This is a genomic window from Bradyrhizobium uaiense (assembly GCF_010811875.1).
GTDB lineage: Bacteria > Pseudomonadota > Alphaproteobacteria > Rhizobiales > Xanthobacteraceae > Bradyrhizobium > Bradyrhizobium uaiense.
In genome coordinates this window covers 1-56,997 of the sequence record NZ_VKHP01000019.1, presented here as the reverse complement: position 1 = coordinate 56,997, position 56,997 = coordinate 1, and the positions used below count along the sequence as shown (strand labels likewise).

The following is a 56,997-nucleotide window of genomic DNA, read 5'->3' as shown; positions in this document are numbered from 1 at the left end:
GACTACCCGATCAACGACGACAATTCGCCGATCAAGGTGGTCAACTTCAACGCGGTCGGCGGCTCGACGGTGATGTACACCGCGCACTGGCCGCGGCTGCATCCCTCCGACTTCAAGGTGAAGACGCTCGACGGCGTCGCCGACGACTGGCCGATCGATTACGATGCGCTGACGCCGTTCTTCGAGGAGAACGATCGCATGATGGGCGTCTCGGGCCTGTCGGGCGATCCGCTGTCGCCGCTCAGCCATCCGCCGATGCCGCAGCAGCCGCTCGGCCTGTCCGGGCCCTTGATCGGCACGGCGATGAACAAGCTCGGCTGGCACTGGTGGCCGTCGGACACGACGGTTGCGACGATGGACTACGAGGGCAGGGCGCGCTGCATCAATCTCGGCCACTGCACGCCGGCCTGCGCGCAGGGCGCCAAGGCCTCGACCGACATCACCTATTGGCCGCACGCGATCCGCGCCGGGGTCGAGCTCAGAACCCATTGCCGGGTGCGCGAGATCCTGACCAACAAGGACGGCATGGCCTCCGGCGTCGTCTACTACGACAAGGACGGCGTCGAGCAATTCCAGCCGGCCGAGGTCGTCATCATCGCCTGCAACGGCGTCGGCACGCCGCGGCTGCTGCTCAACTCGGTGTCGGGAAAATTCCCGAACGGCCTTGCCAACTCGTCCGGCCTGGTCGGCAAGAACCTGATGTTCCACCCCTACGCGCAGGTCTACGGCTTCGTGAAGGAGCCGACCGACTCGAACCGCGCGCCGCCGACCTGCCTGTGGAGCAAGGAGTTCTACGACACGGATCTGTCGCGCGGCTTCGTCCGCGGTTACGGCATCCAGTTCGGCCGTGGCGCCGGGCCGGTGTTCGAGGCGGTCGCGAGCGAGCAGAAAGGCATCCTGCCCTGGGGCAGGGATCATCACCGCGTGTTCCGCAAGCTCAACGGTCATCGTCTTGCGGTGTCGGCGATCTGCGAGGATCTGCCGGAGGAGCATAACCGCGTCACGCTCGATCCCGTGCTGAAGGACAGCCACGGCATCCCGGCGCCGAAGATCGACTACACGATCAGCGCGAACAGCCGGAAGATGATGGACCATGGCCTGGCGCGCGGCCGGGAGATCCTCGAGGCCGCCGGCGCCACCGACATCTGCATCAACGATCCGATTCCCTGGGGCGGCTGGCATCTGCTCGGCACCGCGCGGATGGGCACCGATCCGGCGCGCTCCGTGGTCAACGAATGGGGCCGCTCGCACGACGTCAAGAACCTCTTCATCGTCGACGGCAGCATCTTCGTCACCTCCGGTGGCGTGAACCCGACCTCCACCATCCAGGCCCTCGCGCTCTACATCGCCGACCAGATGAAGCAGCGTCTCGCCAATCTGTTCGACTGAGACCGTCCAGAGAACCGACATGTCCGATGCAAAACAACTGACCGCAGCCCAGCGCGCCGATCTCCGCACCGTCGCCGCGATGATCGTTCCCGCCAGTGACGAGTACAAGGTGCCGGGTGCGGACGATGCCGCGATCCAGGCCGATATGCTGGCAACGCTGGGCCGCGACACCGCGCTGGTCGCGCAGGCACTGGATCATCTGGCTGATCTCGCCGGCAAGCCGCTCGCCGAGCTCGACGATGCCGGGCGCGATGCCGTGGCGCAGGAGTTTCGCAGCCGTGGCGGCGCCGCCGCGGCGACGCTCGTCCGCGTGGTGCTGCAATGCTACTACCGCGACGACCGCGTGCTGCGCTCGCTCGGGCTCGAGCTGCGCGCGCCGTTCCCGAAGGGCCATGTGCTGCCGGACGGCGACTGGTCGCTGCTCGATCCGGTCAAGGCGCGCGGCGGCACGCTGCGGCGAGTGCCCTAGCCGACCGGGCAGGTAACTACTTGCGGCGACGGGAGCCGGTCACCATTTGAGGGGACCAAAGGACTCTCGCCATGCTGGATTTTACCTCAGATACCGCTGCTGACACGCCGTCAGCGGCGACGGCCGATGCTGCCCGGCTAGATGATCGGGCCTTGCTGGATGCCTATTCCAATGCCGTGATCGACGTGACCGACCGCGTCGGCTCGGCCGTGGTCCGGGTCGAAACCGGGCCGAAGGTGCGTAACGCGCGCGAGCGCGGCGGGCTCGGCTCGGGCATCGTGATCTCGCCCGACGGCTTCGTGCTGACCAACAGCCATGTGGTCGGATCGTCGAAGGAGATCCGGTTGCGCGACACCGAGGGCTTCGTCACCGAAGCGCATGTGCTCGGCGTCGATCCCGACACCGATCTCGCCTTGTTGCGGGCCGATGGCGCGCGCGATCTGGCCTATGCCTCGCTCGGCAACTCCAAGACCTTGCGGCGCGGCCAGCTCGTGGTCGCGATCGGCAATCCGCTCGGGTTCGAATCGACGGTGACCGCCGGCGTGGTGTCGGCGCTCGGCCGCTCGATCCGCTCGGTCAGCGGGCGGACCATCGAGGACGTGATCCAGACCGATGCCGCGCTCAATCCCGGCAATTCCGGCGGGCCGCTGGTGTCGTCGAAGGGCGAGGTGATCGGCATCAACACCGCGATCATCAACGGCGCGCAGGGCATCTGCTTTGCGGTCGCCAGCAACACCGCGCAATTCGTGCTGTCGGAGATCATCCGCCACGGCTATGTCCGTCGCGCCTATATCGGCGTCGCCGGCCAGACCGCGCCGGTGCCGCGGCGCCATGCGGTGCTGGCCGGCGTCGAGAACAAGATGGGTGCGCTCTTGATGCAGATCGAGCCGGACAGCCCGGCCGCGCGCGCGAGTTTGTTGCCGGGCGACGTCGTGATCAGGCTCGACGGCATCGAGATCAACGGCGTCGACGATCTGATCCGCGCGCTCGATCACAGCCGGATCGACCGGACGCTATCGATGGACGTGCTCCGCCTCGGCCGCCTGCGCGCGATCGACATCCATCCGATCGGTAGGAAGCCGGCGAAGCAGTGAGGGCGAATTTGTCGGCGTACGAGATGCACCCTCTCCCCTGTGGGAGGGTCGCTTCGCGCAGCGAAACGAGGTGAGGGGTCTGTCTCCACGGGTAGATACCCCTCATTCGCAACTCGGCAAGTGGGCCGGGTGGCCCAGCAACAACACCAAGTCCCAGAGTTCCTGCCTAGTTCAGAGCAAACCAGACCTTGGCAACAAACGCCGCGCCGCACCAGTTCGAGGTCAGGCCATCCGGGTTGGTCGCGAGGTTCACGCGGCCGCCTGGCCGCGCATTTGGATCGCCTGTAAAGACAAAGCAGTTTTCCTTCGTCAGATTGGTGTCGTAGTAGCGCAGGTCGAAGTTGAACGCCTTGTGGGTGAAGGTCACGCCTGCCTGCCAATTGAGATAGGAAGGCAAGGGGAATCCACCGAGTTGCTGGCTTTGATTGCCGAACCAGGAATAGCCGGCAGCGGTCGTGAAGGATATGGTTACGTCGTGCGGCAGCAATTGGCTCGGCACATCATAGCCGACGCCAGCTGCCACATATTGGCTCCAGGCCCCGGTGTTCGAGACATTCGGCGAATAGGCGTAGCCTGCGGCGAGGCGGACTTGCTCGCTGATCTTTCGGTCGCCGCGGATGACCGTCTCCCAATAATTGATTCCGTTGGTCTCGCCGGGAAGCCGTTCTCCGGGATAAGCGAAATAGGTCACGCCAAAATCGAAATCGATGGTTGCGAATGTCGGACGGAAACCGGCGGCATAGGTGAATTCGGCGGCTGGTTGTGTCGGCAGGTTGACGGTGGCGACCGTTGTGCCGGCGTATAGCTGGCCCCATCTTGCTTCCAGGGCGGCACCGACCGCAGGCCCATGATCGGACAAGGTAACGCCGCGATAGATGTAATCGGACGCAAGTCCCGCGCGGGCGCTGAATTCCAGCTCGTTCGCAGGCGTTGCGTGGTTGGTGTCGGCCGCCGACCAACCGCGATTGCCGAGGCCGATCGCTCCGGCTGGGCTGGGGGCTTGGGCGTAAGCGAAATCGCTGATCGAAATCACAAGCCATAGCGCGACCAACCCTGTGATCGAGCGACCACTTGTTGCGTCTTTTCGCTGCCGCACTGTCGCTTACCCTCCAAGAGCTACCGCGACGCCAACCAGTGCACACCCCACAGCCACCATCGAAAGCCCTGCCATCCAGGGCCGCAACCCGCTACGTAGTCCAAATACGTAACCGCAGCAGAACAGCATCACGATGGCGACAACGTAGGTCACATGCAAGGCCAATCTGGGGTCGCGCAGCAGCACGGACGGAATTGTCAGCGGCAAGGTCGAAAGGAAACTCAACAAGCAAAGCCCCAGCGCTCCCGTCCAGTCGCGCTTCGTCAGCCCTGGATCAAGGAACGGCTCAGGCAATTGCTGCAAAGTTTTCCGGAGCACTTCCAATTGGTCCAGAGGCAGGATCGCCGCCAATTGGGGCGGCAATGCATCCGAGATGATGCGCTGCGCAGTTTCGGGATCGGGCGCCTGCCTGATTGCGCGGAGCGTCAAAGCCTTGTCTCCCCGGTCATTGATCCGAGCCAGAAGATAAAGACCGCCGTCAACAATACCCCAGGCCAGATTGCAGCCTAGCGCTCCCATCAGCATCGTACGAATGTTGATGCCAGCGCCCGATGCGATACTCAGCGAGCAGATGAAGGTAAGGGCCATGATCAGGCCGAATAAGGTCTCCGAGATTCGTTCCATCGGATCCAGTACGTGTCGAGGCGCTGAGGCGTCTGACATGAAATCATCTCCCGTTGGCCATCTCGGCTCCCCATAAGGGCTGCGCACTCTGCGCCTGACATCGATTGATCCATGTCAAGGCGGCATTTCAATTCCGTGCAGGTATCCGGCTCTAAGTATACGCGGAGGCGAAATATGTTTCCTTTCGCTGCGCTCTGGTGCGGATGTCTGATGATGAGCGGCGGCAGCTTCCGCGCTGCACGGTGGCTCCGGAGCGATGGCTGGCAAAGATCATTTCTTCTTTTCGTCGCGCTGATACTTGCCGGAGTTGGTGCTGTGTCGCCGGTACAAGCTGCCTCTGAAGATTCCGGGTGGCACGAGTTCAGCGGAACGTGGACCGCGGCAGGCAGCCGCCGCGACATCGGGCTCGGTGGCGATCGGCGAGCTTCGGTTGCCGATTACAGTGGATCACTCATGCTCTACGGGTCCTCACGTCCTGCGCTGGGCTTCCGCGCCGAGGCCGTCGTACTCAACGACAGCGCTACCGGCCTGACAGGACGGGCTGTCTGGACGGATGACACAGACAATCACGTCTATAGCGAGCTTCGCGGCGAAACCACCTCGGCAGGCAATCGCATCGTCGGGACATTTGTGGGCGGCAGCGGTCGGTACAAGGGTGCGACGGGCACCTACGAATTCTCCTGGCGCTTTCTTCTGGAAAACGAAGACGGTGTCGTGCAGGGCCAGTCGATGGGGCTCAGCGGCAAAGTCCGATTTCTGTCAACGCCGGATGAGCCCGGCGCAGGAACGTCCAAGCCATGAAACGCCCCCTCACATTCCTGAAGCCGGCGTTGCCGTTCATGCTGGCGATCGGCATCTGGCTGACACCCGTTCCGGCTGGATTGACCCCGCCCGCCTGGCACCTGTTCGCCGTGTTTGCATCGGCGATCGCATCGGTCCTGATCGGCTCTTTTCCGTTGCTCCCATCCGCGCTGCTCGCTGTCGCGGCGGTGGTCCTGACCGGCACCATTTCGCCGGCGAAGGCCTTTGCGGGTTTCGCCAACGCCAGTGTGTTGCTGGTCGTGATTGCCTTCCTGGTCGCACTGGCCGTGGTGAAGTCGGGCTTGGGGCGGCGGATCAGCCTGTTCATGGTCGGTCTGTTCGGCAAATCGTCTCTTGGGCTTGCCTACAGTATCGTCATAACGGACGCCATCATTGCTCCGGGTTTTCCCAGCAACACGGCGCGAGGTGGTGTTCTGTTCCCGATAGTGCTGTCGGTCGCCAGCGGGTCCGGTTCGCGACCGGAGGAGCCCGAGGGTCGTAGACTGGGCGGCTATCTCATGTTCTGCGGGATGGCGAGCTTGTCGGTTTCGTCTGCGCTTTGGATGACCGCCACCTCGGCCAACCCGCTAGGGGTCCAGATAGTCAAGGGGTTCGGGGTAGAAATCGGCTTCGGCAAGTGGCTGGTCGTGGCCGCAGTGCCTGCACTGATTGCGCTCTTGCTGCTTCCCTGGCTTGTGGCGCGCATTTTCCCGCCAGGGATTGGGCAAACACCCGACGCACCCGTTGCTGCCCGGAAGGAGCTTGCGGCGCTTGGTCCGCTCAAGCGCGATGAATGGATCACGGCCGGAATCTTCGCATTCATGATCCTGGGTTGGGTATTTGGCGATTCGTTGCAGCTGAATTCGACCAGCGTCGCTTTCGCTGGCCTCGGTATGCTGCTCATGTCAAATGTCATAGGATTGAGAGACATTGCAGAACACGGAGAGGCCCTCGAAACGTTTCTGTGGCTTGCCGTGCTGTTTGCCTTGAGCGGGCAACTCAACGAACTCGGGTTTATGGGTTACGTCGGCCAGCGGCTGGCGTCCTACATAGTCGGCCTTTCGTGGCAGATGACCTACGTCATACTGGTCGCACTGTATGTGCTAATTCACTACATGTTTGTCAGTCAGACTTCACAGGTGCTGGCTTTGCTCGGCGTCTTTGTTGACGTCGGCATCAGAGGAGGCGTGCCCGCACCGTTGATGGCGTTTGCTCTGCTGTTTGCAAGCAGTTACTTCTCGGTCATTACGCCCCAAGGTGGCAGCCAGAACGTCATCTTCGTAAGCAGCGGTTACCTCACACAACCGGAGCTCTATCGGCTTGGCCTGCTTGTGACGCTCCTCTTTCTCGTCGTGTTCCTTGTAATCGGAACTCCCTGGATCCTGCTGGTCACGTGACTGCGCGTGATCGAGATCCATCCGATCGGAAGGAAGCCGGCGAAGCAGTAAGCACGAATTTTTCCGCGCGAGATGCACCCTCTTCCCCTGTGGGAGAGGGTCGCTTCGCGCAGCGAAGCGGGGTGAGGGGTCTCTTTCCACGAACTCATCTGCGGAGAGAACCCCTCATCCGGCGCTGCGCGCCACCTTCTCCCACAAGGGGAGAAGGGAAGGACAAGTTTGCGGTAGCCCTACTGCAGCGCCGCCAGCAACTCGTCGGGCTGCTCGACCATCATCATGTGGCCAGCAAGTAGCCCGGATGAGCGAAGCGATATGCGGGATTGATGTCGCGATCTACTGCCGGCCCCCGTATGTCGCTTCGCTCATCCGGGCTACGCTCGCTGTTGGCCTGAAGCCGCTACCGCCGCGTCCGTCAGGGAACGATCACCACTTTTCCCGGAATGCGATCTGTTTGGCGTGATCGCTTTTCACTACCAGTATGGCCACCGCCACCCCTCATAGAGGTCCCAAGACGACACTAGGGGCGGCCCATATGGATCGACCCGGTCGTCTTCAGGGCGATAGCGATATCGTGGAACGATGTAATAATCCCACGGGGTCGGCGTTATCACGGGCGTCGGGATCACGACCCTCGTTCGTTCATGAACGATCTGTGCCTTGCGCGCCCGGGCTTCAGCACCGGACGTCCCGAGGGTACACAGCACCAGGGCCGCTCCGAGAGCGCATGCGACAGTCACCATCTTCATCATGCATCGGCCTCCTCGCCTGAGAGTGCAAAAGGACTCAAAGCAAGCTCATTCGCCCTTGGCTGGCGTGAATCTCCGCGTCAGGCCGCTCTCGGACTTGTCGCAAAAATTCGGAATAATAGAAGATATCGCTGAGTTGCCCGACGTGTCAAGTTGCTTGTCCGAGTGACGGCGGCCGGTCTGCTCCTTTGCATGGGGTTGTTTTCGATATTTTGGGATGGCGGGAAGCGGAGCCGGCGTACGCTGCTACAGCAGCGCCGCCAGCAGCTCGTCGGGCTGCTCGACCATCATCATGTGGCCGGCGCCCGGCAGCATCACGACGCGCGCGTTCGGCGTCGCGGCGGCAAGAGCCTTTCCCGCCTTGGCCGGGGTCATCATGTCGCGCTCGCCGAGGACGAAGGTCGCGGGCACCTTGACCGCGGCGGCGGCGGTCAACCCGTTCTGATAGGCGTTGCAGGCGTTGAGGTCGTTGTACAGCACACCGGGCTTTGCCTCCTGCAGCACACGCTGCGCGCCCTGGTGCATCCACAGGCCCGGCGCGAGGCTGCCGCCAAGCTCGGCCTTGAAGCCGAGGCCCCAGATCGAGACCATGTCGATCGCGGCGACGTCATTGGCTTCGGCGGCCTTCAGGAGATCAGGGCCGACCGTCATGGTCGCGGCGGTGCCGATCAGCGCGAGCCCGGAGACCTTGTCGGGATGCCGCGCCGAGGTCTCGATCGCGATCAGCGAGCCCATCGAATGGCCGATCAGCCGGGCCTTGGCTGCACCGGCGGCGGTGATCAGCGCCGCGATCCAGTCGGCCATCTCGGCAATCGTTGCGAGCGGCTTGCCGGCGGAGCGGCCATGGCCGGGCAGATCAGGTGCCAGCACGGAATAGCCGTGATGGGCGAACCAGCGGCTGTGCAGCGCCCAGGTCGAGGAATCGAAGCCGGCGCCGTGGATCATCACCACAGCGGGCAGCGATGGGTCGAACGGCTTGCCGCCGGTGGCGATGAAGGTGTCTGATCCGTTGACGGAAAGCTGCATGGCGCTCAAGTCCTTTGCGAGGCGCGCAGCGCCTGGCCGAGATCGTCGATGATATCGTCAGCGGTTTCGATGCCGACCGACAGCCGCACCAGCTCCTCGCCGATCCCTGCGGCCTTGAGCTGCTCGGCATCCATCTGTTGATGCGTGGTGCTGGCAGGATGGATCACCAGCGTCTTGGCATCGCCGACATTGGCGAGATGGCTGATCAGCTTCAGGGACTCGATGAACTTCTTGCCGGCGGCGCGGCCGCCCTTGATGCCGAAGCTGATGATCGAGCCGGCGCCGCGCGGCAGCAGCTTCTTCGCCAGCGCGTAGTCCGGATGCGTCTCCAGCGACGGATGCAGCACCCAGTCGACCGCCTTGTTCGCGGCGAGCGCCTCCAGCACCGCATGGGTGTTGCTGATGTGGCGATCCATGCGGACGCCGAGCGTCTCGATGCCTTGCAACAGCTGGAACGCGTTGGTCGGCGACAGGCAGGCGCCGAAATCGCGCAGGCCTTCGGTGCGGCCGCGCATGATGAAGGCGGCCTTGCCGAACTGCTCGTCGAAGACGATGCCGTGATAGCCGGCATAGGGCTCGGTAAGCTGCGGGAATTTGCCGGAGGCGCGCCAGTCGAACCGGCCACCGTCGACGATGACGCCACCGATCGCGATGCCGTGGCCGCCCAACCACTTGGTCGCCGAGTTCATCGTGATGTCGGCGCCGAGCTCGATCGGCTGGCTGAGATAGGGTGTCGCGAACGTATTGTCGATCAGGAGCGGAATCTTCGCATCATGCGCGATCTGCGCTACGGCCGGGATGTCTAGCACCTCGAGGCCGGGATTGCCGATGGTCTCGCCGATCACGAGGCGGGTGTTCGGCTTGATCGCGGCACGGAATTCGTCGAGCGCGCGCGGCTTGACGAAGGTCGTGGTGATGCCGAACCGCGGCAGCGTATGCGCGAGCAAATTGATGGTGCCGCCATAGAGCGAGGCGGAGGCGACGATATGGTCGCCGGCATTGAGCAGCGTTGCGATCGCAAGATGCATCGCGGCCATGCCGCTGGCGGTGCAGATCGCGCCGACGCCGCATTCAAGCGCGGCGATCCGTTCTTCCAGCACCGCGGTCGTCGGATTGGAGATGCGCGTGTAGATGTGGCCGGCGCGTTCGAGGTTGAACAGCGCCGCGGCGTGGTCGGCGTCCTGGAACACGTAGGACGTGGTCTGGTAGATCGGAACCGCGCGCGCGCCGGTTGTGGGATCGGGACGCTGGCCGGCGTGCAGGCTCAGGGTTTCGAAGGCAGGCGGCTTGGGTGCGGGCATGCGAAACTCGTCAGGTCAGTCGATGAAAAGGTTGAGTCCGAAGATCTAGACGTGAACTGCGGTGCGAACACGGCCGACATTGCCGAACACGCGCAAATAGCGCTCGACCTCGGATGGGATGCCGGTCGCCTTCTCCGGATTATCGGAGAGCTTCACGGCCGGTCGACCGTCGACCGACGTCACCTTGCAGACGATCGAGATCGGATCGAGCGCGGCGGTGCCGTCGGGCGCGCAGCCGACGAAGTCGTTGGTGAGGTTGGTGCCCCAGCCGAAGCTGACGCGCACGCGTCCCTTGAAGTGGTGGAATGTGTCCTCGATCGAGCCGACATCCATCGCGTCGGAGAATACCAAAAGCTTCTCCTTGGGATCGCGGCCCTTCTGCTTCCACCATTTGATGATGTCTTCGCCGGCGGTGATCGGCGGCGCGCTGTCGGGACGAAAGCCGGTCCAGTCGGCGACCCAGTCGGGCGCGTCGCGCAGGAATGGCTTGGTGCCGAACGCGTCGGGCAGCGCGATCAGCAGGTTGCCGCCATAGGCGTGGCGCCATTGGTCGAGGATGCGATAGGGTGCCCAGCGCAGCTCCTGGTCGTCGTTGGCGAGCGCGGCGGCCACCATCGGCAGTTCGTGCGCGTTGGTGCCGATCGCCTCGAGGTCGTTGTCCATCGCGAGCAGCACGTTCGACGTTCCGGTGAAGGAGGGGCCGAGACCTTCCTTCACCGCCTCGACGCACCAGCGTTGCCAGAGGAAGCCGTGGCGGCGCCGTGTGCCGAAATCGGATAGCCGCAATCCGTCCAGCTTGCGTAGCCGCTCGACCTTGGCCCACAGCTTGGCCTTGGCGCGGGCGTAGAGCACATCGAGCGCGAAGCGGCCGTAAGCCTTGGTCGCCGCGCGCGAGCGCAGCTCGTTGAGGATCGCGAGCGCCGGGATCTCCCACATCGTGGTGTGGGTCCACGGCCCGTGGAAATGCAGCTCATACTGGCCGTCGACCTTGTGCAGCTCGTATTCGGGCAGGCGGAAGGTCGAGAGCCAGTTGATGAAATCCGGCGAGAACATCTGGGTCTTGCCGTAGAACGTGTTACCGGCGAGCCAGATCAGTTCCTTCTTGCTGAAGCGGATGGTGCGGGCGTGGTCGAGCTGGGCGCGCAGCTCGCCCTCGTCAATGACCTCGGCGAGCCGGATATGGGTCGAGCGGTTGATCACCGAAAAGGTGGTGCGCGTGTCCGGATAGCTTTCCCGGATCATCTGCTGCATCAACAGCTTGTAGAAATCGGTGTCCAGCAGGCTGCGCACGATCGGGTCGAGCCGCCAGCCGTGGTTGTAGGTCCGGGTCGCGATATCTGTCACGGTCATGCGGGAACCTTAGCCTGCCCCGTGGCGCCCGCCCAGTGGGTATCGGGCGGAACATGGCAGGTCAGCGCGCTATGGTCTGCCGTATACGGCCGACCGTGGCGGGGACGTCGGTCCAGGCCGGCTTGTCCGGGGCAAACTGCCGCCGCAGGAAGGAGGCGAGCTCGGCGACCTGACCGTCGGTCATGCTGTCCTTGAAGGCCGGCATGTAGCCGAGGTCGGTGACGGCCGGCCTAGCAATGCCGTGCAGGATCACCTGGATCAGGTTGTCGGGGGCGTCGCTGTGCAGATTGCTGTTCAGCGCCAGCGACGGCCGGCTGCCGAACAGCGGCGGACCGCCGACCTCATGGCAGACCGCGCAGGCGCCCTGATAGATCCGGGCGCCCGCCGACGCGGCGCTGCTGACGGCGGTGGTGGCTTCGAGCTTCGCGGCAAGCGCATCGTGGGCCGATCGGTCGGTGCTCTCATTGAACGAGGCGAGGTAGACCGCCATCGCTCGGATGTCCTGGTCAGGCACCGCGGCTAGCTCGTGGATGACCGGCGCCATCGGCCCGGCGGCGACGCCGTGCAGGCGGGATTCGCCGGTGCGCAGATAGGCGTACAGCTCGTCCTCGCTCCAGGGGATCGGCGCTTTCGACAGCGACGTCAGCGCCGGTGCCTCCCAGCCCTCGGCGAAGCCGCCGGCGAGATAGGCTGCTTGCCGTTCGGCGCCGAGCGCATTGCGCGGCGAATGGCAGGCGCTGCAATGACCGAGGCCTTCGATCAGATAGGCGCCGCGATTCCAGATCGCCGACTTCGATGGATCGGGCTGGAAGGGGCGCGGCTGATGGAATAGCGCATTCCATCCGGCGAGCAGCGGCCGCAGGTTGAACGGAAAGGCGAGTGCGTTCGCCGGCGTCTCGGCGCGCACCGGCGCCTGCGCCATCAGATAAGCATAGAGCGCCTGCAGGTCGGCATCGGACGTCCTCGCGAAATGCGTGTACGGAAACGCCGGATAGAGATGCCGCCCGTCGCGATGAATGCCCTCGCGCATCGCGCGCTCGAAGGCGGGATAGGACCAGGCGCCGATACCGGTGTCGACGTCGGGCGTGATGTTGGTCGTGGTGATCGTGCCGAACGGCGTCTCGAGCGGCCGGCCGCCGGCGTTCGCGATGCCATACTCCGAGGTGTGGCAGACGGCGCAGGCGCCGAGCGCCGCAAGCTCCTTGCCGCGTGCGATCGTGGCAGTGGAATAGACCGAGGCATCAGGCCGCGCGATCGGCGCGATCGCCCGCCAGGGCAGCACGGCCGCGCCGATTCCGATCGCCGCGGCGCAGAGCGCGGCGATGCCGGCGAGCACGCCGCCGCGCTTTGCAAACGGATTTGGCCATTTGTTGAGGTCGGCCGTTTGCGCAGGCGGCGCCAGCGGGGCGGGTTCGACAGGTTGCTCACCACGCAAACCCTTCAAAATACGCTCCGGCGTGAACGGCAATTCGCGGAAACGTACCCCGGTCGCATCATAGATCGCATTGGCGATCGCGGCCGCGCTCGGCACCGAAGCGGACTCGCCGACGCCGAGCGGCGGCTGGTCCAGCCGCGGCAGCATCAGCACGTCGATCTCAGGCAATTCAGGGAATTTGATGATGGGGTAGGCGCCCCATTCCCGCGCCGTCACCGCGCCGCGCTCGAAGGAGACTTCCTCCATCAACGCGCGGCTGGTCGACTGGATGACGTTGCCTTGGATCTGGTGCCGTACGCCATCCGGATTGATCATCAGCCCGGAGTCCTGGCCGGCGACGACGCGGGTCACGCTGACATCGCCCGTCGCCTTGTTGACCGCGACGTCGGCTATCCAGGCTGACCATGCCGCGCCGTAGCCTGGAAATTTGCTGTGCACGTAGAGCGCATAAGCAAAGCCGCGGCCGCGCACGATGTCGCCTTCCGCCTCGGGCTCTTTCCACACCGGGCGCGGCGTCCAGCCGGCGCGCTCGGCGACGGCGTTGACGAGGTCGATCGCGCGCTTGTCCTTCAAATAGCGCAGCCGGTACTCGATCGGATCGACCTCGGCCTCGGCGGCGAGCTCGTCGATATAGGATTCATGCGCGAAAGTATTGGGCAGCGCTGAAACGCCACGAAACCAGGACGCACGCACGATCGGCGGCATGTCGTTGGCGACCACGCGCATGTTGTCGTAGTCGTAAGGCGGGATCGCGGTGCGATCGCCCATCTCGAACACGGCCGCTTCAGGCGCGATCCGTCCGGTGAGCAGCAGCGCCAGTGTCGGCGCGCCGTTCGAGGGATAGCGCGTGGAAAAATCGTAGCCGGCGACGCTGCCGTCGGCATTGAGCCCGCCATTGACGTCCATCAGCTGCGCGGTGCCCTTCGGCTCCCAGGCATGTTCCTGCTCGCGGGTGAGTTGCACACGCACGGGGCGGCCGACCGCGCGCGACAGCAGCAGCGCATCGGCGGAGACGTCGTCGCCGCAGTTGCGGCCGTAGCAGCCGGCGGCCTCCATCCGGATCACGTCGATCTCGGATTCCGGCCGCTGGATCAAAAGGGCCAGATCGCCGCGCAGGATGTGCGGGTTTTGGGTGCCGGACCAGACGCGGATAGCGCTTTCGCTATAATCGGCAACCGCGCAGGACGGCCCGATCGAGCCGTGCATCTGGTAGGGCCAGAGATAGGTCCGTTGCATCGGCTTCGCGGCCGCCTTGAGTGCGGCATCGACATCGCCCTTGTCGATCAGCTGGCGCGGCGTCGAAGGATTGGCGCGCAGCGCCTGCTCGATGTCGGAGAGATCGGTCAACGCCGGTCCCGGCTTCCAGCTCAACTTGAGCTGCGCCGCGGCCTTGATCGCGTTCTCCTCGCGCTCGGCGACGACGCCGACGAAATCGCCGATCCGCACCACCGCGACGAGCCCTGGGATATCCCGCACCGAGGCTTCATCGACCGCGATCAGGCTGGTGCCGACGAACGGGCCGGTATCGACGCCGGCATAGGGTGGACGGACGACGCGGCCGTGCAGCATGCCGTGCACGCGCACATCATGGACGTAGACCAGCTCGCCGGTGGCCTTCGCCGGCAGGTCGACGCGTGGCATCGACTTGCCGACGACGGAATAGGCGCTGACGTCCTTGACCGGAACATCGTCGGCGAGTTCGAGCCGGATGGTCTCGTCCGCGATCAGCTCGCCATAGCTGATGCTGCGGTTGTCGTGTCCGCGGATCAGGCCGTCCTCGATCGTGAGTTCGTGAGCTGGCAATTCGAGCCGCTCAGCCGCGCGTGTGAGCAAGAAGTGCCGCGCCTGCGCCGCGGCCTTGCGCAGGGGGACGGCGGTGATCTGGATGGTCTCGCTCGCGATCGTCGGGCCCTGGTTCGGCACCACGGCGGTGTCGCCGAGAATGACGACGACGCGGGCAAAGGAGACGTCGAGCTCTTCGGCGACGATCTGTCCGAGCGCGGTGCGGATGCCGGTGCCGAGATCGACGTGACCGTTATAGGCGTTGACCGAACCGTCTGATGTGATGGTGATGAAGGTCTCGAACGCGCCTTCCGCACCCAGCACCGCGGGGCGGACGACCGACAGCGAGCCGCGATTGCGTTGCCCTGGAGACCGTGTGTCCGTCATCAATCGCGTGCCTCGAGCACGTGGCTGGCGGCGCGCATCGCCGCGCGGATGATCTCGATATGCGCGCCGCAACGGCAGAGATTGTAGCGCAGCGCTTCCAGCACCTCGCGCTCGGATGGATTTGGATTGCGTGTGAGCAGCGCCTTGGTGGTGATGATCATGCCGTTGAGGCAATAGCCGCACTGCGCGGCCTGTTCGCTGATGAAGGCATCCTGCACGGGATCGGGATGCTCGCGCGTGCCGAGACCTTCGAGCGTGACGATGTCGCGCCCTACACAGCCCTCGATCGGAATCACGCAGGCGCGCGCGGCGACGCCGTCGATCAGCACCGCGCAGGCGCCGCACTCGCCGAGCCCGCAGCCGTATTTCGGTCCGTTCAATGCGAGGTCGTTGCGCAGCACGTAAAGCAATGCGGTGTCGGGAGCGGCGTCGACATCATGATTCCTGCCGTTCACGGTCAGGCGCATTGCTCCGGTTCTCCCCTGATGTTTGCGCTGCAATGTCAGCGTCAGATCGGCGACGAGGATAACGTTTGTATACAAACGTGCAAGCGGCGGCATGCCGCGCTGCAGCGAGTGCACGCTTTATGAACAGGGTGCGCAAGCGAACGGCAGCTTTTGATCGCAAAGGCCGCTTGACAGGTCCCGGGCTCGCGCGCAGGATCATTCGTATACGAACGATATAGGCAGGGAGGCGGAAGCGCAGTATGATCGACCGCCACCACAAGTCCAGGCTTGGTCACGATGGCTGACACAATGACCGTCGCCGCCGGCGACAAGATCCGCTGCGATGCCTGTCCGGTGATGTGCTACATCAAGCCGGGCGCGGCCGGCGCCTGCGATCGTTACGCCAATCATGACGGCACACTGGTGCGCGTCGATCCGCATGTCGTGCTCGAGCGCACCGTCTCGCATGGCGGCAAGCTGGTTCCGTTCCAGGTCAGCGGCGACTGGGACGGCAAGATCGTCCGCCAGCCCGATCTCTTCGTCACCGCGATCGGCGCCGGGACTACCTATCCGGACTACAAGCCGGCGCCGTTCATCGTGTCGTCGGAAGTCGACGGCGTCGACATGATCACCGTCGTGACTGAAGGCATTTTCTCGTATTGCGGCGTCAAGGTGAAGATTGACACCGACCGCTACCTCGGGCCGGAGACCGCGACCGTGCGCGCGGACGGCGAGGCGGTCGGTCATGTCACGACCAGCGAATATGGCTCGCAGATGCTCTCGCTCGGCGGCGTGCATCATCTGACCGGCGGTTCCAAGAAGGAAGGCCGCGTCACCTGCGACACGCTGATGGATCTCTCCAACTGCAAGGCCGTGGAGCTGACCATCGACGGCGGCGCCACCGTCGTGGTGCAGGCGGGCAGGCCGCCCATCGTCAACGGCACGGCGGAAGAGCGGATGCGGGTCGGCTGCGGCTCGGCGACGATCGGCATGTTCGCCAAGCAGTGGCACGGCAAGGTCGATGAAGTCGTGGTGGTCGACGACCACATCACCGGCGTGCTCAGCGAGCACCAGGCCGGCAAGCTGCTCGACATCGCCGACACCGGCATCAAGATGAAGGGCCGCCGTTCCACGCCCGGCCGCTATTTCCAGGTCGCCGATCCCGGCACCGGATGGGGCGGCACCAACATCTCCGATCCGCTGTCGATCCTCGGGCCCTTCAATGCCAAGGAAGCACGGCCCGGGCTCACCATGTTGATGGTTTCCACGACTGGCGAACATGCGTCCTACTACGTGCTCGACGAGGCCTTGAGGCCGGTCGAGACCGAGATGCCGGCGGACCTCAAATTCTCGGTCGAGCGCATCCAGGAGAATTGCGAGCCGGCGTTGTGCACCGTGCTGTTCATGGGTGGCGCGGGCGGATCGCTGCGCGCCGGGGTCACCGACAATCCAGTGCGGCTGACGCGCTCGGTGAAGGACGCGCTCACAAGGGTCACCAGCGGCGGCGCGCCGGTTTATGTCTGGCCCGGCGGCGGCATCACCTTCATGGTCGATGTCACGCAGATGCCGGCCGGCGCCTTCGGCTATGTGCCGACCCCGGCGCTGGTGGCGCCGATCGAGTTCACGATGCGGCTGTCGGACTACGCGGCGCTCGGCGGGCATATGGACTACGTCCGGCCGCTGTCGTCATTGCGCGACAGCGCCGACATCCGGCCGATGCCTTATCTTCCCGGGCGGCGCGCATGACGAGGCTCCCGCAAATCGCGCTTCTTCCTGACGGCAAGCGGTTGCATTTGCAGGACGGTCCGATTGATCTCGTCATCGAAGCCAAGGGCGGGGAAACTGAGGTTGCTGCCGCATATCAGGCTGCGGCGCAGCGCTTCACCGGCTTGCTCGATGAACTCTGCGTGGAACTTGCTGAGCTGCGCAGCGCGGCCGATCCCGATCATTGCGCGCTGAAGGGTGTGGTCGCACGGCGCATGCATGCGGCGGTCGCGCCGTTTGCCGCCGATTGCTTCATCACGCCGATGGCGGCCGTCGCGGGCTCGGTCGCCGAAGAAATCCTAGGCGCGATGTTGCAGTCGGCATCGCTCGACCGCGCCTATGTCAACAATGGCGGCGACATCGCGCTGCATCTCGGCGTTGGCGAACAGTTCAGCGTCGGCCTGATGGATCGGCCGGACCGCCTTGGCGTGATGCGCGCGATGACCGTAGATAGCGACATGCCGGTCCGCGGCATCGCGACCAGCGGCCGCCATGGCCGCAGCTTCTCGCTTGGCATCGCCGATGCTGTCACCGTACTGGCGCGGACGGCATCGCAGGCCGATGCCGCTGCGACCGTGATCGCCAATGCGGTCGATCTGCCCAGCCATCCCGCGATCCTGCGCATTCCGGCCAACGAATTGCAGCCGGACAGCGACCTCGGCGCGCGGCCGGTGACGCGCGATGTCGGGCCGCTCGCGGAACACGAGATCGAGCAGGCGCTGGAGGCGGGAGCAGCGCGGGCACGCATGCTCCTGTCGTCGGGATTGATCGAGGGCGCGGCATTGCGTCTACTGGGCGAAACGCGAATTGTCGGTGCAGCTGGGCAGGGGACGCCGGCGTCGCACGCGTTTCAGGGACGACCGATAAGCAACATGCTGCAGGCATGACCGGGAGCGAGGCAAGATGAGCGCCGTCATTCGCAAGATCGTCACCGTGGTCGAGGAGACCCATCTGGAGATGGGCAAGACCATCGCGCCGCCGACAAGGCGTGCCGCTGCGATTGCCGTGATCGAAAATCCGTTTGCCGGCCGCTATGTCGAGGATCTGTCGCCGCTGATCGCGATCGGCGAGGAACTCGGCGAACTGCTCTCGAAACGAGCTGTCGCAGCCCTCGGGATCGATGGCGCCAAGGCGCACAGCTACGGTAAGGCCGCCGCCGTCGGCGAAAATGGCGAGCTGGAGCACGCGGCCGCGATCTTGCATCCGAAGATGGGCGCGCCGGTGCGCAAGGTGCTGTCGAAGGGCGCGGCGCTGATCCCGTCGTCGAAGAAGCGCTCGGGGCCCGGCACCACGCTGGATATTCCACTCGGGCACAAGGATGCCGCCTTCGTGCGCAGCCATTTCGACGGCATGGAGGTGCAGATCAACGACGCGCCGCGGGCCAACGAGATCATGGTTGCGGTGGCAGTGACCGACAGCGGACGGCCGCTGCCGCGAGTCGGCGGGCTGACGGTCGATGAGGTCAAGGGCGAAGACGGATTGCGATAATCTCTTTCAAGAACAACTGGAGGACGGGATGCGTGGCTATTTCGTAGGGGCAGGATTGGCGATCGCGGTCGCGTCCATGGCAACGGGCGCCATGACAACGCAGGCCATGGCGCAGAGCGAAATCAAGATCGGCGAGATCAACTCTTATTCCTTGCTGCCGGCGTTCACCGAACCCTATCGCAAGGGCTGGCAGCTTGCGGTGGAAGAGATCAATGCGGCCGGCGGCATCAACGGCAAGAAGCTGGTCGTCATTTCCAAGGATGACGGTGGCAAGCCGGCGGATGCGCAGACCGCGGCGAACGAGCTGGTGTCGAGCGAGAACGTCGCGATGCTGACCGGCACCTTCCTCTCCAACATCGGTCTCGCCGTCTCTGACTTCGCCAACCAGAAGAAGGTGTTCTTTCTCGCAGCCGAGCCTTTGACCGATGCGATCACCTGGTCGAAGGGCAACCGCTACACGTTCCGTCTTCGTCCTTCCAACTACATGCAGGCGGCAATGCTGGTGGAAGAAGCCGCAAAACTTCCGGCCAAGCGTTGGGCGACGATTGCGCCGAACTATGAATACGGCCAGTCAGCGGTCGCGGTGTTCAAGAAGCTGATGTCCGAGAAGCGGCCCGACATCCAGTGGGTCGACGAGCAGTGGCCGCCGCAGGGCAAGATCGACGCCGGCCCGGTGGTGCAGGCGACTGCCGCGGCGAACCCCGAGGCGATCCTCAACGTCACCTTCGGCGCCGACCTCGTCAAACTCGTGCGCGAGGGCAACACCCGCGGCCTGTTCAAGGGCCGTACGGTGGTGAGCTTCCTGACCGGCGAGCCGGAATATCTCGATCCGCTGAAGGACGAGACGCCGGAGGGCTGGATCGTCACCGGCTATCCCTGGTACTCGATCAAGACGCCCGAGCACGACGCATTCCTGAAAGCCTATCAGGCCAAGTATAACGACTATCCGCGGCTCGGTTCGATCGTCGGCTACCAGACCATCAAGGCGGCGGCCGCGATCCTCGCCAAAGCCGGCTCGAGCGATCCGGAGAAGCTGATCGCGGCGGCCGAAGGCATCTCGATGTCGTCGCCGTTCGGCGAAATCACGTTCCGCAAGATCGACCACCAGTCGACGCTCGGCGCCTTCACCGGCAAGACCGCGCTGAAGGACGGCAAGGGCATCATGGTCGATACCGCCTATCGCAAGGGCTCGGACTATCTGCCGAGCGATGCCGAGATCGAGAAGCTGCGCCCGAAGGATTGAGGTCTTGAACTTCTCCTTCTCCCCGTTCTTACGGGGTCGAGACGAGCGAAGCTTGCTCTTAGAGGGGCGGGGTGAGGGGCTTTCTCCACGAGCCGTGCTCGCGGAGAGTCCCTCTCACCCGAATTCAAGCTCGCGCTTGAATTCGACCTCTCCCCGCAAGCGGGGCGAGGTGAACGGAAACTGACGCTTGTGATCTCCAACGCGGACCGCCCATGGCCTTCTATGTCGTCCAGTTCCTGACCGGTCTTGCCAGCGCGGCGTCGCTGTTCCTGGTCGCCTCGGGTCTGTCGATCATTTTCGGCGTGACGCGGATCGTGAATTTCGCGCATGGCGCGTTCTACATGCTCGGCGCCTATGTCGCCTTCACCTTGACCGAGCGCTTTTCGGGCGCGTTCGGCTTCTGGGGCGGCATCGTCATCGCGGCGCTGGTGGTTGCCGTGATTGGCGTGCTGGTCGAGATGGTGCTGCTGCGCCGGATCTACCATTCGCCCGAGCTGTTCCAGCTGCTCGCGACCTTCGGCCTGACGCTGATGGTCGAGGACCTGGTGGTGCTGATCTGGGGCCCGGACGATCTGGTCGGCCGCCGCGCGCCGGGCTTCAAGGGCGCGATCGATTTCTTCGGCCAGAATATTCCAAGCTACGATCTGTTCCTGATCGCGCTCGGGCCGGTCGTGCTCGGCGTGCTTTGGCTCTTGTTCCAGCGCACCCGCTGGGGCGTCCTGGTGCGCGCGGCGACGCAGGACCGCGACATGGTCGCAGCACTCGGCGTCAATCAGAAATGGCTGTTCACCAGCGTGTTCGCGCTCGGTGTCTTCCTCGCCGCGCTCGGCGGCGCGCTGCAGATTCCGCGCGATGCGGTCAATCATGCGATGGATCTGCGGGTCATCGTCGAGGTCTTCGTCGTGGTCGTGATCGGCGGCCTCGGCAGCATCATCGGCGCCTTCGTCGCGGCCGTGCTGGTGTCGGAGCTCAACGCCTTCGGCATCCTGATCTTCCCGAAGATATCGATCATCCTGGTGTTCCTGGTGATGGCGGTGGTGCTGATCGTCCGTCCGTGGGGCCTGTTCGGCAAGCCCGAGGCGCCGGCGCGGCGCACACCTGGCCTCACCGTCAATCCGTGGCGGCCGCTGACGACGAATGAACGGCTCGCGGCGATTGCCGTGCTCGTGGTCGCCGCCGCGCTGCCCTTCGTGGCCGGAAATTACGTGCTCACCGTCGGCTCGGAGATCGCGATCTTCGTGATCTTCGCCGTCAGCCTGCATTTCCTGATGTCGGTCGGCGGCCTCGCCTCGTTCGGCCATGCGGCCTATTTCGGCCTCGGCGCCTATGGCGTGGCGCTGCTCTCCAAGATGGCGGGCTTGCCGATGATCGCCTGCCTGCTGCTCGGTCCGCTGCTCGGGCTGTTGGGCGCGGCCGTGTTCGGCTTCTTCGCGGTGCAGCTCTCCGGCGTCTATTTCGCGATGCTGACCTTGGCCTTTGCCCAGATCGTCTGGTCGATCGCGTTCCAGTGGGTGTCGGTCACCGGAGGCGACAACGGCATCCTCGGCGTCTGGCCGGAAAAATGGGCGGCGAGCCCGTCGCATTTCTACTGGCTGTCGCTCGGCATTGCCGCGCTCGCGGTCGTGATCCTGCGCATCATCGTGTTCTCGCCGTTCGGTTTTGCTCTGCGGGCCACGCGCGACTCGCCGCTGCGCGGCGAAGCCATCGGCATCAACGGCAAGCGCATCCAGTGGACCGCCTTCGTGATCGCGGGCACGGTCGCCGGCCTTGCCGGCGCGCTGTTCGCCTATCTCAAGGGCAGCGTATTCCCCGACAATATGGGAATCTCGCTGTCGGTCGATGCGCTGGTCATGGTGCTGCTCGGCGGCGTCGAGACGGTGTCGGGCGCGGTGGTCGGCGCCATCGTCTACAAGGCGCTCAACATCTGGCTGGTGAGCCAGACCGATCTCTCCAAGCTCGTGCTCGGTGGCTTCGTCGTGCTGATCGTGGTCGCATTCCCCAAGGGCATCGTCGGCACGCTGGAAGCTTTCATGCATCGCCGGCGCAAATCCTCGTCATCGGCGTCCTCGCCCTTGCTGACCTCCCGCATCGAGAGCGCCGAATGAGCGTGGTCCCCACATTGCTGTCGGTCGAAGGGCTGACCAAATCCTATGGCGGCGTGCATGCCGTGCGCGGCGTCTCCTTTGAATTGCGCGCCGGGGAGATCCTGGCGCTGATCGGTCCGAACGGCGCAGGCAAGAGCACCTGTTTCGACATGCTCAATGGCCAGAATATTCCGGACTCTGGCCGCATTCGCGTGCTCGGCGCGGAGACCACCGGCAAGAAGCCGCGCGTGATCTGGCGCATGGGGGTGGGCCGCACCTTCCAGATCGCCGCGACATTCCCGACCATGACGGTGCGCGAGAACGTGCAGGTCGCGCTGGTCTCGCACGGCGCGCGATTGTTCAATATGTGGGCCTCGACCGCGCGCCAGGCGCGCGACGAGGCGGGACGACTGCTCGACCTGGTCGGCATGGGGGCCTATGCGGAGCGGCCCTGCGGCGAGCTCGCCTATGGAGATGTCAAGCGGCTGGAGCTTGCGATCGCGCTCGCCAACCAGCCGAAGCTGCTGCTGATGGACGAGCCGACCGCCGGCATGGCGCCGCGCGAGCGTGTCGAGCTGATGCGGCTGACGGCGCGGATCGCGCGCGAGCAGTCGATCGGTGTTCTCTTCACCGAGCACGACATGGATGTGGTGTTCGAGCATGCCGACCGCATCTTGGTGCTGAATCGCGGCACGTTGATCGCCGAAGGCTCGCCCGAGGAAGTGCGCGGCAATGCGCAGGTGCGGGCGATCTATCTCGGCGAAGGCCTGCTCTATGACGCCCGGCACCGCGAGGGAGCATCGGCATGAAGCTCACGGTGAAGGACCTCAACAGCTTCTACGGCCCGGCGCATATCCTGTTCGATATCGCGCTCGAGGTCGGCGAGGGCGAAGTCGTCGCGCTGCTCGGCCGCAACGGCGCCGGCAAGTCGACCACATTTCGCTCCATCGTCGGCCTGGTCGAGAATCGTTCAGGGCGTGTGATGTTCGAGGGCAGGGACGTCTCCGAGCTGCCGACGCATGCGATCGTGCGCGGCGGGCTCGGCTATGTGCCGGAGGAGCGGCGCATCTTCACTGATTTGACGGTCGAGGAAAATCTCGAGGTCGGTCGCCAGCCGAAGCGGGCTGGCGCGCCGCAATGGGACCGCGACAAACTGTTCAAGCTGTTCCCCAACCTCGGCGAGATGCGCGGTCGCCCCGGTGGACGCATGAGCGGCGGCGAGCAGCAGATGCTGACGATCGCGCGCACGCTGATGGGCAACCCGTCGCTGGTGCTGCTGGATGAGCCCTCAGAGGGCCTGTCGCCGAAGATCGTCGAGCAGATGGTCGATGCGATCCTGGCGATGAAGAAAGAGGGCGTCAGCATCGTCGTGTCAGAGCAGAATTTGCATTTCGCCCGGCTGATCTCGGATCGCGCCTACATCATCGAGCGCGGCCGGATCTGTTTTGGCGGCACCATGGCGGAACTCGATGCGCGTCCGGATATCCGCGACGCGCATCTGTCGCTGTAACGGCGAGGTGGGACGATGGCGAGGAGTGCTGTACAGAAGCGAAGCGTCAAGGCGGCCAAGCCGGGTTACGTGCTGGATGACCAGATCGGCTTCATCCTGCGCCAGGTGTCGCAGCGCCACGCCGTGATCTTCGCCCGCGAGATCGGCATCAATCTGACGCCGACGCAGTGGGCGGCGCTGTCGAAGTTGTCGGAGGTCGGCGCGTGTTCGCAGAACCAGCTCGGACGGCTGACGTCGATGGACGTTGCGACCATCAAGGGCGTGATCGATCGCCTGACCGCGCGTGGCCTGACCGAGACTGCGCCCGATCCCGACGACGGCCGCCGCCTGCTGGTGAGCCTGACGCGCGCCGGCCAGCAGATGGCCGACAAGGCGGCGCCGAATGCGCTGGTGATCTCCCGGGAAACGCTGGCGCCGCTCGACGCCAAGGAGCGCGACACGCTGATGGCGCTGCTCGGGAAGCTGCGGTGATTCCAAATCCATCACCGTCACCCTGAGGAGCCGCGCGAAGCGCGGCGTCTCGAAGGGCCGACGGCCCGGCTTTGGCCGCGGGCCGTTCACCCTTCGAGGCTCGCCCAGCGGCGCTGTTGCGCCGCAAGGCTCGCACCTCAGGGTGACGGATATTCTATCGAACTACTTCGCCACGATCTCCGGCACTTTTCCCGCCGGCGGGGTGTTGCGGCTGCGCTGGGTGCGAACGATGCCGTCGATGATGGTCATGCCGATGCCTGGGAGATCGCCGAGCTGAACGCTCTCCAGGATGTTCTTGCCCGGCGAATGCTGTGCCTTGTCCATCAGCACGAAATCGGCGGAGCGGCCGACCTCGATCAGGCCGCAATCGAGCTCGCGCATCCGCGCGGTGTTGCCGGTGGCAAGGCAGAACGCCAGCTCGGCCGGCAGCTCGCCGAGCGAGGACAACAGCGAGACCATGCGCAGGATGCCGAGCGGCTGCACGCCGGAGCCGGCCGGCGCATCGGTGCCGAGGATGACGCGGTGCAGATCGCCCATCTCGCGCGCGGTGCGCAGCGTGAACAGCGCCGAGCGCTCGTTGCCGTTATGCACCAGCTCGAGCCCGCGCTTGCAGCCCTCGCAGATGCAACGGATCTGGTCGTCGGGCAGCGCGGTGTGGCCGCCATTGATGTGGCCGACCACGTCGGTGTCGGCCTCCAGCACCACGTCCTTGTCGATCAGGCCGGAACCGGGAATCGACGGGCCGCCGGTGTGGATCGTGCTTTGAATGCCGTACTTGCGCGCCCAGCCGACCATTTTCCGCGCCGTCGGCCCGTCCTTGACGCCGCCGAGCCCGACTTCGCCGAGCAGTTTGACGCCGGCGGCGGCCATTTCCTTGAAATCGTCCTCGACCATCTCGCATTCGATCACGGGCGCGCCGGCATGCACCTTCACGCCGCCCGGCCGCAGCGTCCAGAACGCGCGCTGCGCGAAGATCGCCATTGCCTTGACGCCGACCACGTCGCGCGGCCGGCCGGGCATGTGCACCTCGCCGGCCGAGATCATGGTAGTGACGCCGCCATGCAGGTAGCTGTCGATCCAGTTGATCTGGTTCTGCCGCGGCGTCCAGTCGCCGGCGACCGGGTGGACGTGGCTGTCGATCAGCCCGGGCGCGACCGTCGTTCCCATCGCATCGACGATGGTGGTGGCGCCTTCGGTATCGACGTCCTTGAGGCGGCCGATCGCGGTGATCTTGCCGTTCTCGGCAACGATTGTATCGGCATCCAGGATCGGCTTCTCCAGCGCTCCCGACAGCAAGAGCCCGATATTGCGGATCACCAGCTTGCTGGGGCCGGTGGCCTGGGGCGCGTCGTGAGCCATGGGTGTTTTCCTTCTGTTTTCTTCCGAAATTGCCCGGGAATTTGAGCCCGGCTTGACTTTCCGATCAAGCCGGATTATTCGTTTGTATACGAATGATCGTATACAAACGATCCGGCCGGTCAACGGGGTTCAAGTCCCTTTCCGCCGCAGCACAAATCAGGGGTTGGTGCGATGAGCAATTTCAACCAGGAAAGCGTCCTCAGCGTCCACCACTGGACCGACACGCTGTTCTCCTTCAAGACCACGCGCAATCCGTCGTTCCGCTTCCGCAACGGCGAGTTCACCATGATCGGGCTCAAGGTCGGCGAGAAGCCGCTGCTGCGCGCCTACAGCGTCGCCAGCGCGAATTACGAGGATACGCTCGAGTTCTTCTCGATCAAGGTTCCCGATGGTCCGCTGACCTCGCGCCTCCAGCATCTGAAGGAAGGTGACGAGATCATCGTCAGCCGCAAGGCCACCGGCACGTTGGTCATCGACAACCTCGAGGACGGCCGCAATCTCTACCTGATCGGCACCGGCACCGGCCTCGCGCCGTTCCTCAGCGTCATCAAGGATCCCGAGACCTACGACCGCTTCGAGAAGGTCGTGCTGCTGCATGGCTGCCGCCGCGTCAAGGAGCTCGCCTATGGCGAGATGATCACCGAGAAGCTGCCGCAGGACGAACTGATCGGTGAGCTGGTGCGCGATCAGCTGGTCTACTATCCGACCGTGACGCGCGATCCGTTCCGCAACCGCGGCCGCATCACCGACCTCATCACCTCGGGCAAGCTGTTCGCCGACATCGGCCTACCTGCGCTCGACGCCGCGCATGACCGCGTCATGATCTGCGGCTCGCCGGCGCTGGTCGCCGACACCCGCACGCTGCTGAATGGCCGCGGCTTCGTCGAGGGCAATCACGGCGAGCCCGCGCAGTTCGTCGTCGAGAAGGCGTTCGCCGAGCGCTGAATCTTCGCGCTGACCTCCAGCCCCGTCATTGCGAAGAGTTCGCGACAGAATTGCAAAGTGATTTTGTCGCCGAAGCGAGGAAGCAATCCATCTTCCGGTACAGCCGGGAGTAATGGATTGCTTCGCGTCGCTTGCGACGGGCTGATGTGCTAGGGCCTGACCGCCGGCGTCTCGATCGGCATGCCGCGCGCCCGCGACTTCAGATAGAGCTCGAGCTCGACCAGCTCGGGCGAACCGTAATCGTAGGCCTGCGCGCGGATGCCGGTGATGCAGGCACGCAGCCGCCGCTGCAATGATCCGAGCGATTGCCATTCCAGCCGGTACAGCGGATAGCCGGTCGGTTGTCCTTGCGTGATCGCGCTTCCCGCGAGCTTCTTGTCCCAATTGTCGTCGTGGCAGTTGGTGCAGCCGAGATTGAGCTGGCCCTGCCGCTGCATGAAAAGTTCGCGGCCCTTCTCGACGAACGGCGCCAGCTCCGGATCGTCGCCGGCTGCGATCGGCACGCCGCGCGATTGTTGCGCGACATAGGCTGATAGCGCCAGCAGCTCGCGGCTTTCATAAGCAAACGGAGAGGCCTGCTGATGATTGGTGCGGCAGAGGTTGATCCGGCCTTCGAGGTCGACCGGTCTTCCCAGCGCCTTCTCGAAGGCGGGATAATGTGCCGCGATCCCCTTCATGCTGACGCGCGCATCGTTGTGGCAGTCGGCGCAGGCCTTGTCCGCGCTGCCGGCCTTGCGCTTCCACAAGGTTTCGCCGTCGAGCACGAACAGCATGCCGGGATTGGCGGTGTCCTCGTCCTGCATCGCCTTGGTGTCCGCGCTCATGAAGCTGTAGCCGGATCGGCGTTCAGACTGCGGGATCTCGGTGGCGAACGCCACGCTCGCCATCGTCGTCACAAACGCGATGCAGAGGGCAATCTTCATTCGACCGTGATCGAAGCCTGTGCGGTCTCCGAAAACCCTTTGTCGCCGATCCACTCGAACTCGAACTTGCCGCTCTCGGTCACGGTGGTGAAGAAGGTGATGAACGGGTTGGCCGCGATCGCGGGAAACAGATCGGCGCGAAAGACCTCGGTGCCATTGAAGCGGCAGGTGAAGCTGGTGATGATGTCGCGCGGCACCACGTCGCCGGACGCGGTGTGGCGATAGCCGGTCTCCATGATATGCGACATCAGCGTCTTGATCTCGATGATGTCGCCGCGCTTGGCCTTCTTCGGCACGTTGATCAGGGCCGACGGCATCAGATCGCCTCCTCGGTGCAGGCCGCGAGCGTCACCACGACGTCTGCGGTCGCCGACCAGAACGTGTCGTCGGACAGCCGCGCGATGGCCGTGACCTTCTGACTGTCGGCGAGGCGGATGCGGGTCGATATCTGGGCGCGACCGGCGCGCGGCCCGAGATAGAAATTACCGACGTTCGGTTGCGGGTTCTTCTCGTTGAAGACGTGGATGCTCTTCACATACTCGCCCGCCGTCATCGGGCTGGTGACGCTGACCGTCATCGGCACCGTGTTGCCGTTCTCGACCAGCGGCGGGATGTCGAGCTTGACCTTGCCGGTCCGCACATTGGCTTCGCCGACGACATTGCGGATCGCCGCTGACAGCATTGCCGTTGTCGCGTCCACGGGACGCACGATAACCAGCGTTGCGGCACCGCCGGTGAGGCTCAGGAACGTGCGACGCGTGGTGTGGTCCAAATTCGTCATGCCTTATTCTCGCAACGTCACCAGATAGGCCACGATATCCTCGATCTGTTCCGCCGACAGGATCGGCTTGCCGCGCCATGAATTGCCGACGCGCGCGAGGCCGTCGACGCGATAATAGGACGGCATGATGGTCATCGCATTGAGATGCGACGCATCGACCAGCCGGAGCCGCAATTGTCCCTCAGTCCAGCGGCTGCCGCTGCCGGCGAGATTGGGCGCGAGGTCGCCCTGGAACGCCTGCTCGGGAAACGGGCCGCTGTGGCAGAGGATGCAAGTGGAGGCACGCTCGACGACCAGCGCACGGCCGCGTGTCGCGTCGCCTCTGGCTCTCGTCAGCGAGGCTGGAATCGCATCGCCCACGACGGTGTAGGGTCGCAACTCCACGGCGCTTGCGGGCGCGAAGGCTGTGGACGCGGCCGCTGCGAGCAATGCGATGAGGGGGCGCCTAGCCAAAGGCGTCTCCCGTGATAGTCTTGAACCAGTCGAGCGCCTGATCGGCCTCGCGCTGGCGTACCTCGCGCGGTGCGTCGACCGGGCTCGTGGTTACCTCGGCCTCGGCATACTGATCTTCCTTCGGCTGATAGATGCCCTTCAATGAGAACGCGTAGCCCGGCGCCACCATATTGTAGCAGGCGCCATCGAGTCGCGGCGTCTCCGGCGCCTTGCCCGTCAGCGCGTTGACGATCGCGGCCGCGCAGGCGCGGCCTTGCGCCGCGGCTGCCGAGGCGGATTTCGGGATGCCTCCCGCGATCGCGGCATCGCCGATGGCATGGATATTGGGCACAAGCTTTGAGGCAAAGGTCACCGGATCGATCGGGCACCAGCCGGTGTGGTCGGCGGCGCCGGCGATCTCGGCGATACGGCCGGCTCGCTGCGGCGGGATCACATTGGCAACCGCGGCGGTGTAATTGCCGCAGTCGTTGACGATCTCGTTGGTCGCCGGATTGACCGATGTGACGCGGCCGCCTTGTGACAGCGCGATCCGCTCGATCATGCCTGGATAGAGCTCCGTCCAGGCTTTCTCGAACAGCTTTTGCTGCGAGTAATTATCCTTGGCGTCGAGCACCAGAATTTTCGACTTCGGCTTGTTCGCCTTCAGATAATGCGCGATCAGGCTGGCGCGCTCGTAAGGCGCCGGCGGACAGCGCAGCGGCGCGGCTGGCACCGCGATCACGACGAGGCCGCCATCGTCCATCGCCTCGAGCTGCCGGCGCAGCAGCATGGTCTGCGCGCCGGCCTTCCAGGCGTGCGGCATCTTCTCGGCGGCTGCCTCGTCATAGCCGGGCAGGGCATCGAAACCCATGTCGATGCCGGGAGCGAGCACAAGCCGGTCATAGGACAGCGTTGCGCCGTCCGAGAGAGCGATCCTGCGCGCCTGGGCGTCGACCTTGGTGGCCCCTTGCGCAACAACAGCAATGCCGTCGGCGGCAATCTTGTCGTAGCCGAATTGCTGTGCCGGAAGCTCGCGCAGGCCGGCGATCACCTCGTTGCTGAACGGGCAGGCGGTGAAGGTCTTGTTCGGCTCAATCAGCGTGACCTGAAGTTTGGCGTCGAGCCGCCGCAGTGCCCGCGCACAGGCCGCGCCGCCGAAGCCGCCGCCGATCACCGCAACGCGCGGCGCGGCCTGGGCCAACGCCGGACGCGCCAAGGCCGCCGCTGCAACGGCAGCGGCGCCACGGATTACATCCCTGCGCGTCTGATGACGCGTGACGGCCATGCACGACAATCCGGAAAAAGGAAGCGGCGGCGGTCGGGCCGCCGCTTCCGGTTTGATCAGGCGAAGGAGATGTTCTGGTTGCGCAGCGGGAAGGAGCGGATGCGCTTTCCCGTCGCCGCGAAATAGGCATTCAGCACCGCCGGCGCCGCAACGCCGATGGTCGGCTCGCCGACGCCGCCCCAGAACCCGCCGCTCGGTACCATCACCGCCTCCACCTTCGGCATTTCATTGATGCGCATCGAGTTGTAGGTGTCGAAATTGGTTTGCTCGATGCGGCCGTCCTTCACGGTGCAGCCGCCATAGAACAGCGCGCTCAGCCCGTAGACGAATGAGCCCGCGATCTGCCGCTCCACCTGCGCCGGATTGACGACATAGCCGGGATCGGTGGAGGCGACGATGCGATGCACCTTGATCTTGCTGCCGTCGGTCACCGAGATCTCGGCGGCGCCGGCGACATAGCTGCCATAGCCCATCACCTGCGCGATGCCGCGATACACGCCCTTTGGCGCCGGGGTGCTCCAGCCGATCTTCTCGGCCACGGCGTTGAGCACCGCGAGATGCTTGGGGTTCTTGCCCATCAGCTTGCGGCGGAATTCGAGCGGGTCCTGGCCGGCAGCCTGGGCCAACTCGTCCATGAAGCATTCCATGTAGATCGCGTTGTGATTGACATTGACGCCGCGCCAGAAGCCCGGCGGGACGTGCGGATTGCGCATGGAATGCTCGACCAGCAGATTCGGCACGGAGTAGCCGATAGCGGCCTCGCCGGATTGCGCGACGCCCTGGAATGCGGCGGGGTCCATGCCGTTCTGCAATGCTTCGGGGCGCACCGAGAACAGGATGGATTGACCCGACAGCCGGTAGTGCAGCGCGACCAGGTTGTTGTCGGCGTCGAACGCGCCGGTCAGCTTGCACTGCGTGACCGGGTGATACTTGCCGTGCTGCATGTCCTCTTCGCGCGACCACAACAGCTTGATCGGCGTGCCCGGCATCTGCTTGGCGATCGCCACCGCCTGCCGGACATAGTCGGTCATGCCGCGCCGGCCGAAGCCGCCGCCGAGCATCAGCTTGTGCACGTCGACCTTGTCCGCCGGCAGGCCCGAGGCTTCGAGCGCCGCCGCGAACGCGGCCTCGCCATTCTGCGTGCCGCACCACACCTCGCATTTGTCAGGTGTGTAGAGCACGGTGGCGTTCATCGGCTCCATCGTGGCGTGGTTCTGGAAGGGATAGCTGTAGACAGCTTCCACCTTCTTGGCCGCGCCTGCGATCGCAGCCTTGGCGTCGCCATTCTGGTTGCCGACATAGGCCGGCTGCGCATTGTCGAGCCCTTCGGCCAGCCACTTCGCGATCGTCTCGCTGGAGACCTTTGCGTTGTCGCCTTCGTCCCAGACGATCGGCAGCGCATCCAGCGCGGTCTTGGCGTGCCACCAGGTGTCGGCGACGACCGCAACCGCGCTGTCGCCGACCGGCACCACCTTCTTGACGCCCTTCATGCCGGATACCTTGGCCTCGTCAAAGCTCTTCACCTTGCCGCCGAACACCGGGCAGTCCTTGATCGCGGCGTTCAGCATGCCCGGCAGCTTGACGTCGATGCCGTAGATCATCTTGCCCGTGGTCTTGTCTGTTGTGTCGAGCCGCTTCAGACCCTTGCCGGCAATGGTCCAGTCCTTCGGGTCCTTCAGCTTGACGTCGGCCGGCGGTTCGAGCTTGGCGGCGGCCTCCGCGACCTTGCCGTAGGTCGTCGTCTTGCCCGAGGGCGTGTGGGTGATGACGCTGTTTGCGGCCTTGCACTCGGCGGCAGGCACCTTCCACTCATTGGCAGCGGCCTGGATCAGCATCACGCGCGCGGTGGCGCCGCCCTTGCGGACATAGTCCTGCGAGGTGCGGATGCCGCGGCTGCCGCCGGTGGAGAAATCGCCCCAGGCGCGCTTGCGGGCGACGCTCTGGCCGGGTGTCGGATATTCGGTCGTAACCTTCGACCAGTCGCATTCCAGCTCCTCGGCGACGAGCTGGGCGAGGCCGGTGAGCGTGCCCTGGCCCATCTCGGAGCGGGCGATGCGGATCACCACGGTGTCGTCGGGCCGGATCACCACCCAAGCGTTGACTTCAGGCGCGCCGTCGGCCGCGCGCACCACGGCGGGGCCGCCGAACGGAAGATCGAGGCCGAGCGCGAGACCGGCGCCTGCGGTTGCGGTGCCGATCACGAAGGCGCGGCGATTGAGTTTGGGTATGACGTGCTGGTTCATCGCTCCCTCCTCACGTGTTCGCGGCAGCATGGATCGCCTCGCGCACCTGTTGGAAGGTGCCGCAGCGGCAGATATTGGTGATGGCGTCGTTGATGTCGTCGTCGGATGGCTTCGGGTTTTCCTTCAGCAGCGCCGCCACCGCCATGATCATGCCGCTCTGGCAATAGCCGCATTGCGGCACGTCGCTGGCGATCCAGGCGAGCTGCACCTTGTGCATCACGCCGCCCGCCGCGAGACCTTCTATGGTGGTGATCTCCTTGCCCGCCGCTTCGTTCACCGTAATGCCGCAGGAGCGTATCGCGACGCCGTCGACATGCACGGTGCAGGCGCCGCATTGTGCAATGCCGCAGCCGTATTTGGTCCCCGTCAATCCGACATTCTCGCGAATCGCCCACAGCAGTGGCGTGTCGTCCTCGACGTCTACATTGATTGTCTTGCCGTTGATTTTGAGGTTTGCCATCGCTTTCCCCTGAATGGTCCAATCCTCCGATTGGACTTCGGGGCGATGTTGGCCTCGAAACTGGAACGGTTCAAATCAAGAATATGCGCTTGCAGCGCGGAAGAAAGTTGATGGCGCGGTGTATGGTCGCGCCCCTGCGCGCATCACATGCCTGTCATGACTTTTGCGGTGAGGCGACGGCCAGACGCAGGAAGCTCATGATGCTGCCGAGCACGCCAAATCCGGCACCCAGCGCCAGCGCCACGGTGGCGCCCTCGCGATCGGCCAATGCGAAGCAGAGTGCGGCCAGCGCAGCGCCGGTGGTCTGCCCGATCAGCCGCGCGGTCGCAACGATGCCGCTGGCACTGCCGCTGCGATGCGACGGCGCGCTCGACATGATCGCCTTCATGTTGGGGGTCTGGAAGAAGCCGAAGCCGATGCCGCAGACCATCGTGCGCCAGACGATGTTGGCGACGCTCGGCTCGGCCGGCAGGGTCGCGAGCAGCGCCATGCCAAGCCCCAGCAGCAGCATGCCGATGCCGCCGAGGATGCCGGCCGGATAGCGATCCGACAGCCGGCCGCCGATCGGCGCCATGAAGGCGACCACCAGCGGCCAGGGCGTCATGAAGAACCCGGTCTCGACTTGCGAGCGGTGCAGTATGTCCTCGAAGTAGAACGGCAGCGACACGAAGGCGAGGCCCTGCACAGCGAATGAGCAGACCGCAGTCGCAGCCGACAGCGCGAAGATCGGCCGGCGGAACAGGTCGATCGGCAGCATCGGCGCTGGATGATCGGCATGCCGTCGGGTCAGGATCCAGCCCAACAACAGCGCGCCGACGAGTTCGGCGATGACAAGCGCGGGGGCAGCCTTGTGGGCGGCGCTGCCGATTCCGATAATGAACAGGCCGAGGCAGGCGCAGGCCAGCGCGGCGCCGGCAAAGTCGAAGGTGTGGGTGGCGCGCGGCGTCTTAGGCAGCGTCTTCATGCCGATCAGCACTGCGAGGACGCCGAAGGGAATGTTGACGGCGAACAGCCAGGGCCACGGACCGAGCGCGAGGATGCCGGAGGCGATGGTCGGCCCGAGTGTAAAGGCGGTCGCGACCACGAGCGCATTGTGGCCGAAGCCACGGCCGTGCATCCGGCTCGGATAGACGAAGCGCACCAGCGCAGTGTTGACACTCATGAGGCCGCTGGCGCCGAGCCCCTGCAAGGTGCGCGCGACCAGCAGGCTCGGCAGCGACCAGGCCAGCGCGCAGCCGAGTGACGCCAGCGTGAACAGCAGGAGCCCGCCGAGATAGATCCGCTGGTGGCCGACGATTTCGCCGAGCGCACCGAGCGGCAGCAGCGTTGCGACCAGCGCTATCTGGTAGACGTTGACGACCCAGACCACTTCGGCAGGGCTGACATGCAGATCGTTGGCGATCGCGGGCAGCGCGATATTGGCGATCGCGGTGTCGAGCGAGGCCATCGCCAGCGCCGTGAAGATCGCAGCCACCGCCCAGCGCCGGGTCTCCCAAGGCAATCCATCGGTGATCAGCGCCGCAGCCGCGGTGGTCGGGGTCTTCTCGAGCATGCCTGAAAATGTCTCCAGGCCGTGGTGTACTATGCCGGCATCCCGTTCCCCAGCCGTACCGCTGCATGATGCGTATGCGAAGCGGCCTTATCGGTTCAAGCGCAATCGTCTCTGGAATTCTGGATCGCCCCGGTCAAGCCGGGCGATGACACTGAACAAGCTGTTTGACGGTTGAATCGGACTCTACTGAAGCGCCATTCCCGAGGTCTTGATGACGGTTGTCAGCTTTTGCTGATCGACTTTCATCAGCTCGGCGAGCTCGTCGAGCGACATCGGCTTGCCGGGAATGTTGGCGAGCGAGAGCTGGCGCTGCACGTCGGAGTTCTGTAGCGCCTTGTTGATCGCCGCATTGATCCTGGCGAGCAGCGGCGCCGGCGTCGCGGCCGGGACGTAGATGCCGTACCAGGGCACGTAGGCGGCCTCGGCAAAGCCGGCCTCCGCGATCGTCGGAACGTCGGGCAGGTCGGGGACGCGCTTGTCGGTGAACACCGCGAGTGGCTTGACGCTACCGGCCTTGATGTGCGGCAGAGCCAGCTCGAGCGAGATGATCTCGAAATGCATCAGGTTGGTCATCAGGTCGATCAGTGCCTGTGGTTGGCCTTTGTAGCCGACATTGGTCAGCTTGATTCCGGCGACCTGAAACAATTTCTGCGCGCTGAGGTCGATCGACGATCCCGTGCCGGGATTGCCGAAGTTGAACTCTCCCGGCCGCTTGCGGGCCAGTTCGACGAATTCGCCGATGGTCTTCACCGGCATCGACGGATGCACCAGCGCGACGCTTTGATTCCAGACCGCGAGGCCGACGCATCTGAAATCCTTGGCCGCGTTCCAGCCCGCATCTTTGTAGAGATCGGGGTTGACCAGCAGGGCGGGGCCGGTGACAAGCCAGGTGTAGCCGTCCGGTTCGCTGCGCGCGACTGCGGCGGTGCCGATATTGCTGTTGCCGCCGGGACGCGCCTCCACCACGACGGTCTGCTTCCAGTCGCGGCCGACCTGCTCGGTCACCGCGCGCGCGACGATGTCGACGATGCCGCCGGCGGGGTAGGGCACGATGGTGTGGATCGGTCGGCTCGGATAATTGTCCTGTGCCCGAGCGCCAATGCTGCCGCAGAGCGCCGTGACGATGCCCACGAGCAAGGCCATCGCGGTCGTGATGCCACGCATGTCGTCCTCCCCCCATGTGCCGCATCGTTCGCGCGATGCGGACCTTGATGCATGATCTCTGGGAAAGCGCCTCACGCGCTTCCGGATCTTGCCCTAGCTGTTGGCCACCAGCGAGCGGATGCTGCGGGCGAGCCCGAGGATGCGCGGCCCGCATTCGCGCTCGATCTGCTCGGCGCTGAAGCGGAACGAGGGGATGCCGCAATTGACCGACAGGCATTCGCCGGTCGGCGTGCGGTAGAGCGGCGCGGCGACGCCGAAGATCTCGCGCCGCCATTCGCCGAGCGAGACGGCGAAGCCGCGCTCGTTGCAGAGCTCGATGTCCGGCAGCGTGCGCCGCTCGACATAGTCGAGTTCCTCGGGACGTTCGGCCTTCACGCGGGCGACGTAGGCGTCGCGTTCGTCCTTGGTGAACAACGACAGTAGGGCGCGCCCGACCGCGGTCGGCGCCAGCGACGAGACGAAACCGACGTCAGGCACGTGCGGCACCGCGTCCGTGGTGCGCAGCGTTTCGACATAGATGAAGTCGAGCCCGAACGGCATCGCGATCGATACCGTGCCACCGGTATACGCAGCGAAGTCGCGCATCAGGGGACGCGCGAGCTGGCGGACCTTGAGCTGCGACAGCACCGGATAGGCGGCGGCGAGCACGCCGAGCCCGGGCACGAAGCGGCCCTTGGCGTCGCGCCTGAGGTAGCCGAGCTGCTCCAGCGTGTAGGTCAGGCGCGAGACGGTCGGCCGCGACAGGCCGGTGTATTCGGCAAGCTCTGCATTCGACAGTGGACCTGCGTGGTTGCGGAAGGTGGCCAACAGGTCGAGCCCGTGCGCCAAGGTGGTCGCAAAGGACGGATCGGTCTGGGGTTCGAGCGAGGACAATGCCGCCATACGAAATAATGGTCAAATCTTGGTTGGTCTGTCAATATATCGAAATGAATTTGCAAATCGTTTCGATATGGGCTTATGTCCCGTCCAAAGATGGGAGGCGGCATGGATTTCGGTCTGTCCGAGCGATCGGAGCGTTGGCGGCGCGATCTGCTGGCCTTCTTCGAGCAGGAGGTGCTGCCGCGCCATCGCGCCTGGCTCGACCACGTCCGCGCCCACAACGACACGCCGCCCTTCATGGCCGAGTTGCAGCAGAAGGCCCGCGCGGCGGGACTGTGGAATCTCGGCCTGCCCGAACTTGCCGCGGACGAGCCGGGCACGCGGCTGTCCAATCTCGACTACGCGCCGCTGGCGGAGATCATGGGACGGCTGTTCTGGGCGCCGGAGGTGTTCAACTGCCAGGCACCCGACGTCCCGAACATGATCGCGTTGCAGAATTGCGCGACGCCGGAACAGAAGACGCGCTGGCTGGCGCCGCTCCTCAACGCTGAGACGCGCTCCGCCTTTGGCATGACCGAGCCCGACGTGGCGTCGTCCGATGCCACGAACATCGCGACACGGATGGTGCGTGACGGCGATCACTATGTGATCAACGGCCGCAAATGGTTCATCACCGGCGCCGCGCATCCAAGCTGCAGCTTCCTGATCGTCATGGGCGTCACGGATGCCGGCGCCGAGCGTACCAGCCGGCATTCCTGCATCATCGTGCCGATGGATGCGCCCGGCGTGCGGCTGGTGCGGCGGCTGCGCTGGATGGGCTGCGAAGATCATGTCGCGCCGATCGGCGAGCTCGTGTTCGACGATGTCCGGGTGCCCGCGGAAAACCTGCTAGGCGCCGAGGGCGAGGGCTTCAAGGTCGCGCAGGTCCGGCTCGGGCCGGCGCGCATCCACCACTGCATGCGCTCGATCGGTCTCTGCGAGCTCCTGATCGAGCTGATGATGGCGCGCGCCGGGGAGCGCAGCGCGTTCGGCCGTACCGTGATCCAGTACGACACCGTCCAGCGCTGGATCGCCGAAGCTCGCGTCGAGCTGGAGCAGGCGCGGTTGCTTGCCTATCGCTGCGCCTGGCGGCTGGATCAGGCCGGCCATCATGGCGCCTGGCGCGACGTGTCTCTGATCAAGGTCGCGGTGCCGGCGATACTGCAGAAGATCGCCGACCGCGCCATGCAGGTGTTCGGCGCAATGGGCGGCTCCGACGACACGCCGATCCATCAGGCGCTGGCCTGGGGACGGCTGTTGCGGATCGGCGACGGGCCCGACGAGGTGCATCTGCGGCAGATCTTCCGGATGGAGCCGATGCCGGACTGGTCGATCGCCAACTCGCCCTATCTTGCTGCACGTCCCGCCTGAGCGGCGCTACAGTGTCCGCCGAATTTCCCAGAACGAGGCGCCTTCCGATGACGATGACCGAGCAAGCCCGTGACGCAAAGCCCTCCGCGATCGACAAGGAGCGGCTGCGCCGGAAATATCAGGAGGAGCGCAACAAGCGGCTGCGTCCCGACGGCAACGACCAGTATCTCCAGATCAAGGACCAGCTCGCGCATTATCTCGAGGATCCCTACACGCCGGTCGTGGCGCGCGCGGCGAAGACTGACCACGTCACCTTCGCTTTCATCGGCGGCGGCTTTGCCGGGCTCGCCACCGCGGCGCGGCTGACCGAGGCCGGCGTCAAGGATGTCCGCATTGTCGAGAAGGGCGGCGATTTCGGCGGCACATGGTACTGGAACCGATATCCCGGCGCGCAATGCGACACCGCGTCGATGGTCTACATGCCGCTGCTCGAAGAGACCGGCCACATGCCGACGGAGAAATACGCGCATGCGCCCGAAATCCTGGCGCATTGCCAGCGGATCGGCCGGCAGTTCAATCTCTACGACAATGCGCTGTTCCACACCGAGGTGACGAGCCTCGATTGGGACGCCGCGCATTCGCGCTGGATCATCCGCACCACAAGGGGCGACGCCTTCACCGCGCAATATGTCGGCATCGGCACCGGTCCGCTGCATGTGCCGAAGCTGCCCGGCATTCCCGGCATCGAGCGCTTCAAGGGCCACTCGTTCCACACCAGCCGTTGGGATTACGACTACACCGGCGGCGATCCCAGGGGCGCCTTGATGAATAAGCTTGCCGACAAGCGCGTCGGTATCATCGGCACCGGGGCGACGTCGGTGCAGTGCATCCCGCACCTCGCGCGCGCCTGCAAGGAGCTCTATGTGTTCCAGCGCACGCCGTCGTCGGTCGATGTGCGCGGCAATGGCCCGATCGATCCCGACTGGTTTGCCGATATCGCGACGCCGGGCTGGCAACAGCGCTGGCTGGAGAATTTCACCGCCAACCAGGCCGGTGGATCCGCCGAGGAAGATCTGGTGCAGGACGGTTGGACCGACCTGTCGAAGCGGATCCGCGCCAAGGTCATGCTGCTGCCGCGCGAGCAGCGCACCGTGGAAAACATGCGGGCGGCGTTCGAGGATTCCGACTTCGAAAAGATGGAGGAGATCCGCAACCGCGTCGATACCATCGTCCGCGATCCCAAGACGGCCAAGGATCTCAAGGCCTGGTACGGTCAGCTCTGCAAGCGACCATGCTTCCACGACGCCTATCTTCAGGCGTTCAACACGCCGGGCACGCATCTGGTCGATACCGACGGCAAAGGCGTCGAGGAGATCACCGAGAACGGGATCGTCGTCGCGGGCAAGGAATATCCGCTCGACTGCATCATCTACGCATCCGGCTTCGAGGTCGGCACCGAATACAAGCGCCGGGCGGGTTTCGACGTGACGGGCCGGGCCGGCATCAAGCTGTCGGAGCACTGGGCCGAGGGCATGCGCAGCAAGCACGGCATCCATGTGCATGGCTTCCCGAACCTGTTCTTCGTGCAGCCGACGCAGGGCGCCAATTTGATCTCCAACGTGCCGCACAACCTGACCGAGGCGGCGCGCACCATCGCCCTGATGGTCGGTCACGCGCAGCACAACGGCTTCAAGGAAATCGAAGTCAGCAAGGACGCCGAGAACCGCTGGGTCGAATTGCTGCTGACCGCGGTCGGCCGGATGATCGGCGGGCCCGATTGCACGCCCGGCTATTACAACAATGAGGGACGCGAGCCGGGGCCGGCGGCGAAGCTCAATGTCGGCTATCCGGCGGGCGCGCTGGCCTACTTCAAATATATCGACGAGTGGCGCAGCAGCGGCCAGTTCGAAGGCCTGCAGTTCCGCTGAACGATGCGCGACCGAGACTGAGTTTCCGCCAAACGAGGGAGTGCCTGAGTATGACCCAGATAACCGCAGCCGAAGCGCCGCACGAAGGTCCGAAGGCGGCATCCGCGCCGGTCATCGCGCAGCACGAGGCCACGCTGAAGGCGCTGCCGTTCGCCGATACCAGGGATTTCGACGACGCCGCGCGCGGCTTCCTCGGCACCATCGAGAATGCGCGCGTCACCTCGGCCCAGGGCAGGGTGGTCTGGAGCCTCGAGCCGTACGGTTTCCTGTCGGACGAGAAGGCACCCGCGACCGTCGATCCGAGCCTGTGGCGACAGTCGCGGCTCAACATGCATCACGGCCTGTTCGAGGTGGTGCCGGGCGTCTACCAGGTACGCGGCCTCGACATCGCCAACATGACGCTGATCGAGGGCGACAAGGGCGTCATTGTGGTCGACACGCTGACCTCGATCGAGGGCGCGCGCGCCGCGATGGAGCTTTACTTCCAGCATCGCGGCAAGCGGCCGGTCGCGGCCGTCATCTTCACCCACACCCACACCGATCATTGGGGCGGCGCACGCGGGGTGCTCGACGACGCCATGCTGGCGGCGGGCGTGCCGATCATCGCGCCGAACCTCTTCATGGAGCACGCGGTCTCCGAGAACATCATCGCCGGACCGGCGATGCTGCGCCGCGCGCAGTACCAGTTCGGGCCGTTCCTCGCCAAGGGCGCGCGCGGCCATGTCGATTGCGGTCTCGGCAAGACCATGGCTGCGGGCGGCGTCGCGCTGTTGCGGCCGACCGATCTGATCATCGCGACCGGCGACAAGCGTATGATCGACGGTGTCGAGTTCGAATTCCAGATGGCGCCGAACAGCGAGGCGCCGGCGGAGATGCACTTCTTCATCCCGCGCTACAGGCTGTTGAACCTCGCCGAGAACTGCACGCACAATTTCCACAATCTGCTGCCGTTCCGCGGCGCCGACGTGCGCGACGCGCTGGCGTGGTCGAAATATCTCGGCGAAGCCCTGCAGATGTGGGGCGGCAAGGCCGAGGCGATGTGCGGCCAGCATCACTGGCCGGTATGGGGACGCGAGCGGATCGACACCATGATCCGCGAGCAGCGCGACCTCTACAAATACGCGCATGACCAGACCATCCGGCTGATGAACCACGGGCTCAATGCGGCCGAGATTGCCGAGACGATCCGCCTGCCGCAGAGCCTGGAGGGCGCCTGGCACGGCCGCGGCTATTACGGCCATATCAGGCACAATGTGAAGGCGATCTATCAGAAGTATCTCGGCTGGTACGACGCCAATCCGGTCAATCTCGATGCGTTGCCGCCGGTCGAGGCCGGCAGGAAATATGTCGAGTATATGGGCGGTGCCGATGCGATCCTGAAACGCGCCGCGGCCGACTTCGCCAAGGGCGAATTCCGCTTCGTGGCGCAAGCCGTCAGTCACCTCGTGTTTGCCGAGCCGGACAACCAGGCGGCCCGCGCATTGCTGGCCGACACGTTCGAGCAGCTCGGCTATGCCGCCGAGAGTTCGACCTGGCGCAACGCCTATCTGTTCGGGGCGCAGGAGCTGCGGCAGGGCATGCCGAAGACGCCGCCGCGCTCCCCGATGCCGCGCGAGACGCTGGCTGCGCTCCGCACCGAGCAACTCTGGGACGTGCTCGGCGTCCGCCTCAACGGCCCCAAGGCCGAAGGCAAGCGCATCGTGCTGAACTGGAGTTTTACCGACACCGGCGAGACCTTCGTGCTCAATCTTGAAAATTCAGCCCTGACCTACGTCACGGCGGCGCAGGCCGCCGATGCGCATGCGAGCTTCACGCTGGCGCGCAGCGTGCTCGACGAGGTCATCGCCAAGCTGACCACGTTCCCGGACGCCGTCGGCGCCGGCAAGGTGAAGGTGGCAGGCGATCCGCAGCGGCTCGGCGAATTGATGATGCTGATGGATGAATTCCCGCGAATGTTCGAGATCGTCGAGCCGAAGCGGACGGTGGTGACGTAAGGCCGCACGCGAAGAGCTATTCCCGTCACCCTGAGGAGGCCGCTGGGCGGCCGTCTCGAAGGGTCGACGGCCCGGCTGGTGGCCGTGCATCCTTCGAGACGCGCGCAAGGGCGCGCTCCTCCAGCGACAAAGGCGGAGCCTTTGCGCGGGGATGACGGGGCGGCAGACCTCAAATCCCGAGATACGCCGCCTGCACCTGCTTGTTGTCGGCGAGCTCGGCACTCGAGCCCTGCATGATCACGTTGCCGCTCTCCAGCACGTAGGCGCGCTGCACCAGTGACAGCGCGCGGCTGACGTTCTGCTCGACCAGCAGGATCGCGGTGCCCATCTTGTGGATCTCGCCGATCTTCTCGAAGGTGACGTCGGTCACGACGGGGGCGAGGCCCAGCGAGGGCTCGTCCAGCATCAAGAGGCGCGGCTTCAGCATCAGCCCGCGGCCGACCGCGACCATCTGCTGCTCGCCGCCGCTCATGGTGCCGGCGAGCTGCTTCCTGCGGTCGGCGAGCCGCGGGAAGATGCTGTAGACCAGCTCCATCGTGCGTGCGCGATCCGCCTTGGCCTTCGGTGTATAGGCGCCGATCTCGAGATTCTCCTGCACCGTCATTTCGGGGAAGACCTGGCGGCCTTCCGGGACATGCGCGATGCCGAGCTCCGGAATCCGGTACGGTGGCAGCGTCGCTAGGTCGATGCCATCGAACGTGACCTTGCCGCCGAACAGTTTGACGAGGCCGGAGACGGCGCGCAGCGTCGTGCTCTTGCCGGCTCCGTTGGCACCTAACAGGCCGACGGCTTCGCCCTCGCCAATCGAAATGCTGATATCGGTGATGGCGGGGACCGAGCCGTAGCTGGCGCTGACGCGGGAGAGCTCAAGCATGGGCGTCTCCCTGCGCAGTCGGATGCACATAGGAGCCGAGATAGGCGCGGATCACCTCTGGATTCTCCACGATCTCCTTCGGCGCGCCCTCGGCGATCTTCTGGCCGTGGTCGAGCACCACGATGTGACGGGCCACCGCCATGATCGCCCGCATCACATGCTCGACGATCACGATGGTCAGGCCGCTGGCGGAAAGCTTCTTCACCAGCGCCACCGCCTGGTCGATCTCGGCCGGGTTGAGCCCGGCCATCACCTCGTCGAGCAGCAGGATCCTTGGCTGCGTGGCCAGCGCGCGGGCCATTTCAAGCCGGCGCTGGTCGATCGTGGTGAGGTCGCGGGCACGGGTCTGCTCCTTGGCGCCGAGTCCGACGAACTCGATCGCCTCGCGCGCCTTCTTTTGCGCGGCGGCGACATGGCGGTCGCGCAGGAAGGCGCCGGTCATTACATTGGCGAGCACCGTCATCGCACCGAACGGTTTTGCGACCTGGAAGGTGCGGGCCATGCCGAGCGCGCAGACGTCGTGCGGCCTGAGTCCCACGACCTCCTGGCCGAAGGCGAGCACCGAGCCGGAGTCCGGCCGGTGAAATCCCGTGATCAAGTGAAAGCTCGTGGTCTTGCCCGCGCCGTTCGGCCCGATCAGCGCTACCGTCTCGTTCTCCTGTACGGTGAAGCTGACGTCCTGCACGGCGCGCAGGCCGCCGAAGCGCTTGCTGAGACCCTTGATGACCAGTGCTTCTGCCATCGTAGCGACCTCAGGCGCGCGCCGGCTTGCGCCGGAGAGTGCGGTGATAGACATCGGTCGCGAACCCGATCAGGCCGGTCGGTCGCCACAGGATCACCGCCATCAGGATCAGGCTGTAGACCGTGAGCTGGATGCCGCCCACCGAGCTGCCGAGCCAGCTTTGCAGCAGCGCCGAGGTGGTCTCCAGCAGCACGGTGCCGATCACGGGCCCCCAGAGCGTACCGATGCCGCCGACGATCGAGACCAGCGCAGCCTCGATCGAGACGTTGAAGCTGAACGCGGTCGCGGGATCGATGAAGTAGATGTACTGCGTGTAGAAGGTGCCGGCGAGCGCGGTCAGGAACGCGCTGATCATGTAGATGTCGCGCTTGACCTTCGGCGCGTTGACGCCGATCGCCTCTGCCGCATCTTCATCTTCGCCGATCGCGACGAGGTAATATCCGATCCAGGATTTCTCGATTTGGTGGGTGATCCACAGCCCGACCACGAGCAGGCCGAGTACGACGTAATAGTACGACGACTTCTCCTCGAACTGCATCATCAGCGGCGCGCTGCCGAGGTTGGGGATCGTGGTGCCTTCGGCGCCCCAGGCGAAGTCGCGGAACTTGAGGAAGATCAGCATCAGCACCTGCGCGGTCGCGATCGTGGCAATGGTGAAATAGGGGCCGCGCAGGCGGAAGCAGAGCCAGCCGATCGGCAGGCTCGCCAGCATCGCGACCACGCCGCCGGCGATCATCCCGATCCAGGGCGAGATACCGTAGTTCACCTGCATGATGGTCGAGGTGTAGGCGCCGACCCCGAAATAGGCGGCGTGGCCGAGCGACAGCTGCTTGGCATAGCCGCCCATCAAATTCCAGGCGACGCCGATGAAGGAGAACAAGAGGATGCGGATGAAGATGTCGATCGCAAACGACGAGGTGACGAACTGGGGCAAAGCCAGCATGACGACCGCCCCGATCGCGAGCCACAGCCATTTCATGTTGCCTGAGGTCTGCATCAGCGGCCCCTCCTGGCGCCGAGGCCGCTCGGCCTGAAGGCGAGCGTCAACAGCAGCAGCGCGAACACCACGATCAGGCCGGAATCCGCGCCGACGAACTGGATGCCGAGCGATTCCGCGATGCCCATCATCAGGCTCGCGACCAGCGCGCCCATCACATTGCCGAGCGTGCCCATCACGACGGCGACGAACGCCATCAGCACGAACACCTGGCCGACGAACGGATAGGCCGAATAGAACGGCATCAGCAGCGAGCCGGCCGCGCCCGCAAGCGCCAGCGCAGTACCGAACGCAACCGCGAACACGCGGTTCGGATTGATTCCCATCAGCATCGCGACATCGCGGTTCTGCGACGCCGCCCGCATGGCGCGGCCGAGATCGGTGGTGTGCAGGAACAGCCAGAGCAGCCCGCTCAGCGCCATCGCAACCGCAAAGGCGATCAGTTTTGCCACCGGGATGTAGAGTCCGCCGATGTGCCACGCTTCATCCGAGTAAGAAGTATGGACGGTGCGGTAGTTGGCGCTGAACAGCATCAGCGAGAGATTGAGCAGCAATAGCGACAGCGCGAAGGTCAGGAAGATCTGCGGCATGTCGTTCGGCCCGAGCACCCTGCGGATCAGGAAATGCTGGATCAGTACGCCGGCGACGAACAGCACCGGCATCGAGACCACCAGTGAGACCAGCGGATCGATACCGAACTGGGTGGCGAGGAAGAACGAGATATACATGCCGAGCATCACGAACTCGCCCTGGGCGAAATTCACGATCTTGACCACGCCGAAGATCAGCGTGACGCCGATGCTGACAAGCGCGTAGATGCCGCCGATGAGCAGGCCGTTGATCACAGCCTGGGCTAGTGTCTCCCACATCTGATCCGACCGCGGCTCAGGTCTTCATCAGCGAGGCGCGGGCGTCTTCCTTGGGGAAGATGCTGGCGAGATCGGCATTCTGCCACTGCACGCCGACCGGACGGCCATAGACGTTCTTGCCGTCGGGGCCGAACTTCACCTTGCCGCCCGGCGCCATCGCCGCATAGCCCGAGGAAACGTCGAGCGTCGACAGCGCCTCGCGCACCTTCTTGGGATCGGCGGAGGCGGCGCGCTCCAGCGCGTCGGCCAGCATGAAGGTCTGCGCCACCAGGCCGCCGGCATATTCGAAGGCGAACTCGCCGGTGCGCTTCTTGAACTCGGCGTTGACTTTCTGCGCGTCGTCGTTGACGTCGTGGTTCCAGTGCGCAACGCCTTGCAGGCCTTCGGCCGCCTTGCCGACATTCTTGTAGAAGTCCGGCATCACGAAGCCGCCGGAGCCGCCATTGATCGCGATGTTGAGCCCGACCTGCTTCACCGTGCGCACGATCAGGATGAGGTCGTTGAGGTAGGACAGCGAGAATAGCGTATTGGCGCCGGAAGCCTTGACCTTGTTGATCAGCGGGCTCGCATCGGTGAATCCGGCCGAGTAGGGCTCGAACATCACGATCTCGACGCCTTCGCCCGGCGCCAGCTCCTTCAGCCCGTTCGAGGTCGAGGTGCCGAAGGCGGTGTTCTCGAAGATGACGGCGACCTTGGCCTGCTCGCTTACGAGCTTGGCCATCTGCAACTGCGCCTTGGCGAATTGGGAGGCGCGTGCGAACGGCGTGAACGTGTAGCTGCGTCCCTTGTTGAGCTGGTCGGAACTCGAGCCGGTGATGATCGGAACGCGGGCGCGCTCGCAGACCTCACTCGCGATCAGGGTCAGCGCGCTGGCGTAGCAGCCATGGATCGCCGACAGCTTGTTGCCCGATATCAGACGATCGGTCTCGGTGCGCGTCACCGTGGTGTCGCTCTGCACATCGGAGACGATCAGATTGAGCTTGGCGCCGCCGAGCGACTTGATGCCGCCGGCCTCGTTGACCATGTCGACTGCGAGCTTGGCCGCGGCGACGCAACCGACGCCGATCTGCGCCATGCTGCCGGTGCTCGGATAGAGCGCGCCGATGTTGATCGGGTCGGCGGCCCAGCCGCGCAGCGGAACGGCGCCGAACGCGCCGGCCGCGAGCACGCCGCCGGTTTTGATCAGGAACCTGCGGCGGTTCAGCTTTTTCTGCGAGGCTTTGGTCGGCACGGCATTATTAATGGCCGACGGCTTGCGGTCCCCTATCATGGCGTTCCCCCTGTGCGACCGCGGCACGGTTGCTCCGTCCGCTCGCTTATTATTTTTTTGCTCAAGCGGAGCGCATAAGAGCACGTAATTCGGCAATCGCAAAGGCGATATCGGCCGAACTCAGGGGAGGGGTGTCGCGACTGGTGCGTCGCAACAATCGCGCGGCACGCGCGTCGGGGTTGGCTTTGCCGTGTAGGAGTTGACGCCGGACCCGGCGGCATTATTGACAATCGAATGACCCAACGGACCGGCACGGACAGTGCCGGCCGGCCCGCCGGATCATTCGATCGGCCGCTGCAACGGCTACTCCGCGCTCGCCACCAGCTTGAAGCGCGGTTTGGCTTCCATCAGGCTGCGATAGGCGGCGAGATAGTCCAGCGCCATCCGGCGCGCGGTGAAGCGGGTCTCGAACTGCTTGCGGATCGCGTCGCGATTGAGCGTCGAAAGCCGGCCGACGGAGGAGATCGCGCTGATCTCGTCCTCGACGATGAAGCCGGTCAGGCCATCCTCGATGATCTCGGGCACCGAACCGCGATTATAGGCGATCACGGGCGTGCCGCAGGCCATCGCTTCGATCATCACGAGCCCGAACGGCTCCGGCCAGTCGATCGGAACCAGCAGCCCGATCGCGCCGCTGAGGAAGTCCGGCTTCTCGCGGTCGCTGATCTCGCCGATGAACTCGACCAGCGGATTGTTCGTGATCAGCGGCTTGATCAACTCGTCGTAATATTCCTGGTCGGCGCGATCGACCTTGGCGGCGATCTTCAGCGGAATGCCGCAGCGGGTCGCGATCTTGATCGCGCGATCGACGCCTTTCTCCGGCGCGATGCGCCCGAGCACGGCGAGATAGGATTGTCTGGCCGGTTGCGGCGTCAGCAAATTCTCCGGCAGGCCGTGATGGATGGTGCGCACCCAATGCGCCTGCGGCACCGGCCGCCGCTGCGCGTTGGAGATCGAGATCACCGGGATCCTGGAGAAGGTGTTGAAGACGGGCTGATGCTCCGGCAGGTCGAGCCGGCCGTGCAGCGTGGTCACGAACGGCGTCGGCTGCCGCGCGAACAGCGACCACGGATAATAGTCGAGGTGGCAGTGCAGGAAGTCGAACTCGTCGTCGTCGGCTTTCTGCCGGACGCGTTCCAGCATCACCATGTGCAGCGCATTGGGATCGCGGACGGAGCCGTCGAGGCGCAGTGCCTTCGGCCAGGTCGCATCGAGCTTCGCGGAGGTTTGTGAATCGCCACTGGCGAACAACGTCACGTCATGTCCAAGTGTTACAAGTTCTTCGGTCAGCCAGTGCACGACCCGTTCGGTGCCGCCGTAGAGCTTGGGGGGAACAGCCTCCGTCAGCGGGGCAACCTGCGCGATGCGCATTCTCCGTCTCCTGTATGTGATGTGGAATGAACTACCCTCAGCCCTCTGATGGCACCGACATGCCAAAGACGGGAACGTTCTCGCACGTGCGAGGTTCCTTATGTCTGGGAGATCTGCCGCTTCTTTCTTCCATCACACTGCGGTCTTGCTGATGCCATCTCGCTCCAACACGCTTTTGCCGACGCCAGCGTTGCAAAATTGTCGCGCAGTGATGGCTGCATCAAGGAATCCCGCCGCCGCCCTTCACGTCATCGTGCACGAGAGCTTCGACTAAAATTTTCTCGTTCACCTTCAACAGCTTTTGCAGGACGTCATGGACCATCTGTCAGGATATGCGCATCGCCCGTTCCCCTTTGTGCTGCGTTATCTGCGCCGAAGGCTTCCGTCGCATGTTGTAATCTTGTCGGCCGTTGTTGCGGCGGTTGCCTGCTCGGTAGGCACGCAGTACGGCGTGAAGAATCTGGTTGGCGCGCTGTCGGCAGGGTCGTCCGCTGCGAACGGCGTATGGCTGGCATTCGCTCTGCTCATGTCGCTGATCGCCGCCGACAACTTCATGTGGCGGATCGCGAGTTGGACCGCGAGCTACACCTTTGTCAGCGTCTCCGGCGACCTTCGCCGCGACATGTTCCGCCATCTCACCGGCCACGCGCCGAGCTATTTCACCGACCGGCTGCCGGGCATGCTCACCAGCCGGATCACGGCAACGTCGAACGCGGTGTACACCGTCGAGAACATGTTCGTATGGAACGTGTTGCCGCCTTGCATCGCGACCTTCGCGGCGATCACGCTGGTTGGAACCGTCAGCGTGACGATGTCGGCGGTGCTGGTCCTGATCGCGGGAACCATGGTGGTGGCAATGTTCCGCATGGCGGCTGCCGGCCGGCCGCTGCATGACGATTTCGCCAACCGCGCTGCGGCGGTGGATGGCGAAATGGTCGATGTCATCAACAATTTGCCGCTGGTGCGCGCGTTCTGCGGCCTCGGCTACGAGCACGACCGCTTCGATGCGACCGTCAATCGGGAACTCGTCGCGCGCGGCCGTTCCCTGCGCTATCTCGAAAAGCTCCGCCTCGTTCACGCCGGCGTGACTGTTGTCCTGACGATCGCGATGCTGGCCTGGGCGCTCTCGCTCTGGCAGCAGGGCTTGGCCACCACCGGCGATGTCGTGCTGGTCTGCACGCTCGGCATCTCGATCCTCAGCGCCACCCGCGATCTCGCCGTTGCGCTGGTCGACGTCACCCAGCATGTCGCGCGCCTCACCGAGGCGCTGGCGACGTTGTTGCAGCCGCATGAACTGAAGGACCATCCGGAAGCGGAAACGCTGGTCAAGAGCGGCGCGGCGATCGCCTTCAACAATGTCTCGTTCCGCTATCCCGGCGGCCTCCAGGTGTTCGAGCGCTTCAGCCTGCGCATCCAGCCCGGCCAGCGCGTCGGACTGGTCGGCCAGTCCGGTGGTGGCAAGTCAACACTGTTTACCCTTCTGCAGCGCTTCTACGACGTCGAGCAGGGCAACATCACGGTCGATGGCCAGGACATCTCGCGCGTCACCCAACTGAGCCTGCGTGCGGCGATCTCCGTGGTGCCGCAGGATATCTCGCTGTTCCACCGTTCGATCCTGGAGAACATCCGCTATGGCCGGCCCGACGCCACCGACGACGAGGTGCTGCGGGCGGCGATCGCGGCGCGCTGCGACTTCATCGAAACCTTGCCCGAGGGCATGAACACCATCGTCGGCGATCGTGGCGTCAAGGTCTCGGGCGGTCAGCGTCAGCGGATCGCGATCGCACGCGCCTTCCTGAAGGACGCGCCGATCCTGCTGCTCGACGAGGCCACCGCGGCGCTCGATGCGGAATCCGAGGAGGCGATCCGCGAGGCGTTGTCGCGCCTGATGCGCGGGCGTACGGTGGTGGCGATCGCGCACCGCCTTGCGACCTTGCGCAGCTTCGACCGCGTGGTCGTGCTGCAGGGCGGCCGGATCGTCGAGGACGGTCCGCCCGATATCCTCGTGAAGGGAAGGGGTCCCTACCGCGATCTGGTTGCGCGCGAGATGGGCCGCCTCTCCACCAGCGCGGCCTGACCCCGCGTCATCAAGCCTGTTCTTGCGTTCCAGTGCGTTCGTTCGAGTCAGGAATACGGCCAATAAAAGTCGCCAGAGGTTCAGATGGCAGCTGACGTCGTCACGCAGATCATCACTGCTCGCATCACTGAGCACGTCGCCGAATCGCCGTTCTACATTCCGATGACCGGGCCCGCGGCGCGGCCGCGGCGCTCGCTCAAGCATGACGACACCTTCATCGTGCTCGACAGCCACGGCGATATCGGTGCCTCGGCCGGCGGGCCGGACGGCTTGTTCAACGCCGACACGCGCTACCTCGCACGGCTGGAAATGGTGCTAGAGGACGTGCAGCCGCTGCTGCTCGGCTCCAACATGCGCGACGACAATTCCGCGTTGACGGTCGATCTCACCAATTCCGACGTCTATCGCGACGGCCGGTTGACCTTGCCGAAGGACACCCTGCACATCGTGCGCTCGATCTTCCTGTGGCGCGGCACGGCCTATCAACGCATCGGCCTGCAGAACCACGGCGACGACGCCGCTAGCTTCGATCTCACGCTCCTGTTCGACAATGACTTTGCCGACCTGTTCGAGGTGCGCGGCGAGCGCCGGCCGCGGCGCGGCATCGGCTCGAGCAAGCTATTGGGGCCGACCGACGTCGTGCTGGAATATTGCGGCCTCGACGAGCAGACCCGGATCACCGCGCTGCATTTCGATCCGCGGCCGACGCGGCTGTCGGTCAACGCCGCGACCTATCATTTCGACCTCGAGCCCGGGCAGGTGACGTCGCTGTTCGTCGCGGTCTCCTGCAACAAGCCGATCATGCAGAAGCCGGTGCCGTTCTTCCGCGGGCTGCTGGCGCATCGTCGCGAGATGCGGAATTCGTCGGCCGGCGCAGCTTCGATCGAGACCTCGAACAACATCTTCAACGAGGTGCTGTGCCAGGCGATGGCCGACCTCAACATGCTGATGACCGAGACGCCGCAGGGCCGTTACCCCTATGCCGGCATTCCCTGGTACTCGACGACATTCGGCCGCGACGGGCTGATCACCGCGCTGCAGATGCTGTGGGTCGATCCGCGGATCGCCAAAGGCGTGCTGAAGCGGCTCGCGCTGTTCCAGGCCATGGCGGTCGATCCGCTGGCCGATGCCGCGCCGGGCAAGATCCTGCACGAGATGCGCGGCGGTGAGATGGCTGCGCTTCGCGAGGTGCCGTTCGCGCATTATTACGGCAGCGTCGATTCGACTCCGCTGTTCGTGCTGCTGGCAGGGCTCTATCTGGAGCGCACCGGCGACGTGGAGACGTTGCGCGAACTGTGGCCGGCTGTGGAGGCCGGATTGCAATGGATCGACGGTCCCGGCGATCCCGATCGCGACGGGTTCGTTGAATATCAGCGCGCGACCGATCAGGGGCTTCGCAATCAAGGCTGGAAGGATTCCTTCGACGCCATCTTCCACGCCGACGGAACGCTCGCCGAAGGCAATATTGCGCTCGCGGAAGTGCAGGGCTACGTGTTCGCGGGCAAGCAGCTTGCCGCGCGTGCGGCGCGCACACTTGGCCTTGCCGATAAGGCTGCCAAGCTGGATGCGGAGGCCGAGCGGCTGCGCGAGCGGTTCGAAGAGGCGTTCTGGTGCGAGGAGCTCGGCACCTATGCGCTCGCGCTCGACGGCGCCAAGCGGCCGTGCAAGGTGCGCACGTCGAATGCCGGACAGACCTTGTTTTCCGGCATGGTGCGGGAGGACCGCGCACGGCGGGTCGCCGCCGACCTGATGAGCCAGAAATTCTTCTCGGGCTGGGGCATCCGCACCGTCGCCGCGGGCGAGGCGCGCTACAACCCGATGTCCTATCACGACGGCTCGATCTGGCCGCATGACAATGCGCTGATCGCACTCGGATTTGCCCGCTACGGCCTCAAGCATTCGGTCGCGCATCTGTTCAAGGGGCTGTTCGACGCCGCAAGCTATATGGAGCTGCGGCGGCTGCCCGAGCTGTTCTGCGGCTTCCGCCGGGAGCGTCGGCGCGGCCCGGTGCTCTATCCCGTCGCCTGCGCGCCGCAGGCCTGGGCCAGCGCGACGCCATTCACGCTGCTGGAGGCCGCGCTCGGGCTGGAGTTCGACACGACGCGCGGCGAGATCAGGCTGCGCGATCCGCGGCTGCCGGAATTCCTCAACGACGTGGTGCTGCGTGATCTCAGGCTCGGCGCGTCCAGCGTCGATCTGAGGCTACGCCGCCACGGCGACGAGGTGTCGCTCGAAGTGCTGCGCACGCGCGGCCAGATCCAGGTGTCGATCGTGCTGACGCATTGAGCGTCGTCGCGCGACATGCCCGCCAGGAAAATCGTGGGGAGATGTACATGCGTCCGAGGATGATGGTTATGCTGGTCGCAGCGTCGCTGCTGACATGCGCGGGTGTCCGTGCCGCCGACGACGCAGCGCCGACGCCATCGCCGCCGCCGGTGGCCGAAGCGCCGCCAGCAGCTCCTGTGCCGCCCGCGGCCTCGAAGGAGCAGGCCAAGGAGCCGTCGCCGCCGCCGTCGGTGACCGTGATCGGCGCGCGCGATGCGCACGGCATTCTCGGGCGCGACGTCCGCAGTTCCGCCAACGAGGACATGGGCCGCATCGTCGACGTCATCGTCGACCGTGACGGCAAGGTCCGCGCCGCGGTGATCGATTTCGGAGGCTTTCTCGGCGTCGGCAGCCGCAAGATCGTGGTCGATTGGAACGCGCTGCGCTTCGCCGGCGTTTCCAGCAAGAGCGACAGCATCACGCTGGACCTCAACAAGCAGCAGGTGAGTGCTGCGCCTGAATACAAGGAAGATACGCCGCTGATCGTGCTGGGCGCGGCCGGCAATCTCCACCCATGGGATTACGAACATTAGGGGGCTAAAGCTGGTCGCGCGCCCGAACCCTTCTTTCGAGACGGTTGGCGACGATCGTGGCGAGCGATCAGCCGGCGGCACCAATATTGTGTCGATCCCCCCTGATCGGCCCAGTCCGGAGGGGCCGCGCGCGCCATCGCGCGAAAGCCAGCGCGGGCTCGACTGGTTCATCTTCTTCCTGGCCGACGTGCAGACCGGCTTCGGCCCGTTTATCGCAGTCTATCTGACGACGCAGAAATGGACCCAGGTCGAGATCGGCTTCGTGCTCTCGATCGGCGGCATCATCGGCCTGCTGGGCCAGATGCCCGGCGGGGCGATCGTCGACGCGGCCCGCTCGGAGAAGGTCGTCGCGGGCTGTGCGGTGGCCGCGATCGGCGCCAGCGCGCTGGCCTACGCGCTGTGGCCGATCTTCCCCGTGGTGACGCTCGCCGCGGCACTGCACGCGCTAGCAAGCTGCGTGCTCGGTCCGGCAATCGCCGCGATCAGCCTCGGCCTGGTCGGGCCGCTTGCAATCGGCGAACGGCTCGGCCGCAATGCACGGTTCGCCTCGCTCGGCAGCGGCTCGGCTGCGGCGCTGATGGGCGCCTGCGGCTATTTTCTGTCGAGCCGTTCCGTGTTCCTCGTCACCTTCATCCTGGCGATCCCGACCTTGTTGTCGCTGGCACGGATCCGCGAGCGCGAGATCGACATCGCGCAGGCGCATGGTGAGGTGAAGCGTGAGGTTCCCGACAAGCGCGCCACCAGCGTCTTCACTCTGGTGCGGCACCGGACACTGCTAGTCTTTGCCGGCGCGATGATGCTGTTCCAGCTGGCCAATGCCGCGATGCTGCCGCTGATGGCGGGCGTGGTCACGACGCGATCGAGCCAATGGGCGCCGGTCCTGATTGCGGCATGCATCATCGTGCCGCAGGCGATCGTCGCGTTGTGCTCGCCGTCGGTCGGCCGCAAGGCCCAGGCTGTGGGCCGGCGGCCATTGCTCTTGCTGGCCTTCGCCTCGCTGGCGATCCGCGGCCTGTTGTTCGCAACGGTGCGCGATCCCTATCTGCTGGTCGCGGTGCAGATCTTCGACGGCATCACCGCGGCGATCTTCAGCGTGATGGTGCCGCTGATCGTGGCCGACGTTGCGTTCGGCAGCGGCCATTTCAACCTGGCACAGGGCATTGTCGGCACCGCGGTCGGCATCGGCGCGTCGCTCAGCACGGTGCTGGCCGGTTACGTCAGCGACAAGCTCGGCAGCAGCACCGCCTTCATGGGCCTGGCCGGCGTTGCCGCGGTGGGGTTGTTCATGATCTGGCTGGTGATGCCGGAGACGCGGCGGACGGCGTGAGGGCGAAGGCAGCTCTCTCGGCGGTTCCCTCCAGGCGGGGGATTTCGACGGCTACGGCGCGGTTTTGGCCCTGCGGTACCCTTCCTCCTGCATGCGCCGTCATATATGAGTGATTTGCTGCTGGAACGAGCCGATGCGGGCGGCGGTTAATCAATCCAAAATCGTGCTCTGGTACGGATCGACGCAGCGCGGCAGGCATTTCGACCGAGGAATGGCAGGATGAATCGAACGACGACGGCGCAGACCACCGGAGCGATGCGGCGTTGGGGTCGCCCCGCCTTTGTGACATTCGCGGCGATGGTCACATTCGCGTCACTGACCGGCGGCGCGGCTGCTAAGCAGCAGCGTCCGGCGGCGACCGTCGAGGCGTCGGCGCCGCGTAATGCGGGCGAGCCGATCATGGCGATCGTGTCGATCAGCGCCCAGAAGGTGACTTTCTACGACGCCGACGGCTGGATCTACCGCGCGCCGGTCTCGAGCGGCGTGAAGGGACGCGAGACGCCGGCCGGCGTGTTTGCGCTGGTCGAGAAGGACAAGGACCATCACTCGACCATGTACGACGATGCCTGGATGCCGAACATGCAGCGCATCACCTGGAATGGCGTCGCGCTGCATGGCGGGCCGCTGCCGGGCTATGCGGCTTCCCACGGCTGCGTCCGGATGCCCTATGACTTCGCCGAGAAGCTGTTCGACAAGACCCGGATCGGGATGCGGGTGATCATCGCGCCGAACGACGCGGCCCCGGTCGACTTCACCCATCCGGCGCTGTTCGTGCCGAACGCACAGGCCATCGCGGCTGCTCCGGCGCGTGCCGAGAAGCTGGCTCGCGAGGCGGCGGATGCCGCCAAGACCGCTGACGAGGCGAAGAAGGCTTCCGCGGTTGCGACGAAGGAAGCGGCACAGTCCACGCCGGCGTCGCTGCGCAAGCTGGAACAGATCAAGACCCGCGCCGACGCTGCGGTGGCGTTCGCCGACAAGACGCTTGCCGCGGCCAAATCCGACCAGGCCAAGGCGCGTGCCGAGGATTTGAAGCAGAAGGCCGTCGCCAAGGCTGCCGAAGCGACCACCCAGTTCGAGGCCGCCCAGGGCGACGCGAAGCCGAAGCTCGATGCCGCAGCCGCCGCGAAGGAAGCCTTCAAAGCGGCCGAGAGCAAGAAGGCCGACACCCAGAAGGCGGCGACCGAGGCCAAGCTCGCGCTGGAGCCGGTCTCGGTTTACATCAGCCGCGCGACGCAGAAGCTCTACGTCCGGCGCAACACGCATAAGCCGTGGGCCGACGGCGGCGAGGTGTTCGACTCGAGTATCGAAGTTCCCGTCACGATCCGTGATCCAGACAAGCCGATCGGCACCCATATCTTCACGGCGATGGCGCGCAACGACTCCGGCCTGCGCTGGACCGAGGTGACGATCGACGATGGCGACAACGCTAAGGACGCGCTCGACCGCGTCACCATCCCGCAGGATGTGCTGGATCGCATCGCGCCGACCGTCGTGCCGCGCTCCTCGATCATCATCTCGGACGAGCCGTTGAGCGCCGAGACCAACTATCGCACCGAGTTCGTCGCCGTGCTGAGCAACCAGCCCCAGGGTGGTTTCATCACGCGCAAGCCGACACCGCGGCCGATGGATGAGGATTACCCGATTGCCAGCAGGGACGACGACGGTTTCGGCTTCTTCTCCCAGCGCAGCTGGAATCCCCAGTCCGGCACCCAATACGGCTATCCCCAATACGGCAATCCCCAGGCGCCGACCCAGTACGGCAATCCGTATTATGGCAATCCGCAAGCCGCCAATCCGCGCCGGCGCGGCGGCCAGTACTACTGGCAATCGCAGGACTGGTAGCAGGACGCTGACGGCGTAGCCGCCGATCAGGCCAGCACTGAGAGCGTTGGACGGCGGTGTGATGCCGCCGTCCAATTGCGTTGCGCAGTTACGGTCGAGCTTCCAGGATCAGGTTGAACGGCGTTTCCGCCGCGCGGCGGAAACGTGAGAAGCCGGCCTGACGCGCGACTTCGCGCAATCTGGTCTCTCCGGCCTGCGCGCCGAGCGCGAGCCCGACTTCCTGATCCAGCGACGCCGGCGTGCAGATCATGGTCGAAGCGGCGTAGTAGATGCGTCCGATCGGGTTGAGGTTGTCCTCCAGCCGGTCGTTGGCGAACGGCTCGATCAACATGCAGGTGCCGTCGTCGGCGAGGGTGGAGCGGGTGTGCTTGAGGGCGCCGACCGGATCTCCCATGTCGTGCAGGCAGTCGAAGAAGCACACCAGGTCATAGTTGTTGGCAGGGAAGTCCTTGGCGGAGTGCGTCTGGAAATGAACGCGGTCCGACAGTCCGGCCTCGCGCGCGGACTGCCGCGCGGCGTGGATCGAGCCCTCGTGATAGTCGAAGCCGTAGAAGGTTGATTTCGGAAATGCCTCGGCCATCAGCCGTGTGGAGACGCCGTGGCCGCAGCCGACGTCAGCCACGATGGCGCCTTTCTTCAGCTTGTCGACGACGCCCTCGAGCGCGGGCAGCCATTCCTGGACCAGATAGTGCTTGTAGCTGGTGCGGAAGAAGCGGGCGGTGCCGCAGAACAGGCACTCGCTGCGCCTGTTCCAGCCGACGCCCTTGCCGGTCTTGAACGCATCGGTAATCTTCGGCTCGTCGAGAAAGGTCGCGCCGACAAGGCTCCCCACAGCGCCCAGGAAGACCGGGCTGTCCTCGTTGGCAAGTGCCAGCGCCTGCTCGGGCAGCATCGAGAATTTTCCGGTGGCGCTGTCGTATTCGACGTAGCCGGAAGCTGCCTGCGCCGCGAGCCATTCCTGAACGTAACGTCCGGTTGTTCCCGTTGCCTTGGCCAGGGCCGCGGCGTTCATCGGACCTTGCTCCGCGAGAGTCTTGTAAAGACCGAGCTTGTCTCCCAGCAGCATCAGCGAGGCGTTCATCGCCGCGCCGACGTCGCCAATCATCTTTCCCATGAATGAATTAAGACGCTCCTCGTTGACGTCCATGATGTTCCTCCATCGCAATCGGGTTTTGCAAAAAGTCCATCATTGCCAATTTCATGCTTGCGTGATCGTCCAGGCAAATGGCCGTGGGTGCCGACATGATCGCACGAATGGGCCCGGCGGCGGAGACGGAATGTCACAAACCGGCTGGGATGCCAGAGCGGCCTCCTTCACAAGCTTGCGAGGCGAACGCCTTACGCCGCCGCCTGCGGCATGATGAGCTTTTTGTACAGCGCGCCGTAGCAGGCGGCCGACAGGTCCCAGCTGTAGGACTTGGCCATCGCGCTCGAACGCATGGCGTTGAGGCGATCCTTGGCGCGATAGGCGTCGAAGGCGCGCCTGACGCCGCCGAGGAAGGATTCCGCCGACGGCTGCGCGAACAGGAAGCCGGTCTCGCCGTCGGCGAGGGGCGCCGCACGCCCGCCCGGCTGCTGGCCGCACGGCCGCGCGCCGGAGTGCAGGACGTTCGTTGCGTACAGACCGCCGGG

General features: G+C 65.0%; 47 protein-coding genes and 1 pseudogene (1 of these 48 only partly in view). 22 read left to right on the top strand and 26 right to left on the bottom strand.

All coding sequences use genetic code 11. The annotated features are described in order from the left end of the window. From FNJ47_RS07725 to FNJ47_RS07715, 3 genes are all read left to right on the top strand, one after another. Positions 1-1,389 carry the 3' portion of a GMC family oxidoreductase gene (locus FNJ47_RS07725; RefSeq protein ID WP_163152254.1) on the top strand. 213 nt of this gene lie to the left of the window's left edge, so only the last 1,389 of its 1,602 coding nucleotides appear in the window; its start codon lies beyond the left edge, outside the window; its stop codon occupies positions 1,387-1,389. A 19-nt stretch (positions 1,390-1,408) separates the two neighbouring features. Beyond that, positions 1,409-1,858 carry a hypothetical protein gene (locus FNJ47_RS07720; protein ID WP_163152253.1) on the top strand — a complete coding sequence of 150 codons (450 nt, stop codon included), beginning with the start codon at positions 1,409-1,411 and terminating at the stop codon, positions 1,856-1,858. Positions 1,859-1,929: 71 nt separating this feature from the next. Next, positions 1,930-2,952, top strand: a complete 1,023-nt coding sequence (locus FNJ47_RS07715; protein WP_163152250.1) for a S1C family serine protease — start codon at positions 1,930-1,932, stop codon at positions 2,950-2,952. 166 nt (positions 2,953-3,118) lie between these two features. Here the strand turns inward: FNJ47_RS07715 and FNJ47_RS07710 are convergent, their stop codons facing one another. Together FNJ47_RS07710 and FNJ47_RS07705 are read right to left on the bottom strand one after the other, a co-directional pair. Further along, complete coding sequence (locus tag FNJ47_RS07710; RefSeq protein ID WP_163152248.1) at positions 3,119-3,985, bottom strand: TorF family putative porin; 867 nt, start codon at positions 3,983-3,985, stop codon at positions 3,119-3,121. A gap of 69 nt (positions 3,986-4,054) precedes the next feature. Then, a complete protein-coding gene (locus tag FNJ47_RS07705) occupies positions 4,055-4,711 on the bottom strand; it encodes a VIT1/CCC1 transporter family protein (protein ID WP_163152246.1) in 657 nt (218 codons plus the stop codon). Positions 4,712-4,885: 174 nt separating this feature from the next. Here FNJ47_RS07705 and FNJ47_RS07700 point away from each other — a divergent pair, with 174 nt between their 5' ends. Both FNJ47_RS07700 and FNJ47_RS07695 read left to right on the top strand, forming a co-directional pair. Further along, positions 4,886-5,473: a hypothetical protein gene (locus FNJ47_RS07700; RefSeq protein WP_163152244.1), complete on the top strand. Its 588-nt coding sequence runs from the start codon at positions 4,886-4,888 to the stop codon at positions 5,471-5,473. Next, positions 5,470-6,870: a DASS family sodium-coupled anion symporter gene (locus FNJ47_RS07695; protein WP_163152242.1), complete on the top strand. Its 1,401-nt coding sequence runs from the start codon at positions 5,470-5,472 to the stop codon at positions 6,868-6,870. Before FNJ47_RS07700 ends, FNJ47_RS07695 begins: the two co-directional genes overlap by 4 nt. A 992-nt stretch (positions 6,871-7,862) precedes the next feature. Here the strand turns inward: FNJ47_RS07695 and FNJ47_RS07690 are convergent. The 5 genes from FNJ47_RS07690 to FNJ47_RS07670 all read right to left on the bottom strand — a co-directional run bounded on the left by FNJ47_RS07690 (position 7,863) and on the right by FNJ47_RS07670 (position 15,364). Then, a complete protein-coding gene (locus FNJ47_RS07690) occupies positions 7,863-8,642 on the bottom strand; it encodes an alpha/beta fold hydrolase (protein ID WP_163152240.1) in 780 nt (259 codons plus the stop codon). 5 nt (positions 8,643-8,647) lie between these two features. Next, positions 8,648-9,943: an O-acetylhomoserine aminocarboxypropyltransferase gene (locus tag FNJ47_RS07685; RefSeq protein ID WP_163152238.1), complete on the bottom strand. Its 1,296-nt coding sequence runs from the start codon at positions 9,941-9,943 to the stop codon at positions 8,648-8,650. A gap of 45 nt (positions 9,944-9,988) precedes the next feature. Beyond that, a complete protein-coding gene (pncB, locus tag FNJ47_RS07680) occupies positions 9,989-11,293 on the bottom strand; it encodes a nicotinate phosphoribosyltransferase (protein ID WP_163152236.1) in 1,305 nt (434 codons plus the stop codon). 61 nt (positions 11,294-11,354) lie between these two features. Next, entirely contained in the window at positions 11,355-14,897 is a 3,543-nt protein-coding gene (locus FNJ47_RS07675) for a molybdopterin cofactor-binding domain-containing protein (RefSeq protein WP_163152233.1), read from the bottom strand. Beyond that, entirely contained in the window at positions 14,897-15,364 is a 468-nt protein-coding gene (locus FNJ47_RS07670) for a (2Fe-2S)-binding protein (protein WP_163152231.1), read from the bottom strand. Before FNJ47_RS07670 ends, FNJ47_RS07675 begins: the two co-directional genes overlap by 1 nt. A 276-nt stretch (positions 15,365-15,640) precedes the next feature. Here FNJ47_RS07670 and FNJ47_RS07665 point away from each other — a divergent pair, with 276 nt between their 5' ends. The 8 genes from FNJ47_RS07665 to FNJ47_RS07630 all read left to right on the top strand — a co-directional run bounded on the left by FNJ47_RS07665 (position 15,641) and on the right by FNJ47_RS07630 (position 23,903). Continuing rightward, positions 15,641-17,089 (top strand): 6-hydroxynicotinate reductase, encoded by a 1,449-nt coding sequence (locus FNJ47_RS07665; RefSeq protein WP_163152229.1) that lies wholly within the window; start codon positions 15,641-15,643, stop codon positions 17,087-17,089. Next, positions 17,086-17,994 (top strand): UPF0280 family protein, encoded by a 909-nt coding sequence (locus tag FNJ47_RS07660; RefSeq protein WP_163152227.1) that lies wholly within the window; start codon positions 17,086-17,088, stop codon positions 17,992-17,994. Before FNJ47_RS07665 ends, FNJ47_RS07660 begins: the two co-directional genes overlap by 4 nt. A gap of 16 nt (positions 17,995-18,010) precedes the next feature. Next, positions 18,011-18,595: an amino acid synthesis family protein gene (locus FNJ47_RS07655; protein WP_029078203.1), complete on the top strand. Its 585-nt coding sequence runs from the start codon at positions 18,011-18,013 to the stop codon at positions 18,593-18,595. 28 nt (positions 18,596-18,623) lie between these two features. Further along, on the top strand, positions 18,624-19,838 hold the full coding sequence (locus tag FNJ47_RS07650; protein WP_163152225.1) for an ABC transporter substrate-binding protein: 1,215 nt from the start codon (positions 18,624-18,626) through the stop codon (positions 19,836-19,838). Between the two features lie 212 nt (positions 19,839-20,050). Beyond that, the gene (locus FNJ47_RS07645; RefSeq protein ID WP_163152223.1) at positions 20,051-21,943 is read left to right on the top strand and encodes an ABC transporter permease; all 1,893 of its coding nucleotides are present in this window, start codon (positions 20,051-20,053) and stop codon (positions 21,941-21,943) included. Continuing rightward, positions 21,940-22,731, top strand: a complete 792-nt coding sequence (locus FNJ47_RS07640; protein WP_163152221.1) for an ABC transporter ATP-binding protein — start codon at positions 21,940-21,942, stop codon at positions 22,729-22,731. Before FNJ47_RS07645 ends, FNJ47_RS07640 begins: the two co-directional genes overlap by 4 nt. After that, positions 22,728-23,432 (top strand): ABC transporter ATP-binding protein, encoded by a 705-nt coding sequence (locus FNJ47_RS07635; RefSeq protein WP_163152219.1) that lies wholly within the window; start codon positions 22,728-22,730, stop codon positions 23,430-23,432. Before FNJ47_RS07640 ends, FNJ47_RS07635 begins: the two co-directional genes overlap by 4 nt. A 15-nt stretch (positions 23,433-23,447) precedes the next feature. Beyond that, positions 23,448-23,903 (top strand): MarR family winged helix-turn-helix transcriptional regulator, encoded by a 456-nt coding sequence (locus FNJ47_RS07630; protein ID WP_163152217.1) that lies wholly within the window; start codon positions 23,448-23,450, stop codon positions 23,901-23,903. 162 nt (positions 23,904-24,065) lie between these two features. On the opposite strand, the gene FNJ47_RS07625 is transcribed toward FNJ47_RS07630, so the two are convergent. Continuing rightward, entirely contained in the window at positions 24,066-25,262 is a 1,197-nt protein-coding gene (locus FNJ47_RS07625) for an amidohydrolase family protein (protein ID WP_163152215.1), read from the bottom strand. A gap of 171 nt (positions 25,263-25,433) precedes the next feature. Between FNJ47_RS07625 and FNJ47_RS07620 the strand changes: the two genes are divergently transcribed. Beyond that, complete coding sequence (locus FNJ47_RS07620; protein ID WP_050423388.1) at positions 25,434-26,207, top strand: ferredoxin--NADP reductase; 774 nt, start codon at positions 25,434-25,436, stop codon at positions 26,205-26,207. Positions 26,208-26,356: 149 nt separating this feature from the next. Here FNJ47_RS07620 and soxA read toward each other — a convergent pair whose 3' ends face one another. The 10 genes from soxA to FNJ47_RS07570 form a co-directional block, all read right to left on the bottom strand. Continuing rightward, entirely contained in the window at positions 26,357-27,130 is a 774-nt protein-coding gene (soxA, locus tag FNJ47_RS07615) for a sulfur oxidation c-type cytochrome SoxA (RefSeq protein ID WP_163152213.1), read from the bottom strand. Further along, positions 27,127-27,447: a thiosulfate oxidation carrier complex protein SoxZ gene (gene soxZ / locus FNJ47_RS07610; RefSeq protein WP_163152211.1), complete on the bottom strand. Its 321-nt coding sequence runs from the start codon at positions 27,445-27,447 to the stop codon at positions 27,127-27,129. The genes soxA and soxZ overlap by 4 nt, the downstream gene beginning before the upstream one ends. After that, positions 27,447-27,911, bottom strand: a complete 465-nt coding sequence (locus FNJ47_RS07605; RefSeq protein ID WP_163152209.1) for a SoxY-related AACIE arm protein — start codon at positions 27,909-27,911, stop codon at positions 27,447-27,449. Before FNJ47_RS07605 ends, soxZ begins: the two co-directional genes overlap by 1 nt. Before the next feature lie 3 nt (positions 27,912-27,914). After that, positions 27,915-28,364, bottom strand: a complete 450-nt coding sequence (gene soxX, locus FNJ47_RS07600) for a sulfur oxidation c-type cytochrome SoxX (protein ID WP_430649361.1) — start codon at positions 28,362-28,364, stop codon at positions 27,915-27,917. Then, the gene (locus FNJ47_RS07595) at positions 28,357-29,628 is read right to left on the bottom strand and encodes an NAD(P)/FAD-dependent oxidoreductase (RefSeq protein WP_163152207.1); all 1,272 of its coding nucleotides are present in this window, start codon (positions 29,626-29,628) and stop codon (positions 28,357-28,359) included. The genes soxX and FNJ47_RS07595 overlap by 8 nt, the downstream gene beginning before the upstream one ends. A gap of 56 nt (positions 29,629-29,684) precedes the next feature. Further along, positions 29,685-31,871 carry a xanthine dehydrogenase family protein molybdopterin-binding subunit gene (locus FNJ47_RS07590; RefSeq protein WP_163152205.1) on the bottom strand — a complete coding sequence of 729 codons (2,187 nt, stop codon included), beginning with the start codon at positions 31,869-31,871 and terminating at the stop codon, positions 29,685-29,687. 10 nt (positions 31,872-31,881) lie between these two features. After that, positions 31,882-32,331: a (2Fe-2S)-binding protein gene (locus FNJ47_RS07585; protein WP_163152203.1), complete on the bottom strand. Its 450-nt coding sequence runs from the start codon at positions 32,329-32,331 to the stop codon at positions 31,882-31,884. Positions 32,332-32,485: 154 nt separating this feature from the next. Continuing rightward, a complete protein-coding gene (locus tag FNJ47_RS07580) occupies positions 32,486-33,883 on the bottom strand; it encodes an MFS transporter (protein ID WP_163152201.1) in 1,398 nt (465 codons plus the stop codon). Positions 33,884-34,066: 183 nt separating this feature from the next. After that, a complete protein-coding gene (locus FNJ47_RS07575) occupies positions 34,067-35,047 on the bottom strand; it encodes a Bug family tripartite tricarboxylate transporter substrate binding protein (protein ID WP_163152199.1) in 981 nt (326 codons plus the stop codon). 93 nt (positions 35,048-35,140) lie between these two features. Continuing rightward, positions 35,141-35,929, bottom strand: a complete 789-nt coding sequence (locus FNJ47_RS07570) for an IclR family transcriptional regulator (protein WP_163152197.1) — start codon at positions 35,927-35,929, stop codon at positions 35,141-35,143. A gap of 102 nt (positions 35,930-36,031) precedes the next feature. Between FNJ47_RS07570 and FNJ47_RS07565 the strand changes: the two genes are divergently transcribed. Genes FNJ47_RS07565 through FNJ47_RS07555 form a run of 3 tightly spaced genes read left to right on the top strand, consistent with a single transcriptional unit; the run spans position 36,032 to position 41,138 of the window. Continuing rightward, positions 36,032-37,276 carry an acyl-CoA dehydrogenase family protein gene (locus FNJ47_RS07565; protein WP_163152195.1) on the top strand — a complete coding sequence of 415 codons (1,245 nt, stop codon included), beginning with the start codon at positions 36,032-36,034 and terminating at the stop codon, positions 37,274-37,276. 47 nt (positions 37,277-37,323) lie between these two features. Next, on the top strand, positions 37,324-39,144 hold the full coding sequence (locus tag FNJ47_RS07560) for a flavin-containing monooxygenase (protein ID WP_163152193.1): 1,821 nt from the start codon (positions 37,324-37,326) through the stop codon (positions 39,142-39,144). Positions 39,145-39,194: 50 nt separating this feature from the next. Continuing rightward, a complete protein-coding gene (locus tag FNJ47_RS07555) occupies positions 39,195-41,138 on the top strand; it encodes an alkyl/aryl-sulfatase (protein WP_163152191.1) in 1,944 nt (647 codons plus the stop codon). 169 nt (positions 41,139-41,307) lie between these two features. Here the strand turns inward: FNJ47_RS07555 and FNJ47_RS07550 are convergent, their stop codons facing one another. The 6 genes from FNJ47_RS07550 to FNJ47_RS07525 all read right to left on the bottom strand — a co-directional run bounded on the left by FNJ47_RS07550 (position 41,308) and on the right by FNJ47_RS07525 (position 47,261). Continuing rightward, positions 41,308-42,012: an ABC transporter ATP-binding protein gene (locus FNJ47_RS07550; RefSeq protein ID WP_165445588.1), complete on the bottom strand. Its 705-nt coding sequence runs from the start codon at positions 42,010-42,012 to the stop codon at positions 41,308-41,310. After that, entirely contained in the window at positions 42,005-42,754 is a 750-nt protein-coding gene (locus FNJ47_RS07545) for an ABC transporter ATP-binding protein (RefSeq protein WP_163152187.1), read from the bottom strand. Before FNJ47_RS07545 ends, FNJ47_RS07550 begins: the two co-directional genes overlap by 8 nt. A 10-nt stretch (positions 42,755-42,764) precedes the next feature. Beyond that, a complete protein-coding gene (locus FNJ47_RS07540; protein ID WP_163152185.1) occupies positions 42,765-43,751 on the bottom strand; it encodes a branched-chain amino acid ABC transporter permease in 987 nt (328 codons plus the stop codon). Continuing rightward, complete coding sequence (locus FNJ47_RS07535) at positions 43,751-44,620, bottom strand: branched-chain amino acid ABC transporter permease (protein WP_163152183.1); 870 nt, start codon at positions 44,618-44,620, stop codon at positions 43,751-43,753. The genes FNJ47_RS07540 and FNJ47_RS07535 overlap by 1 nt, the downstream gene beginning before the upstream one ends. A gap of 16 nt (positions 44,621-44,636) precedes the next feature. Further along, complete coding sequence (locus FNJ47_RS07530; RefSeq protein WP_163152181.1) at positions 44,637-45,890, bottom strand: ABC transporter substrate-binding protein; 1,254 nt, start codon at positions 45,888-45,890, stop codon at positions 44,637-44,639. A gap of 303 nt (positions 45,891-46,193) precedes the next feature. Beyond that, positions 46,194-47,261 carry a glycosyltransferase family 4 protein gene (locus FNJ47_RS07525; RefSeq protein WP_163152179.1) on the bottom strand — a complete coding sequence of 356 codons (1,068 nt, stop codon included), beginning with the start codon at positions 47,259-47,261 and terminating at the stop codon, positions 46,194-46,196. 313 nt (positions 47,262-47,574) lie between these two features. Between FNJ47_RS07525 and FNJ47_RS07520 the strand changes: the two genes are divergently transcribed. The 5 genes from FNJ47_RS07520 (at position 47,575) to FNJ47_RS07500 (ending at position 55,365) form a co-directional block, all read left to right on the top strand. Further along, positions 47,575-49,338 carry an ABC transporter ATP-binding protein gene (locus FNJ47_RS07520; RefSeq protein WP_163152177.1) on the top strand — a complete coding sequence of 588 codons (1,764 nt, stop codon included), beginning with the start codon at positions 47,575-47,577 and terminating at the stop codon, positions 49,336-49,338. 84 nt (positions 49,339-49,422) lie between these two features. Next, the gene (locus FNJ47_RS07515; RefSeq protein ID WP_163152176.1) at positions 49,423-51,624 is read left to right on the top strand and encodes an amylo-alpha-1,6-glucosidase; all 2,202 of its coding nucleotides are present in this window, start codon (positions 49,423-49,425) and stop codon (positions 51,622-51,624) included. A gap of 59 nt (positions 51,625-51,683) precedes the next feature. Continuing rightward, positions 51,684-52,196 (top strand): PRC-barrel domain-containing protein, encoded by a 513-nt coding sequence (locus tag FNJ47_RS07510; protein ID WP_163152261.1) that lies wholly within the window; start codon positions 51,684-51,686, stop codon positions 52,194-52,196. A gap of 88 nt (positions 52,197-52,284) precedes the next feature. Further along, positions 52,285-53,523 carry an MFS transporter gene (locus FNJ47_RS07505; protein ID WP_163152174.1) on the top strand — a complete coding sequence of 413 codons (1,239 nt, stop codon included), beginning with the start codon at positions 52,285-52,287 and terminating at the stop codon, positions 53,521-53,523. Between the two features lie 219 nt (positions 53,524-53,742). Continuing rightward, the gene (locus FNJ47_RS07500) at positions 53,743-55,365 is read left to right on the top strand and encodes a L,D-transpeptidase (protein WP_163152172.1); all 1,623 of its coding nucleotides are present in this window, start codon (positions 53,743-53,745) and stop codon (positions 55,363-55,365) included. Between the two features lie 88 nt (positions 55,366-55,453). Here FNJ47_RS07500 and FNJ47_RS07495 read toward each other — a convergent pair whose 3' ends face one another. Together FNJ47_RS07495 and FNJ47_RS07490 are read right to left on the bottom strand one after the other, a co-directional pair. After that, positions 55,454-56,512: a class I SAM-dependent methyltransferase gene (locus FNJ47_RS07495; RefSeq protein ID WP_163152170.1), complete on the bottom strand. Its 1,059-nt coding sequence runs from the start codon at positions 56,510-56,512 to the stop codon at positions 55,454-55,456. 191 nt (positions 56,513-56,703) lie between these two features. Further along, positions 56,704-56,997: pseudogene (locus FNJ47_RS07490) on the bottom strand (glycogen synthase GlgA); the annotation flags it as partial.

Excerpts from the sequence above, each read along its gene's own strand:
- FNJ47_RS07720 (WP_163152253.1), top strand. The coding sequence starts at position 1,409 with ATGTCCGATGCAAAACAACTGACCGCAGCCCAGCGCGCCGATCTCCGC.
- FNJ47_RS07715 (WP_163152250.1), top strand. The coding sequence starts at position 1,930 with ATGCTGGATTTTACCTCAGATACCGCTGCTGACACGCCGTCAGCGGCG.
- FNJ47_RS07705 (WP_163152246.1), bottom strand. The coding sequence starts at position 4,711 with ATGTCAGACGCCTCAGCGCCTCGACACGTACTGGATCCGATGGAACGA.
- FNJ47_RS07700 (WP_163152244.1), top strand. The coding sequence starts at position 4,886 with ATGAGCGGCGGCAGCTTCCGCGCTGCACGGTGGCTCCGGAGCGATGGC.
- FNJ47_RS07695 (WP_163152242.1), top strand. The coding sequence starts at position 5,470 with ATGAAACGCCCCCTCACATTCCTGAAGCCGGCGTTGCCGTTCATGCTG.
- FNJ47_RS07690 (WP_163152240.1), bottom strand. The coding sequence starts at position 8,642 with ATGCAGCTTTCCGTCAACGGATCAGACACCTTCATCGCCACCGGCGGC.
- FNJ47_RS07685 (WP_163152238.1), bottom strand. The coding sequence starts at position 9,943 with ATGCCCGCACCCAAGCCGCCTGCCTTCGAAACCCTGAGCCTGCACGCC.
- pncB (WP_163152236.1), bottom strand. The coding sequence starts at position 11,293 with ATGACCGTGACAGATATCGCGACCCGGACCTACAACCACGGCTGGCGG.
- FNJ47_RS07675 (WP_163152233.1), bottom strand. The coding sequence starts at position 14,897 with ATGACGGACACACGGTCTCCAGGGCAACGCAATCGCGGCTCGCTGTCG.
- FNJ47_RS07670 (WP_163152231.1), bottom strand. The coding sequence starts at position 15,364 with ATGCGCCTGACCGTGAACGGCAGGAATCATGATGTCGACGCCGCTCCC.
- FNJ47_RS07665 (WP_163152229.1), top strand. The coding sequence starts at position 15,641 with ATGGCTGACACAATGACCGTCGCCGCCGGCGACAAGATCCGCTGCGAT.
- FNJ47_RS07660 (WP_163152227.1), top strand. The coding sequence starts at position 17,086 with ATGACGAGGCTCCCGCAAATCGCGCTTCTTCCTGACGGCAAGCGGTTG.
- FNJ47_RS07655 (WP_029078203.1), top strand. The coding sequence starts at position 18,011 with ATGAGCGCCGTCATTCGCAAGATCGTCACCGTGGTCGAGGAGACCCAT.
- FNJ47_RS07650 (WP_163152225.1), top strand. The coding sequence starts at position 18,624 with ATGCGTGGCTATTTCGTAGGGGCAGGATTGGCGATCGCGGTCGCGTCC.
- FNJ47_RS07645 (WP_163152223.1), top strand. The coding sequence starts at position 20,051 with ATGGCCTTCTATGTCGTCCAGTTCCTGACCGGTCTTGCCAGCGCGGCG.
- FNJ47_RS07640 (WP_163152221.1), top strand. The coding sequence starts at position 21,940 with ATGAGCGTGGTCCCCACATTGCTGTCGGTCGAAGGGCTGACCAAATCC.
- FNJ47_RS07635 (WP_163152219.1), top strand. The coding sequence starts at position 22,728 with ATGAAGCTCACGGTGAAGGACCTCAACAGCTTCTACGGCCCGGCGCAT.
- FNJ47_RS07630 (WP_163152217.1), top strand. The coding sequence starts at position 23,448 with ATGGCGAGGAGTGCTGTACAGAAGCGAAGCGTCAAGGCGGCCAAGCCG.
- FNJ47_RS07625 (WP_163152215.1), bottom strand. The coding sequence starts at position 25,262 with ATGGCTCACGACGCGCCCCAGGCCACCGGCCCCAGCAAGCTGGTGATC.
- FNJ47_RS07620 (WP_050423388.1), top strand. The coding sequence starts at position 25,434 with ATGAGCAATTTCAACCAGGAAAGCGTCCTCAGCGTCCACCACTGGACC.
- soxA (WP_163152213.1), bottom strand. The coding sequence starts at position 27,130 with ATGAAGATTGCCCTCTGCATCGCGTTTGTGACGACGATGGCGAGCGTG.
- soxZ (WP_163152211.1), bottom strand. The coding sequence starts at position 27,447 with ATGCCGTCGGCCCTGATCAACGTGCCGAAGAAGGCCAAGCGCGGCGAC.
- FNJ47_RS07605 (WP_163152209.1), bottom strand. The coding sequence starts at position 27,911 with ATGACGAATTTGGACCACACCACGCGTCGCACGTTCCTGAGCCTCACC.
- FNJ47_RS07595 (WP_163152207.1), bottom strand. The coding sequence starts at position 29,628 with ATGGCCGTCACGCGTCATCAGACGCGCAGGGATGTAATCCGTGGCGCC.
- FNJ47_RS07590 (WP_163152205.1), bottom strand. The coding sequence starts at position 31,871 with ATGAACCAGCACGTCATACCCAAACTCAATCGCCGCGCCTTCGTGATC.
- FNJ47_RS07585 (WP_163152203.1), bottom strand. The coding sequence starts at position 32,331 with ATGGCAAACCTCAAAATCAACGGCAAGACAATCAATGTAGACGTCGAG.
- FNJ47_RS07580 (WP_163152201.1), bottom strand. The coding sequence starts at position 33,883 with ATGCTCGAGAAGACCCCGACCACCGCGGCTGCGGCGCTGATCACCGAT.
- FNJ47_RS07575 (WP_163152199.1), bottom strand. The coding sequence starts at position 35,047 with ATGCGTGGCATCACGACCGCGATGGCCTTGCTCGTGGGCATCGTCACG.
- FNJ47_RS07570 (WP_163152197.1), bottom strand. The coding sequence starts at position 35,929 with ATGGCGGCATTGTCCTCGCTCGAACCCCAGACCGATCCGTCCTTTGCG.
- FNJ47_RS07565 (WP_163152195.1), top strand. The coding sequence starts at position 36,032 with ATGGATTTCGGTCTGTCCGAGCGATCGGAGCGTTGGCGGCGCGATCTG.
- FNJ47_RS07560 (WP_163152193.1), top strand. The coding sequence starts at position 37,324 with ATGACGATGACCGAGCAAGCCCGTGACGCAAAGCCCTCCGCGATCGAC.
- FNJ47_RS07555 (WP_163152191.1), top strand. The coding sequence starts at position 39,195 with ATGACCCAGATAACCGCAGCCGAAGCGCCGCACGAAGGTCCGAAGGCG.
- FNJ47_RS07550 (WP_165445588.1), bottom strand. The coding sequence starts at position 42,012 with ATGCTTGAGCTCTCCCGCGTCAGCGCCAGCTACGGCTCGGTCCCCGCC.
- FNJ47_RS07545 (WP_163152187.1), bottom strand. The coding sequence starts at position 42,754 with ATGGCAGAAGCACTGGTCATCAAGGGTCTCAGCAAGCGCTTCGGCGGC.
- FNJ47_RS07540 (WP_163152185.1), bottom strand. The coding sequence starts at position 43,751 with ATGCAGACCTCAGGCAACATGAAATGGCTGTGGCTCGCGATCGGGGCG.
- FNJ47_RS07535 (WP_163152183.1), bottom strand. The coding sequence starts at position 44,620 with ATGTGGGAGACACTAGCCCAGGCTGTGATCAACGGCCTGCTCATCGGC.
- FNJ47_RS07530 (WP_163152181.1), bottom strand. The coding sequence starts at position 45,890 with ATGATAGGGGACCGCAAGCCGTCGGCCATTAATAATGCCGTGCCGACC.
- FNJ47_RS07525 (WP_163152179.1), bottom strand. The coding sequence starts at position 47,261 with ATGCGCATCGCGCAGGTTGCCCCGCTGACGGAGGCTGTTCCCCCCAAG.
- FNJ47_RS07520 (WP_163152177.1), top strand. The coding sequence starts at position 47,575 with ATGGACCATCTGTCAGGATATGCGCATCGCCCGTTCCCCTTTGTGCTG.
- FNJ47_RS07515 (WP_163152176.1), top strand. The coding sequence starts at position 49,423 with ATGGCAGCTGACGTCGTCACGCAGATCATCACTGCTCGCATCACTGAG.
- FNJ47_RS07510 (WP_163152261.1), top strand. The coding sequence starts at position 51,684 with ATGATGGTTATGCTGGTCGCAGCGTCGCTGCTGACATGCGCGGGTGTC.
- FNJ47_RS07500 (WP_163152172.1), top strand. The coding sequence starts at position 53,743 with ATGAATCGAACGACGACGGCGCAGACCACCGGAGCGATGCGGCGTTGG.
- FNJ47_RS07495 (WP_163152170.1), bottom strand. The coding sequence starts at position 56,512 with ATGGACGTCAACGAGGAGCGTCTTAATTCATTCATGGGAAAGATGATT.